General features: G+C 68.0%; 33 protein-coding genes. 15 read left to right on the top strand and 18 right to left on the bottom strand.

Annotated elements, in window-relative coordinates:
• Window positions 1-179: 179 nt before the first annotated feature.
• The 5 genes from KAY22_RS02390 to KAY22_RS02370 all read left to right on the top strand — a co-directional run bounded on the left by KAY22_RS02390 (window position 180) and on the right by KAY22_RS02370 (window position 22,095).
• On the top strand, window positions 180-16,709 hold the full coding sequence (locus tag KAY22_RS02390; RefSeq protein ID WP_296619548.1) for an ankyrin repeat domain-containing protein: 16,530 nt from the start codon (window positions 180-182) through the stop codon (window positions 16,707-16,709).
• A gap of 254 nt (window positions 16,710-16,963) precedes the next feature.
• On the top strand, window positions 16,964-17,578 hold the full coding sequence (locus KAY22_RS02385; RefSeq protein WP_296619546.1) for a hypothetical protein: 615 nt from the start codon (window positions 16,964-16,966) through the stop codon (window positions 17,576-17,578).
• Between the two features lie 10 nt (window positions 17,579-17,588).
• Window positions 17,589-20,219, top strand: coding sequence for a type IV secretory system conjugative DNA transfer family protein (locus KAY22_RS02380; RefSeq protein ID WP_296619552.1), 2,631 nt, complete (start codon window positions 17,589-17,591; stop codon window positions 20,217-20,219).
• Between the two features lie 23 nt (window positions 20,220-20,242).
• Entirely contained in the window at window positions 20,243-20,974 is a 732-nt protein-coding gene (locus KAY22_RS02375) for a hypothetical protein (RefSeq protein WP_296619544.1), read from the top strand.
• A 365-nt stretch (window positions 20,975-21,339) separates the two neighbouring features.
• On the top strand, window positions 21,340-22,095 hold the full coding sequence (locus tag KAY22_RS02370; protein ID WP_296619542.1) for a hypothetical protein: 756 nt from the start codon (window positions 21,340-21,342) through the stop codon (window positions 22,093-22,095).
• Between the two features lie 28 nt (window positions 22,096-22,123).
• Here KAY22_RS02370 and KAY22_RS02365 read toward each other — a convergent pair whose 3' ends face one another.
• A complete protein-coding gene (locus KAY22_RS02365) occupies window positions 22,124-22,624 on the bottom strand; it encodes a hypothetical protein (protein WP_296619540.1) in 501 nt (166 codons plus the stop codon).
• 125 nt (window positions 22,625-22,749) lie between these two features.
• On the opposite strand from KAY22_RS02365, the gene KAY22_RS02360 reads away from it, so the two are divergent.
• Window positions 22,750-23,703, top strand: a complete 954-nt coding sequence (locus KAY22_RS02360) for a DMT family transporter (protein WP_296619538.1) — start codon at window positions 22,750-22,752, stop codon at window positions 23,701-23,703.
• Here the strand turns inward: KAY22_RS02360 and KAY22_RS02355 are convergent.
• From KAY22_RS02355 to KAY22_RS02290, 14 genes are all read right to left on the bottom strand, one after another.
• Window positions 23,687-24,319, bottom strand: coding sequence for a prepilin peptidase (locus tag KAY22_RS02355; RefSeq protein ID WP_296619550.1), 633 nt, complete (start codon window positions 24,317-24,319; stop codon window positions 23,687-23,689). The genes KAY22_RS02360 and KAY22_RS02355 overlap by 17 nt on opposite strands.
• An 11-nt stretch (window positions 24,320-24,330) precedes the next feature.
• Window positions 24,331-25,332, bottom strand: a complete 1,002-nt coding sequence (locus tag KAY22_RS02350; RefSeq protein WP_296619534.1) for a zincin-like metallopeptidase domain-containing protein — start codon at window positions 25,330-25,332, stop codon at window positions 24,331-24,333.
• 74 nt (window positions 25,333-25,406) lie between these two features.
• Window positions 25,407-25,784, bottom strand: a complete 378-nt coding sequence (locus KAY22_RS02345) for a hypothetical protein (RefSeq protein ID WP_296619532.1) — start codon at window positions 25,782-25,784, stop codon at window positions 25,407-25,409.
• Between the two features lie 13 nt (window positions 25,785-25,797).
• Complete coding sequence (locus tag KAY22_RS02340; RefSeq protein WP_296619529.1) at window positions 25,798-27,087, bottom strand: helicase HerA-like domain-containing protein; 1,290 nt, start codon at window positions 27,085-27,087, stop codon at window positions 25,798-25,800.
• 64 nt (window positions 27,088-27,151) lie between these two features.
• Complete coding sequence (locus KAY22_RS02335) at window positions 27,152-27,475, bottom strand: hypothetical protein (protein WP_296619527.1); 324 nt, start codon at window positions 27,473-27,475, stop codon at window positions 27,152-27,154.
• A gap of 57 nt (window positions 27,476-27,532) precedes the next feature.
• Complete coding sequence (locus tag KAY22_RS02330) at window positions 27,533-28,720, bottom strand: ATPase, T2SS/T4P/T4SS family (RefSeq protein ID WP_296619525.1); 1,188 nt, start codon at window positions 28,718-28,720, stop codon at window positions 27,533-27,535.
• On the bottom strand, window positions 28,720-30,273 hold the full coding sequence (locus KAY22_RS02325; protein WP_296619523.1) for a TrbI/VirB10 family protein: 1,554 nt from the start codon (window positions 30,271-30,273) through the stop codon (window positions 28,720-28,722). Before KAY22_RS02325 ends, KAY22_RS02330 begins: the two co-directional genes overlap by 1 nt.
• A complete protein-coding gene (locus KAY22_RS02320) occupies window positions 30,270-31,454 on the bottom strand; it encodes a TrbG/VirB9 family P-type conjugative transfer protein (protein WP_296619520.1) in 1,185 nt (394 codons plus the stop codon). Before KAY22_RS02320 ends, KAY22_RS02325 begins: the two co-directional genes overlap by 4 nt.
• A complete protein-coding gene (locus KAY22_RS02315; protein ID WP_296619516.1) occupies window positions 31,451-32,194 on the bottom strand; it encodes a VirB8/TrbF family protein in 744 nt (247 codons plus the stop codon). The genes KAY22_RS02320 and KAY22_RS02315 overlap by 4 nt, the downstream gene beginning before the upstream one ends.
• Window positions 32,195-32,198: 4 nt before the next feature.
• Window positions 32,199-32,450 carry a hypothetical protein gene (locus tag KAY22_RS02310; RefSeq protein WP_296619514.1) on the bottom strand — a complete coding sequence of 84 codons (252 nt, stop codon included), beginning with the start codon at window positions 32,448-32,450 and terminating at the stop codon, window positions 32,199-32,201.
• On the bottom strand, window positions 32,450-33,454 hold the full coding sequence (locus KAY22_RS02305) for a hypothetical protein (RefSeq protein ID WP_296619513.1): 1,005 nt from the start codon (window positions 33,452-33,454) through the stop codon (window positions 32,450-32,452). Before KAY22_RS02305 ends, KAY22_RS02310 begins: the two co-directional genes overlap by 1 nt.
• On the bottom strand, window positions 33,451-35,952 hold the full coding sequence (locus KAY22_RS02300; RefSeq protein WP_296619511.1) for a hypothetical protein: 2,502 nt from the start codon (window positions 35,950-35,952) through the stop codon (window positions 33,451-33,453). The genes KAY22_RS02305 and KAY22_RS02300 overlap by 4 nt, the downstream gene beginning before the upstream one ends.
• Before the next feature lie 19 nt (window positions 35,953-35,971).
• Window positions 35,972-36,355, bottom strand: a complete 384-nt coding sequence (locus tag KAY22_RS02295; protein WP_296619509.1) for a hypothetical protein — start codon at window positions 36,353-36,355, stop codon at window positions 35,972-35,974.
• A gap of 14 nt (window positions 36,356-36,369) precedes the next feature.
• Window positions 36,370-36,705 carry a hypothetical protein gene (locus KAY22_RS02290; RefSeq protein WP_296619507.1) on the bottom strand — a complete coding sequence of 112 codons (336 nt, stop codon included), beginning with the start codon at window positions 36,703-36,705 and terminating at the stop codon, window positions 36,370-36,372.
• 65 nt (window positions 36,706-36,770) lie between these two features.
• Between KAY22_RS02290 and KAY22_RS02285 the strand changes: the two genes are divergently transcribed.
• On the top strand, window positions 36,771-37,154 hold the full coding sequence (locus KAY22_RS02285; protein ID WP_296619505.1) for a hypothetical protein: 384 nt from the start codon (window positions 36,771-36,773) through the stop codon (window positions 37,152-37,154).
• A gap of 134 nt (window positions 37,155-37,288) precedes the next feature.
• On the opposite strand, the gene KAY22_RS02280 is transcribed toward KAY22_RS02285, so the two are convergent.
• A complete protein-coding gene (locus KAY22_RS02280) occupies window positions 37,289-39,973 on the bottom strand; it encodes a MobA/MobL family protein (RefSeq protein WP_296619502.1) in 2,685 nt (894 codons plus the stop codon).
• Between the two features lie 313 nt (window positions 39,974-40,286).
• Here KAY22_RS02280 and KAY22_RS02275 point away from each other — a divergent pair, with 313 nt between their 5' ends.
• The 6 genes from KAY22_RS02275 (at window position 40,287) to KAY22_RS02250 (ending at window position 44,970) form a co-directional block, all read left to right on the top strand.
• On the top strand, window positions 40,287-40,703 hold the full coding sequence (locus KAY22_RS02275) for a hypothetical protein (protein WP_296619500.1): 417 nt from the start codon (window positions 40,287-40,289) through the stop codon (window positions 40,701-40,703).
• On the top strand, window positions 40,700-41,215 hold the full coding sequence (locus KAY22_RS02270; RefSeq protein ID WP_296619498.1) for a hypothetical protein: 516 nt from the start codon (window positions 40,700-40,702) through the stop codon (window positions 41,213-41,215). The genes KAY22_RS02275 and KAY22_RS02270 overlap by 4 nt, the downstream gene beginning before the upstream one ends.
• A 23-nt stretch (window positions 41,216-41,238) precedes the next feature.
• Window positions 41,239-42,606, top strand: coding sequence for a hypothetical protein (locus tag KAY22_RS02265; protein ID WP_296619495.1), 1,368 nt, complete (start codon window positions 41,239-41,241; stop codon window positions 42,604-42,606).
• Window positions 42,603-43,070, top strand: a complete 468-nt coding sequence (locus KAY22_RS02260) for a hypothetical protein (RefSeq protein WP_296619493.1) — start codon at window positions 42,603-42,605, stop codon at window positions 43,068-43,070. Before KAY22_RS02265 ends, KAY22_RS02260 begins: the two co-directional genes overlap by 4 nt.
• Before the next feature lie 77 nt (window positions 43,071-43,147).
• Complete coding sequence (locus KAY22_RS02255; RefSeq protein ID WP_296619491.1) at window positions 43,148-44,464, top strand: type IV secretion system protein; 1,317 nt, start codon at window positions 43,148-43,150, stop codon at window positions 44,462-44,464.
• Window positions 44,461-44,970: a TcpQ domain-containing protein gene (locus tag KAY22_RS02250; RefSeq protein ID WP_296619489.1), complete on the top strand. Its 510-nt coding sequence runs from the start codon at window positions 44,461-44,463 to the stop codon at window positions 44,968-44,970. The genes KAY22_RS02255 and KAY22_RS02250 overlap by 4 nt, the downstream gene beginning before the upstream one ends.
• 146 nt (window positions 44,971-45,116) lie before the next feature.
• Here the strand turns inward: KAY22_RS02250 and KAY22_RS02245 are convergent, their stop codons facing one another.
• Both KAY22_RS02245 and KAY22_RS02240 read right to left on the bottom strand, forming a co-directional pair.
• Window positions 45,117-45,524 (bottom strand): hypothetical protein, encoded by a 408-nt coding sequence (locus tag KAY22_RS02245; protein WP_296619487.1) that lies wholly within the window; start codon window positions 45,522-45,524, stop codon window positions 45,117-45,119.
• Window positions 45,525-45,780: 256 nt separating this feature from the next.
• Window positions 45,781-46,599: an RNA polymerase sigma factor gene (locus KAY22_RS02240; protein WP_296619484.1), complete on the bottom strand. Its 819-nt coding sequence runs from the start codon at window positions 46,597-46,599 to the stop codon at window positions 45,781-45,783.
• Between the two features lie 943 nt (window positions 46,600-47,542).
• Between KAY22_RS02240 and KAY22_RS02235 the strand changes: the two genes are divergently transcribed.
• Both KAY22_RS02235 and KAY22_RS02230 read left to right on the top strand, forming a co-directional pair.
• Window positions 47,543-48,400, top strand: coding sequence for a hypothetical protein (locus KAY22_RS02235; RefSeq protein WP_296619482.1), 858 nt, complete (start codon window positions 47,543-47,545; stop codon window positions 48,398-48,400).
• A gap of 14 nt (window positions 48,401-48,414) precedes the next feature.
• A complete protein-coding gene (locus tag KAY22_RS02230; protein ID WP_296619481.1) occupies window positions 48,415-49,986 on the top strand; it encodes a hypothetical protein in 1,572 nt (523 codons plus the stop codon).
• Window positions 49,987-51,754: the final 1,768 nt, after the last annotated feature.

Here is a 51,754-nt window from a genome sequence, read left to right as displayed (position 1 = left end):
CCGATGGTCGGCTGGCCGAGATCGTCGCCAATGCCGACGAGCAGCTCGAATCTGCTTCGACGGTAATCGCGGCGCTCGAGGCGGGATTCGCCGATGCCCAGGCGCGCGGCGAGGACATGACGGTCTATGAAGATGCCCGCGAGCTGCTGGATAACGCAGCACGGGCACATGGCGAAGCCATGTCATCGCGTGAGTCATTCGACCGGCAGAGCGGTTTCGTCCGCCTCGACGCAATCGAGCAGGTGCTGGACCGGCTTTCGGCCACCTGGGAACGGCTGGCGCCGCTCCGCGCGGCGATGGAGTCCAGCATCGCTCACAACGATCGCGTCGAAGGCCTCGCGCCGGAGTTGCGGGCCGAGGCCGACGCGCTGCGCCGCGCCGAGATCGCCCGCGACGCGGAGATGCTCCGGGAACGGCGCGCGCAGTCGCGTCGGCTCGAGGAAGTCTTCGCGGACGTCGATCAGGCCTATGCCGACCCGATGGGCGAGTTGGAGGCGCGTGCGCGCCATCTCGAGGCGGAGATAGGGCCCTACGATCCCTCTGTCGAGGCCTGGCGGACCCTGCAGGCAGAAGTGGAGAGCCTCGAACAGCAGCGAACCATCGCGCTCCGAAGCTCTCTCGAAGAGGCAGGGCTGGCGAATTCCGTGACCACTGTCGAGCTTAACGGCCATCAGATGTTCATCGACGGCAAGCTCGCGCTCGACGCCGAACTCGTCGAACGCGCTGCGCCTTTCGGCTATCAGCTCGACGCCGCCGGCCGCTGGCGGCCGGAAGCGGTGCAGCGGTCGGTCGAGCTCGTCGCCGAACTGATGGCGAAGTTTGAGGACCCGGCCGGGCCGGCGCTCGCCATGAACGGTGCCGCGCTGCTGCCGCTGCAGGCGGCGCAATACACGCTCGCGGCCACAATGGCCGCCGACCCTGGCGACACCGCAACAATCGCGGCAGCGCTAGCCAACGTCGACGAGATCTATGCGAACACGCGTCTCGTGGTGCCTCCCGGTGCAGACGGGCCGCCCGCTCCGGCGCCCGAGGCGGTGGGCTGGGACCTGTCGGCGCTGGTGACTGCGCTGCCGGTCTCTGCGACGCACAAGCAACGGCTGGCGGCCGAACTGCGGCCTGCCCTCTCGCTGGTGGCAAACCGTCATGCTCTCTGGGCCGCCTACAACGCGGCCCAGGCCACGATCCGGAGTGGCGGCGTGCCGCCCCTGGCGCGCCTCGCCGGCGAGTTCGGGGTCACTCGTGCAGGGGATCCTCGCGGCCCGGTGGCGGGGGCCGAGGATCATCTGCTTTACGATATCCGTCGGATGATCCGGGAGGGCAACGAGCTGCTGGCGCGGCACGGCGCAGCAACCGCGAGCGGGCGCCCCGTACAGGTGATGATGAGCGCCGCCTGGGACGAGCAGCTCGGCGGGTCCGGGGACCTCGATGCCGTTCTGGCACCGTCGCTGAGAGACAGCGGCGACCGACGCTTCGCGCTCGGCGCCTCCCTCGGTGCTGGGGAGGGTCTGGTTGCAACGCCGGCGACCCGGCAGGGGCCGACGGTCCGCGTGATCGTCACGCTGCCGCCGCCGCTCGATCGTCGCGACGCGGCCGCGCGTGCATCGGCCATTGCCGAGCGCATGGCCGACGTCGTCGGCATCGCGTCGGCCTCCATAGAGCTCGGCCAGGGCGAGCGGACCGCTCGGCTCGTGTTCGAGGCGGCGACGGTCGAGCTGGCAATCGCCGCGACCGGCCGGCTCGCCGGTCACCCCTTGGTAAGCCTCGTGCTTTCGGAAGATGCCGAGCGGCCCGGCGGCAGTTACATGGGCGATCCAGCGGCAACGCTGCGCGACCGTCTCGCCCGGGACGAGGCCGACGCGAGGGATGGCCAGGGAGAATACGTGGTCTGGGCCTACCGCGCACCTGATGGCGCGGATCTGGCGGCGATAGCGCAGGCGGCCGGGACCGCCCCCCGCCGGATCCTCGATCAGGACGATGCGCTGGTCGCCGAAGCGCTCGAATGGACCGCCGGATCGCTGGCCGAGGGGGGCAGAATTGCCGGGCGCATCCGCGCTCTCACCGGGGTCTCCGCCGGCGTCGAGTACCGCGAGGGTGGCAGCCGGCTGCGCGACGACGTCGACGCCGCGGTTGCCGCGCTCGGGCGCGGCGACACCGCAGGTCTGTCCTTGCTGGATGGCCTGGCCCGCGCCAGGGCCGACCGGCTCGGCTTTCCGGATCTGCTGACCAATCAGGCACGACCGGATCCGGTTCCGATTGCAGCCCGGGCCTCCGGTCGCGATAGCGACTCCCCGTCCCGCAACGCCTTCGGCGTGTGGCGGGCGGTCGCCGGCAGCTGGCTGCGCCGTCTCGAGGCGGCTGTTGCGACGGCCGGCAGTGGCGCGGTCGGGCGGCTGGGCCGCTTCGGCCGGGAGCCGGCGGCAGCCTTCGCGCTCGGCGGGCGGGAATACGGTGAAGATGCCGCCGGCCTGGCGGTCACCGGCGATCGCCTGCACCTGCGCGGACCGGGGCGTCACGACGTGTATCAGGTCGTCGGTATCGACGCGCGCCGTCGCCTCGTCACGCGGCCCGTCCCGGGCGAGCGGGCCGGACAGTCGACCTCCTTCCCGGTCGAGACGGCGATCTACGGCTATCGCGGCGCCGGTCCGGACGGGCGCGGTGCCGGTTTCCTCCGCATGACAGGCGATGGAGTCAGTCGCATGGAACGACGCGCAGCCTGGGCCGCCGCCAATGCCATCCAGGCCCGGAAGCGGCGCGACGCAGCGAAGCATGGCGGGCCCGCGCTCGACGCGCTCGCGTCCGTCGACGCCGCTCATGCCCGGCTGTCGCGCGCCGAGCTGGGCAACTTGAAGTCGGCGATCCGCGCGCTCGGCGATCTCGAGCTCGGCTATGCCGACCGCCGCGAGCGCATGGCTCAGGGGATCAGCCAGGCGATCGGTCCGCAGCTGCTGCGGCGCCTCGACTCGTGCGTCGCCGGGCCGGCGAGCACCGAAGAGCTTGCGCGCGCCTTCGGTCTTGGCGTCGAAGTGGTTTCAGCCTATCGCGTGGCGACGATCGCGGGGGCGCAGGCGGCCTCGCGCAGCCTGTCGCTCATCGATCAGGCGCGTCAGTTCGGGCTGCAGGTCAAGGCCAAGGAGCTGACCGGCTCCCACCGCGCGGGGCGCGCGACCCTGGCCCAGTACCGCCAGGATCTGCTGGCGCTGGCGCGCCGGATCAATCCGACCGTCGCGGTCGAGTTTGTCAATGGCATCTTCCATGCGCCGACCGAGGAGAATGTCGCGACCGCGCTGGCGTCGGGGGCCACCTCGGTCGCTGACGCCGTCCACCACCTCACCGAGAAGGGGGTCGCCGGCGAGTACCTCGCAGCCCGGAACCTCGCTCGCCTGTCGATCGACGTCACGAGCTTCGACCCGACCGATACCGCCGCCCATGAGATGTGGCACTCGCTCGAGACCCTCCTGACCGAGGCCGAGCAGCGGGCGCTTGCCACCAGGTTCCCGGCAACCGGAACGGTGACGCATATCGAGCGCACCGCCTACGCATTCGGCGCCTGGGCGGCGGCACGTGTCCGCGGCGAGCCCATTCCACTCGATGTGGCCGACAAGCATGGGCTCGCCCCGGCCGGCGCCGGGCCCGCGGCGACTGCGCTCGCGGAGCGCGGCTTCGAGACGATCGAGGGCGTTACCGCCGGGGTGCGCGCGTCGCTGCGCTCGGCCGGCGTGACCAGCGTGGCGCAGGTCGATGCGATTTTCGCCTCGGCTCTCGCCGGCGACATTGGCAAGCGTGCGGTCGCGCGCGATCGCGCCGCCGCGGCGTGGCCATCGATCAGGGCGACGCTGCCGGCTGACGTGTCGGCCTATCTCGACGGCGCTTATGGCGGCGAGGCTGCGGCGGGAGCCGCCTTTGCGCGCGCGATGGCCATGCACGTCGTGGGGGAGGCCCCGGCGGATCCCGTGATCCAGGTCCTCGTCGATCACCATGCGCGACGGCTTGCCTTCGCCCTCGATCGCGGGCCGGACGAGAGTGCCAGTGTCCCGGCAGCATTCGACCCGTCGGCGATGCGCCCGCTGCATGCGCTGTCGGACACCATGCGCGCCGCCCTGGAAGCGGAGGCCGCGCCGTTCCTCGCCGAGGGATGGCAGCTCTCGGTACTCCCGGTCGGCAAGCACCAGATGCCGGCGCTGGTCCGGAACGACCACAGCGCCGGGATTCTTGTGCAGATGGACGATCCGGGCAGGGAGCCTCGTTTCATTGCCCGCGCACTGGTGGAGGGCATAGCCGGCGAGCCGGGTCCGACCGCTGTCGGATCGGGGGTCGAGTTCATGACCGTCGCCGGTGCCGCGGCCGGTCTCGAAGCCATGGAAGCCGTGCTCGCTGACGGCTGGCGCCAGGAGCTGACCGGACCGAACCGGATCCGGCCATTCCTGGAGGCGGCACGAAGCGCCCAGGCTGGCGCGATGCGGGCCGATCAGGCTCGATACCTCGAGCTCAAGCTCGCCGATCCGGCTACCGGGGCGGCTGGATTGGCCTCGGCCGGATTCGACGTCGGCGCCACCTACTGGATCCATGTACCCGACGATCAGGTGCCGACGCTCGATATGGTATCGAGCAATCGTCGGATGGCGATCGTCTACCCCGACAGGCAGAGCGCTGCGGGCACCGGCTTTTTTCGCCAGAAAGTCGCGCCGGTCTACCTGCGGATCGGCGCGGTCGCGGATCTGACCGATCCGGCGGCGGACCCGGAGACGCAGGCCGTCCTCAAGCGCTTCTTCGAAGCCAACCAAGAGACGCTGCGCGATATCCATTTCAACCAGCTGGCGACGCGGGAGGACGGCAAGCGCCGGGGCGGCCTGGCCAGTCTGTCCGACGACGACTGCTGGAAGCTTGCGCAGGAATATGACTATCCCCGTTTCGAGGCGCTGATCGCGGATGGAGCATGGGACCTCGCGGTCGGCGACATGCACGGCGACGGCGTGCTGGCGCTCGCGGCGGAGTACCGTGATGCCGGGGTCTCGGCCATGCGCTACCGGATGCAGGACGGTACCGCGAAGCTGGCCGTCCTTGACGGCCGCGACGTGTCGCTTGCCTGGGATCGTGTGCCGGCAGCGATCGAAATGGCAACGGCCGAGCGCGCGGCCGAGCGCAAAAATCTCGAGGCCTACAACGCGCATTACGACGAGCAGGTGTTGGCGGAGCGCGTCCGCGAGCGCGAGGCGGACATCGCCGCGTTCGACCTCGCCGAGGTGCGGGCGCTTGGCTTTGATACCTCGACGGCTCATTGGCACCCGGTCGCGAACGCTGTGTTTGCCGATCTCGACGGCGTGGCCGACGCCAACAGCCGCGGGCGGCTGCATCTGGTCTATGCGAACCGCGAGCAGGCGCTGGCCCAAGGCCATGCGCTCTACCGCAACGGCGAGCAGGAGGCAGTGCCGGTCTACGCCCGCCTCGGCCGATTGGCGGAAATCGGCAGTGATGTACCGGCCGCTGCAGGTCAGGTCATCACCGCCATCCACGAAGGCAACAGCCAGGTTCTCGCCGAGGCGGGCATCGCCGATGCCGATGGCCTGACCCGGCTGGTCCAGCAGGGCCGGTGGAACGAACTCGGCGGCGCGGGTCCGGTGCTGTTCTACATGGTTCTCGGCGAGCTGCGGCGCCAGGGCTTCGATTCCGTCTCGCTCCTCGGCCCCGGGGCCGTGAGGACCCTGGTGGTCTTCGAGGAGGAGAACCTGACGCTGGCGCTCGACCGGCTGGAACAGGGACCGGTCGCGCGCCTCAGCACGCGCCTTGACGGCACCCCGGCCATCGGCATGGGGCCGCGCACGCGCAACCTGATGCTCGGTGCGGCGCAGGCCCGCCAGCTCTTGATCGAGCAGCGCGCCCGGGTCGCCGAGCGCGCGGGCCAGGACGAGCGCGCCGCTGATCTGAGGGAAAGCGCGACGGCCCTTCAGCCACTCACGCTCGAGGAGATAACGGCCAATGTCCGGCTCCTTGTCGACGAGGACACGATCGTGCTCCTGCGCCAGGGGGCGGATTTCGTCGCGGTCGACGCCGATGCGCGCCGCGTTGTCGCCGCCGGTTCGGGCCTGCGGCTGTTCGAGTATGCGGCAGGCGACATCCGAACGGAGCGGGCGACACTCCTGTCGACCGGCGACCCGGTCGCGGATTCGCTTGCGATGACCCGGATGGCGCAGGCGGTCAACGCGGCCGGCGCGAAACTCGCCTTCGTGTCCATCGACGAGCACGGCCAGGCGGACATCCGTCACTGGACCGGCGAAGGCTCTCCCGAGGTGCAGCAGATCGCGCCGCATGAGTGGGCGGATCTCGCGGCGACACTGTCTGCGCGGGTGGCCGAGCGCGCGGAGGCGGCGGAACGCCGGGCCTCGGCCTGGCGGGAGGTGGCCGAGCTCGCCGATCACTTCACGGACCTCTCGATCGCAGCGCGGGCCGACGAGGTCCCCGTCCTGGAGTCGGCCGGCAGCTACTACGTGTTCGGGGCCAAGGCCGATGCGCTCGCCACCCGGTCCGCCGCCGCCGCCGCGGCGCTCGCGACTATCGAGCTCGATGGCGGCCGCAGGGTCAGCCAGATCCGGGTCGATGCCGCGGGGCTCGACGGGATCGCGCGCGATGCCGCGCGCAGCGGTCTCGCCGTCTCGATCGCCAGCGGTCTCGATCGTGCCAACTGGACGCCGATCGGCATCGTGGCACGGCAGGCAGGTCCGACGCTCAACCCGGTCCCGGAGAAGGCGATGCAGCAGTACGGTCCACAATCGCCCGGCAGCCGGGGCGAAGCCGGCCAGAATCCGGCGGGGCAAAATCAACAGGGCAAGGCTCAGACGGCGGACAGCGTGCTGCGCAATATTGCCCCCGGAACGCTGCGGGTGCCGGGAGCGCCCAGCCAGCCGGTACAGGGGACGGGAACGGCAGCGCGGGGCGCGGACCCGCTTGCAGCGGCGCCGGCCGATCCGGGAAACCCGGCAGGGTCCCGCCGGGACGATTTTGTGCGATCGATGCTGCTCCGGCGCTTCGGGAACGACGCCACTCGCATCACCCAGGCCACGACCGAACGGGCCGAGCTGGTCGGGCGGCACAAGATTGCCGTGACCCTGGCCCTCGCAGAGGGCCGTGACATCGCTCCCGAGGTGCTTGCCGACTACCTACCTGCCGAGGTCGGTATCGACCGCCCGACGGCAGAGCAGCTTGCGGCCTTCGGATTTGCCGTCACCGAGCCGCTTTATCTGGGTGGTGATCGCGCGATCCGTGCGATCGCCGATGGCCCGGCGCCGACCCTGCTTGCGCCGAAGCCAGAGGAAGCACTGGCGGCGGGGCCGGCGCTCAGCGCCTTCGTCCTGCGCTCGAGGCGGGTCGCGGATCTGCGCCCAGGACGGCTCGATCACGATGTGCGGATGGTCCTCACCGAGTGGTACGGCGCGGCCCGCGACAAGTATCGCCTCCCCGCGCTGCCGGAGTTCTTTGCCCTGATCGAGCGCGGCGCGCTCGTCGAGCACCAGGCCGCAGCCATGGCCGGGCGCGGCGAGGCACCCAATGAGGTGGCCGCGCGTGCACTGCAGCGCGATGTGCTGTCGGCGCTAAAGCGCGCCGGCTATGACACGGCCAGGATGATCGATGCGGGCGTCGAGGTCGTCGGGGTGCTCGCAAGCGGAATCGCACTGCCGCAGCCAGGTACCCAGGAAGACCAGCTTGCCGCGGGCGCCGAGCAGTCGACCCGGCCCGCGACGCAGTGGGAGGCGCCAGCTACGGGCGCGGTTGCGAGCGCGGCCGTGGCTTACGGACAGCAGGCGGCGAGGGGACCGGCCGCGCCGGTGACATTCGGGTCCGCGCCACCGGGCGCTCCCCCAGCGGCGCAGGCGCCGGGTCTTTCGGCGCTCCCGCCACTCGCGGCGGCTCAGGCCGGTGGCGGCGCGAGGTCAGCGTTCGATCTGCCCAGTGCGACCGCGTTCGGCCAGCCCGCAGCCGCTCCCGCCATCACCCTCGCCGGACTGGATTCGGCGCGTCAGCCGCAGGCGCCCGAGCTCGCGGCATCCGGCCCAAATCAGCCCCCTGGGAGGCAACCGATGCAGCAGGACTCGACCCCGGAAGCCCGCGCACTCGAACAGCGCCTGGGCGAGATCGTCGCCCAGTTGAACGAGCTCGACCCGAAGACCCCGCCGGCCGACATCGCCGCGCTCCTCGCGGCGGATGCCGAGCCGCTCGGCCTGGCGCGATCCGAACAGCTGGCCTCGCTGATCTATCGCGACGTCGGCGGCGAGCAGGCAGGGGTCTGGCCGCTCCAGAACGGCTATGTCCTGTTCCGCGACCCACAGTCCGGTAGGATGTCGGCGGCGACGATGGAAGCGTTCGGCCAGATGATCTCGCCCCAGGGTCTGCTCGGTCGCGATCCGGAGGCCGCGCGGCGCTTCCCTCCGCAGCTGCTCGACGCCTTCCTCGACTATCTCGATTCCGGTCGCGCGACCGATCCCGATTTCGCCGCCGACATGAACGATCTGCGCGAGGAGGTCCAGGCGATCATCTCGGAAGCGGCGCCGGGCACCTCTGTCGAACTCGCCAGGCGTCTCTATGGCGAGCAGGCAACCGTCACCGAATCCGGGGCGCTCGGCCCGGACATGCAGCCGGTATCGGGCCTCTATTTCGACAGTCTGCGGCTGATCGCGGTGTCGATGGATGCGACGCGTGGCGACCCGGCCGCGACCGCCTACTACGAGGCCTATCGGATCCTCGAACCGCTGTTCTCGAACAGCGAGCGTCAGGCCCTCGCATCGGCGATGCCGCTGATCGAGCAGGCCCTCGCTGGTCTCGATCGCGAGGAGGCGCAGAAGGAATACGACGAATTGCGCGCCGCGCTCGAGCGAACGCCATCGGACCATCCCTCGCATGCGCGCATCAAGGGTCAGGTCGAGGACCAAGCGGCGCTGCTGGCCCAGGCGGTCAAGGCCGAGGCGGCGGCGGGCCTGCCGGCGACGGTAAACCAGGCCGCTCGAACCCGCGAAGTGTTCGGCCGCTTCGCCGCCGCGGCCAGGCGCGGCGAGGCTGAGGCGATCATGGCCCGCGCCGTCCGCCTGGCGGCCTCGGGCTCTCCCGCAGGAAGTACCGTCCTGCCGCCTGCCGGTACCGGACGCTTCGGGACCCATCCCCGGGCCGGGGTTATCGCGCCGGCGCCGGCGTCTGCCTCGGCCGCAGGCCGCTGGCAGGCAGCGGCGGCCAGGGTCCGGGAGGTGGGCACGAGCGTGCTCGCCTGGACCGGCCTGTTCAGGAAGATCGACGACGCCCATGAGCGCCGCGACCTGAAGACCTTCCAGCAGGTCGTGGCCGACTCGATGCGCGGCGCGATCGCCCAGCGTGCCGAGGTCTTCGATACCGGCTCGGAACTGTCGTTGCGGGAGGCGTCGCGGATCGCGCGCACCGCCAATCTGCCGCGGCTGGCCCAGCAATACGATCAGCTGTCGCTGCGTCTGCGCAGCCGGCCGATCTCAGCCAAGAAGTTAGTCGAGGATCTGCGCCAGCGCATTACCGACGACCGTATCCGCGACGCGGTCCTGGCCTGCGGTTTTCATCGGGTCGCGGACAGCGCCGATCTCGGCCTGCTCGCCGACACCCGCGAGAAGGCGCGGAAGGTCCTGGCGCTCGCGACGTCGCCGACGCCTCAGCGTGCTGCGGGCCGCGGCCGCGCCGGCGAACGACCGGAGGCGTCCGCGGCCAGGGTCGGCTCGCGTCCGCTCGGCGGCGAACCTCCTGTCGCAGCGGCCTCGCCGGCTGCCGCCCAGTCGGGCGCGCGCCCTGCAGGTCCCAGCAGGCGGGCAAGCGAACTGACGATCGGATTCTGGACCCAGGCCGAATTCATCGCCGGGGCCCAGCAGCGGCGGATACCTGTCGGAGTAGTGGAAAAGCTCGGCGTCGGCAATGTCGTCCAGCGCAATCTCGACGGCACGCCCGTCGTGGACAAGGTGATCTACGGCCCGCGCGACACGCCGCATGCCAGTGTGTCCCTGACGGATCCCGCCCTTTCGGCCGGGCTGCCCGCGACATTGACGGACGTGCAGAAGCGCGATGCGATCCTGCAGCGAGCGGTGCAGGAGCTGCACAAGCGGGTCCTGGTCGCCGAGCTGCAGGCGGGCCGCCGGATCAGCGAGGCCAATCTGCAGACCTATCCTGATCTAGCGCCGCTGGTACCGGCCTGGCTCTACAATGACCGCGCCGACGTCGTGGCGCCGCGATCGCGAGGGTCTGACGTCGGCATCGCGCAGGCCGTGGCGCGCATCGGCGAGCGCCAGCTCGGGCACAGCCCGTTGCAGTTCGCTCTCGGCCGGGATGAGGCCGGCGAGCCTGTCATTGCACCGCCTTCGATGCGCGAGGCGCTCGCTGCGGCGCGCAGGTTGCTCCCGGCTGGGGCTGGGCAGGCGGAGCTTCAGGTTACCAGCGCCGGCCTGCTCGCAAGATCCGCTTCCGGTGCGGCGGCCGCAGTGCCGGCGCATGACGGTGGCTGGCACGTGCATCGGCCGACCACCGACGGGCAGGCGCGGCTGATCGGCAACTTCGCGCATCCGGTCGACGCTGCCGGCGCTGCCCTGGCGCTGGTCGCCGGCGGAGCAAGCGATGCCGAGATCGCTGCCGCAGCGCCCGGCGCCAGTCCCGCGCCGACGCTTTTTTTGCGCCCAAGGCTTGGCCGATGGGGGTACTACACCGCGCCGCGCCCCGATGCGCTCGGAGGAGGTCTCAGCGTCTACTTCTCCGCCGATGGCAGGCGCTTCGATCCGATCGGCCCTGCGGCGGATCCCGACCAGGCACGCGAGATTGCCGACGCCCACAACCGGACGGTCGGACCGGAAGCCGCCTTCACGCGCTGGGAAAACCGGCTCTACGGGGCCGGGTCGGCGGCGCTTGGCGTCCCGCTCGGTCTGCTCGCCGCGCAGATGGTGGACAATTCGACGGGCGGCCCGGCGATCGCGAGGGCACTTGAACTGGTCGACCAGCATCTGAGCCAGGCTTTGGCAACCGCGCCCGGGGCTGACCCCGCGCAACTTTACGCGCGCGCGATCGACACCCTGGCAAGCTCGATCGGTGCCGCCAACCAAGCGGTCAGTATCGAGATGAGGGAAGCCGGCGAGGTTGCGGCCGGTTACCTTGCCCGGCTCCGGGATACCGGGGTCGATCCGACGGCGGCCATCGGCCACACGGCAGGGCATATGGGGGTGGATGTCATGCTGGCCGACAGTCTGCATCGCGGCAACGAGGCGATCGCCGCCGGAATGAAGGCCCTACCCGACGCGATCGGCGATGCGGCGGCGGCGCTGGCCTCCCACCTCCAGCTCCCTGCCTGGCTGGCCACCGAAAACCTGTCGACCGCCCGCGAGCTCGCGTCCCAGGCGGTGGCGCGGGCCCAGGCCGAGCTGGCTCAGTTCGGCGCCCCCACTGCGCGCGAGATCTACGAGGCCGCCGAGAAGCAGTTGTCCGAGCTGGTGCTGAGCGGCGATCTCTGGCGCAACCAGGACTTCGGCGACGCCGACCGTGTCCTGGTCCAGTCGTGGGATCTGGCACTGGGACATCTCCGCTTCCTGAAGGAAGCCGGCATCGATCCGGACCGTGCTGCCACCTATCTGCGCCATAGCGACGCCGGGACGGCTTTCCAGCCGGTTGCCGATGCCGCGGGGACGGTCGTCGAAGCCGGCCACCGGGCGTGGAACGCCGCGGTGGCACAGCTCGAATCGACCGCCCATGCCGGTTCGATCCTGGTCGGAGACGTCCACGTTTCCGCCGAGAGCGCGCTTGGCCGGCTGGCCGCCTCGGGACAGGAGGCGGCCGCTCAATGGCTCGGGGTCTTCGAGCAGCAGGGAGTGGATCTACTGCGCCAGGGGGGCGAGCAGCTTGCCGTGTGGCAGCACGAGCTGGGCGTCGCCGGCGAGGCGGCGAGATCGTGCATCGCGAACGCGGTGCCGGCGGCGCTCGAGCGTCCGCTCGGGCAGCGATTGTTCGACTTCGTGACCGATGCCGGCGCCGTCGATCGCGTCTCGACCGCGGTGGGGCGTGCGGTCGATGCCTGCAAGGCGGGGGCGGAGAAGGGCGGCGCGTTCGCGCGCCTCGGCCAGCACGCGGAGAGCCTGATGCAGGCGGCCGGCGATCTTGCCACGCGCGTGGGCGTGCATCTGCAGGCGTTCAGGCAGGCAGTCGAGCAAGCCACCGGGGTCGATGCGGCAATCCTCGCGGACCATGCGAAGGACATGGCGCGTGCAGCAGGGCATGCAATGGGCGTTCAGTTCGCTCTCGGCCTGCCCGATGGCGGTGAAGCATCGCACATGGAGACGCACCATGCGGGCCACGTGCTTCCGGCGATGCGGTTCTATCTCGGCACTGGGGCGACGGCGCCCGGTCCCGCGGCCAGCCTCGAGGAGATCGCGCGCGAAACACTCGATTTCGCAGTTGCGAAGGGTCTCTCGCCCGAGGCGATCGCGGCAGCGGTGCCGCAGGTTGCGGCCCGCCATGGTCTAGCCCTCGCGGTCGGCGCCGGCATCTCCGAGGATGCACGGCCAAAGCGTGCGGCCACGGCGAAAACGGTGCGGGAGGCCGCGACGACACTCGCCCGCGATGCGGCCTTGGCCGAGGCGCTGGCCGAGGTCGGGGCAATGCAAAATCCGGTGCTCACCCGGGCCGTAGCTGCCCGCAAGACTATACCGTACACCGAGATCGTCGAGCGCCGGCCCCGCGCGATCCGCCTGATCCTCGAAGCGGGCGGGGCGCCGGTATGGTTTCCGGCCGATGCGATCAAGATTGACGCCGCGGCATCGACCGTCTCCGGCAGGGCGTCGCTGATCGATCGCAAGGTCGCTGAGGCGGCTAGGCGCGACGCCGGAAACCGGCTGATCTCGTTGCCGGAGGCCGCCTGGTCGGGCAAGCGCTCGGCCGGCTACGACGTGCTGTTCGAAACCGATGGGGCCGAGCCGGTGGAGGTGAGGATCTTCCTGCCGAGAAGTGTCCTGGTCGAGGAAAGCGCGGCCCCCGCCTGGATCGTCGGCCGCGCCGTGGCGGAAGCGATGGCGCGGCTCGACATCGTGCTCGACCGCCCGGAATCCTGGACCACGCTGGATCTCCGGGTATCCGACACCGGCAGACCGCCGGTGGCGATGACGGCGGCCGACATCGCGGCAGTGGCGGCGCCGTCGACACCCGCCCGCCAGCTCAAGCTGGCCGACCAGCTTTTTGGCGATGAGGCCGCCGAGCCGGGAGCGGCACTTGCGGAGATCGGATTGCGGGTCGCCGGCATCCTCGCCGATCACGACAGCGCGACGGCGGGCCTGCACGAGGCGATTGCCGCCAAAGATGCCGAGATGGTGTCGGCTTGGCTATCTGCGGGCGCCGACCCGAACCGGACCCTCGACCCGGCTTCCGGTCCGGCACTACACTTGGCCGCCGGGGGCGACCTGGCGTTCGCGCAAGAGATCGTGCCGATCCTGCTTGCGGCCGGCGCAAATCCTGGTCAACGCCGCGAGTCCGATGGAGCCTCCCCGCTTGACGTCGTTTACGACCGGGAGGCGCAGGCGGCCCGGGCGGGGCGTGATGCCACGATGATCCGTGCGGAGTTGGAACGGATCGCATCGACCAAGCGGGCGCCACAGCTCTATTTTCCGGAATACAACGCGCAACTGGTTAATGCCGCCAGAACACGCTCCAACGAGGGATTTGAAATCGCTCTCGCGCGTGGAGCCGATCCGAACGCTATTGTCTCAGGTCGCAATACCGTGATGCATCTGGTTGCATCCGACCTCAGGCTCGCTGCCAAACTGCTTCCCGACCTCGTTCGTGAAGGCGGAGACCTCGACGCGGTCGGCGATGACGGCCGGACCGTACGGCGGGTGCTCGCTGACGCAACAGCGCTAGCCACAGCCGCGGCTCCGCCCGATGCGGTCTCCGCGCTGAAGCGCTGGCTCGACCGCGGTCACGATGCGACCCTCCCGGCTGAAGGGAGCAGGGAGAGGCAAGGCAGTCTCGTCGAACTGGTCGGTTCGATGAACCCGGACCTCCGGCAAGTTCGGGAACTCCTGGCCGGAGGCCAGAATATAGACGAACGTCGCCGCGAGGATGGTATGACCGCGCTCCATGTTGCCGCTGAGCGCGGCGACCTGGATGTCGCGGCGGCCCTGATCGACGCGGGGGCCAGGCCTTCCGTCAGAGACAATCGCGGGTTGACCCCCTCCGAGGCAATGGCGGCGGCCGCGGCGAACATCGACCTGCCGTCGCGGCTGCTGCAGGACCGGCTCGAATTGGCCGAGCGGTCGCCGGACCTGGGCGAGACCGTCGGTGTCACGGCCGATATCAGGTCTCCGCTCATTGAGATCGACGGTACCGAGCTGGATTGGGCGGCCGCGGTCAATTCCTTCGTCGCGGACGGGACTGGGCCGCTCGAATTCAGGACCGCGGCCATCGAGCTGCAGGCGGGGCTTCCGGCTAGGGAAGTGACCGTGTCCGACGACTCTGACCAGGTCAGCCTGGTGTTCGAGGTGCCGAGATCCGAAGTCGCCCAGACCGTCGAGCGCCTGTCGGATCATCCTGACGTCGACGCTGTTCGCGTCGCCGACGGCGGCACCGGCCTGGGGGCCGATCCCGTCGATGACCTTGCGACGGCGATCAACCGGCGCGACCCGGATCGGGTCGCGCGTATCCTCGCCGAGCTGAAGGAGCTCGGCACGGCGCAGCAAGTCGTCAATACCGCCCATCCTTTGGCCGATGGTATGGCGGCAGTCCACAATGCCGCGGGCAAGCCCGAAATCCTGCGCTTGATCCTCGAGGCGGGCGGCGATCCGCACCTGCGGACCGTGCCACCCGGCGAGGGTCTGCAGCCGCTGCATTTCGCGGCAAGAACCCGGTCCCCCGAGAGTGCGCGACTGCTGATCGATGCCGGTGCTGATCCCGGGGCACCGGATGACCTCGGATACACGCCGATCGGCATGGCAAAGGCAAATCTCGCGGCTTCGGCCAAGTATCACGCCCACGCGGCGGCCCGGGAGGAGCATCGGTCACAGGGCAGCTCGCCTGCGGCCGAGCCCAGCGCCGAGGTCGCGCGGCTGAAGGACCAGCACGAGACCAGCAAGCGGCTCGTCGAGACGATGGAGTCTGGCATCGAGCGCGATGGGGCCGCAACGGCGGCGGAGGTTTCGCCGGCGCCGTCCGCCGGCCGCGCCGAGCCAGGGGATGGAGCACCCGAGGCAATCTCGGCCGATCAGGCTGCCCCCGTCGAGGTGAAAGCGGAGCCGACCGTTTCGGCCGTGGATAGGCTGTTCGGCGGCCTGTGGCAGCGGGCGATCGGTTCGTCGGGCTTCCGGTTCAAGCTCGACGAGGCCGCCGGCGCGGTCGACGTGGTCGCGACCGGCGCCGTCGCCGACCGGGTTCAGGCTGCCCTATCGGCTCAACTCGGGCCGCCGCACCGTGCGTTCGCCCCGGCCGAGGGCGAGGGCATTCAGTTCGAATGGAAGCGCGTCTCGGCCGAGCGAATGGGCGACCTTCCCGGGCACCTCGAAGATCTGGCTGCCGACAGGCAGGCCGCCAGGAGCGCCGGACCCGTCGTCAACCTGCATGAATTGCGATCGGCCCAGGCGCGGAACGACGCGGCGCAGGCCGAGCGGCCTCAACGCACTTACCTCCATGTCCCCGGGGGGCAGGAACTCTCCGCCTGGCAGCTGGGGGCCGATCGCGATCCCGCGGCCGGCATGTTCTACGTCACCGCTTCGACTTCGGCCGAACAGCGCCAGGCCGTGCTGTCGACCTTCGAAACCTATGACCGGGCGAAGGCCCGATTCACCTACATCGAGGTTCCCCCGGCCGCCGAGGACAGGAGACGGGCGACCGCCATGGGTGCGACCTGGGATTCGATCGCCGGCCAGTTCCGGCTGGGGGACGGTCAGCCCCAGGACCGCCAAGCGGCCCTCTTGCGCGTTTACCCTGCGGCAAACGCCTCGCAACGGGACGCCAGCGACCAGCGCAGGCACCAGTTCCGCCTCGACGAGCAACAAGCCTTCGTCGCGGCCTCTCCGGCTACGGCCAAGCTCGCGGAGTTCGGCCCTGCCGCTCCGCCTTCCGCACCGAAAGAGGCGGGAGCTGTCGACACCGGCCTTGTCCGGGCGGCCGATCGCCGCAATGCGGCCGACCTCGAGGACGAGCGTGCATCCGCCGGCGACAAGGCAAAGGGGGGCGAGAAGACGCCGCACGGCATTGCCGAGGCCGTCATCGAGGCGGTGACGGAAACCGGCGGCCAGGTCCGCGGCACGGCCACCGGGGCGCTAGCTCGGCTTCGCGCGGCCCGCACTCGGTCGCAGTTGCCGGCAGCGGCCGCCGAGCGGTCCATGACCGGGCACGGAGACTTGCCTGCCCGGCAGCCTGCGGCCACCGCCATCCCGACAGCCGTGCGGGCGGCCACCCCTGCCGTCGTACCGCTCAAGGTGTCTGACAATGCCGATCGGGGTGCAGTGGCCGATAAGCTCCGGAATCTCGATCTGGCGACCCTCAGGGAGATGGGCAAGGCCACCGCAGCGCGGGTCGGTGAGGTATCGAAAAGCCGCGGTCCGACCGCGGCGATCTTGTCAGGCGAGTTGACACGAGGCCTGAACATGATCAACGACCAGATGACCGCGAGGGGGCAGGACAGGATTGAAGTGTTCCGGGGCGATGCGGCCGCAGCCGCGCCGCGGCGCCCGCAGCGTGAGCGCGACTGATGGAGGCATCTGCGATCATCGGTGCCTTGTCGGGCGAGAGGCCGTTGCGCCTGGATCGGGAAGGCGCGCGTCTCGCCCTGGCGCATCTTGCCGTCAACCATCCGGAGCTTCTCGCCATGGGATTGGCACGCGCCAGGGCGCGTGCCACGGCGGCGGGCCGAAGCACCGCCGCAATCGATCGGGCCAGCGAGCGCCACCCCTTATCCGATCCTGGTGCCGCCCGTGCGGGCAACAGGGACAGAGCAGACAAATGGATGGCCGTCCGGGTGCGCAGCACCTCTTCGTTGGCCGAAGGTGCTGCGCTCGAGCTGCGCGCTGCCGCATGGGCACACCAGGATCGGATAACGGCTGACGAGGCAGATATTGCGGAAGGCAGGCGGCCGCCGGCCCGGCCAGATACAGCGCTCGCGTTCGATCGCGCCAGTGAGCAACTCGATCGCAGCCTCGATCCGGATTTGCGTCGCTCCGGCCACGATCCCGAATCAGTGCAGGGTCCCGAGGGAGCCGGCCTCCTGTCGCGCGGGCCAATGCCAGCGCAACAAAGAACCGAGCCGCCGGCGCTGGTCGAGATCCGGCTCCCCGATCCTGGGCTCGTCGGCGCCGACCATGCGCGCAAGGTCACGCAATCGCTCGAGAGCGCCTTCCGGAGCCTTGATCCGGCCGAGCTGGTCGCTCGTCACGCCGCCGGCAGGGAGGAAGCTGTCCGCCGGCGCGGACCCACCGGATCCTTGCTGGCCGGGGAATATGCCCGAGGTGTGGCGGTCATCGAGCGGATTGCCGCCGAGCGCGGGATCCCGCTCTCGGCGGATCCGCGGCAGAAGACCGCCCGGCACGTCGCGGGGCGCCGCCCGGACACTAACGAACGGTGAGGTGAACGACATGATCAGCCGAATGGCCTCTGCCATCTCCGCATCGCTCGGTAAGCTTCGCCGAGGCGCGTCCGACGTCGCGTTTCTGGCCGTCGACGGCCTCCTCGGCAGCATGGTCGCCGAATACGATCCGGAGCCCGAGCGGCGCAAGGCGCAGCTTTGGAAGTGGATCACCATCGCGTGCATGACTCTCGCCGCTTTGGTCGGCATCACGCTGCTTTGGCCGGCGCGAATGTTTGTCGACAACGTCATCCTCGGCAACTGGCCCATGGCGGCCTGGTGGAGCCAGACGGCGAGCTACTATGGCGGGTTCTTCCCCTATCTCGGCCTTCGGGAATGGTGGTCCGGAACCGTCCCGGTCACCGCGAGCGGGTGGCCGGCGCGTTGGGCCCCGTTCATCTACATGCTGTTCATCAAGTTCGACGGCGCCCGGTATGGGCTGTCGCCCTACCTGATCGTCTTTGTGGTGCCGATGGCGCTCGCAGCCTTCGTCGGTCGCGCGTGTCCCTACGAACTGCGTCCGAAATCTCAGGGCGACGCGAAATGGGCCACGGAAGACGAGCTTCGGAACTCGGAGCTGTTCGCACCCACCGGCATGATCCTCGGTCGCGTGCCCGTCGTGGGGCAGGTCGATTCGACGAGGCGGTCCCGTGGTCACAGCCAGCGCCACTTCCTGCGCAACTGGGAAACGCTGTCCGGAATCCTGATCAGCCCGCCGGGGACCGGCAAAACCGTCCAGCTTGTCACCCAGATCCTGGCGGATTGGCCCGACCACCTGACGCGCTTCCTATTGGGTATCATCCCGATCGCTAAGATCCGTGCGGCCGTTCCCGGCCCGTCCATGCTGATCAACGACCCCAAGGGCGAGATCTACAACACCACGAGCCGGCATCGTGCAACGCTCGGGCCGGTCGTGAAATTGGCATGGGCGGAGACCGATCCCGAACTCGATTGCTGGAACCCGCTGGATCCGAGCAACTATCCCTACGGGTTGGAGGGCATTGCGTTGCGCCGGGCCATTCTCGCGTTGCTGGAGCCGCTCTATGGCCCCTACCGGGGCGCAGCGTTGGGCCAGCTGCTGCTGCTCACGCAGCTGAGGCATGACTGGGCCGACATGCTTGCGGCCGGCCCCGCCATGCTCCTGTCCGACGACCATGGCAAGGAGCTCTGGGACGGACTGCCCCATGCCGGCGCGCCGGCTCGGGATCTGGTCGACCTGGCGGTCGCTGGGCTGCGACCCCATATCGATCGCCTCTACAAGGTCTATGCGGAACGAGAGAAGTACCTGGAAAGCCTGGCGGCGATCCTGATTCCCGAGACTGTCGAACAGCACTGGCGGATCACCGGGCGCGAAGCGCTCGCTGGCATGATGGGATTCGAGATCGCCCGCGCCGAGAATGATCCGGTCAACTATGGCGAACCGAGCATCCCCAAAATACTCGACTGGCTCAATGCATGTACCGGCGGCCGTGGCTTTCGTGATCCTCGCGAAGAGGCGGTGGTCGAAGGTTCCGACGGCGATGCCCATGGAGCTGGAAAATACCTTGGGCAGGACAACGTGGGATCGGCCAACGAGCCGACGGGCGGTGACGCGGATACTGATATGACTGCCCAACTGCTCGAAGCGGCGATTGAAGAGGCTACCCGCAACGGCTACCCGCCTCGCGTGATCAACGACCTGAATGCCCTCCGCATGAAGCCGGATCGGGAACGAGGGTCGGTCATCAGCACGGCCGGCGGGGCGATCAACATCTTCAAGAATGCCGCGGTCCGGGCGAGAACGTCGCGGTCGACGTTCAGGATCACCGATCTCAGGGGTGTTCCCAACGGCAAGAAATCCGGCATGAAGGTCGATCCCATCAGCGTCTACCTTGTCGTCCCGTTGAAGGATGCCAACAGCCTCGGCAGGGTGACGTCGCTGCTGCTCGAGGCGGCCGCTGGGATTCTGCTCTCCGAAGACGACGAGGAGGTCAAGCGGCGCAAGGCGGCGGGCACCATGCGCCCCGTGCTGTTGCTGATAGACGAATTCTGGACGCTGCAGCGCTCTGATTCCCTCCGGCAGCTTCCGGCCCTGGGGCGCGGCCTGTGGGCAATGCTTCTCCTTGTCGGCCAGACTGATGGTCAGATCGCATCGAAATACGGCAGCGACGGTCCAAACGCGGTGAAAGAGCTGAAGGCGAGCTGCCACTACAAGCTCTACCCTGCCCAGAACGACATGGATTCGGCGAAAGGGGTGAGCGAGCTGATCGGCAATCAGACGGTGATCACCCGCAACCGCAGCGAACAGAAAGGCTTTGGGAAGGGGGTCAATCCCTTCTCCCACAACGTCAATACGTCATTCGCCGGCGTACCCCTGATCCGCGCCGAACAGCTCACCCGCTTGCAGAAGCTCGATCCCCGCAAGAACCAGTGGGGTTGGCAGCTGGTGCGATTCGGTGAACATAATATCCTGTGCAGGCCGGCCGCGTGGTTCGACATGCCGGAACTTCGCAAGCGGGCCGGCAAACTTGCCCAGCCGAGGCCGATCGTCCGGCTCGAGGAACAGCAACCGGCGACCGCCAGCGCGAAGCCGCAAGCCGATTTCGCGGAAGTCGCGGCAAAGGCAAATGCCCGCCTCGCCGCCTCGGCCGATCGGGCCTGACAGTGCGAAACGAGAGCGGGCCGATGCAAGCGGCGGCCATCGCGCGGCTGCGAGGCGATGCACTCGCTTCGCTGGCCCAGGTCCTGCCCGATGAGCTCGCCTCGGCCGCCCTCAGCGCCCTCCTCAGCGACGGCAGCATCGCCGCGCGGCTGGTCGCCTTGGCCGGCGACGGCCAGGCTATCGGGCTCCTGCTCTTTTCCGAGCCGGCACATCGTGTCGCGTGGTCCCACGCGACGGTTCGCCAGCAGGACCAGGCCGCAGAAACCGTTTCGTCGCTGCTGCCGGCCGCAACTGCCCTTCGCGCTCTCTACACCAGGCGCTCGGCCGAAGTCGCCCATGTCGCCAGGGTGATCGTCGGTGCCGGCGTCGACCACCATCAGCACGACCGGCCTGCGGTCGAGTTGCTGGCCATCCTGATCGAGGCAGGACTATGCCTCAGCGATGCAGACCGACAGGACTGGGCGGCCCAGGTTCGATCGCATCACCTCGATGTGGCTGAGCGGGCGCGGCGGGCGGACCGGCTGCTGCGGCTCGGCCGCCAGCTGGCGGGCGGCGACGAGGCGGCCGAGCAGGCGGCAGAGCGCGTCGACGACGAACTTCGGCGCATCATCGTGGACCTCCGCCGCATATCGGCGCCTGCCCGCATCTGGCAGCCCCTCCAGGATCTCCTCTTCGTCGGCGAGGGCGAGCGGTGGTCGGCACTGCTTCGCCTGGCGCGGCTTTACGCCGCCTTCAGGCAAGACCAGATCCCCTGAGGTTTCGTTTGGCAAAGTCGCGCCAGCGAAAAGTCCGGCATGAAAACTCCCTGTTGCTTTCCGGACCGGAATGACGCTGACCGTCCAGCGAGTGGCACACCACCGAGCTCAGCCCAGTGCCGAATTAGAGCGGCGCAAGCAACTTGGCCTATGTTCGTGCTGTCGCCGGCCCGATCCGGACAATGCATCCTGTCACGCAGGTCTCTTTCCAAGGGTGAACGAGGACTTGTTGTCCGATGATCTGGTCTTGAGCACCACTTTTCGCCGCTTGCTTGGGAAAGTCTGACTCGCCCGATTGGTGGACGCTGGTTTTACTGGTCGCAGCGCCGCGCAGGCGCCTGAGGAACAGGAAAGGGACCCGTCCAATGTCTGACACAGCAACCGCAAGGTTCACCCCCGCCGCTTACGCGGACACAGACCATGCCCTCGATGCGGCTCTCGACCGGATCTATCTCGAGGTGCTTGAATCGTTCGAGGTGATGATCATTCGCGAGCACGATTTCGGCGTCAGGCGCAATACGCTCGCCAAGATCCGTGCCGACGATTGGACGTTTCGTACTCTGCCGATGTACGACCCGGCCTTCAATCGCCTCGGCCCGGATAACGCGTTCTGGCTCCAGCTGAAGGGCCGGCGCGGGCAGGGATTGCTCGCCACCCTGTCGATGCGGGTCTGGGCGTGGGACGACGTCGAGGATCTGTTCGCCACCAACAGAATCCTCGAGGACGGCTCGGCCGCTGCGCCGTGTGGAAGCGTCGTCACCTGGAAGGGCGCGGCCAGGCCATCGGCGCTTCGGGGAAACCTGGGCTGGCTCGGGGGAGCATGGGTCGATCCGAGCCTTCGGCGCCGGCGGCTGCCCGCTCTGATGCTGGCCTATGCCCAGGCGGTGTTGTTGCGAAACTACAAGGTCAGCTACAGCTTCGGGCTCCTGGAGCACGAAAAGCGCCGGTTGCTGGAAACCAGCTACCGCTTCGCCGGTGTCGAGGAAGGGGCCGAGCTGATGTGGCAGGGTCAGGCCATCCCGCTATTGCTATGCTGGAACGCTGCCGCCGACATGATGCGGATCGTCGAGGACACTGTCGCCGGTGCCGGCGAGACTCGTTCGAGCGACGGCGTCGGCTGACACCTGTCCGCCGCGCTGGGCCCGCGCCTCAGTTGGCGTGCTGGCCCAGCCGGCGGTAGCCGGCGCTGATCGTGCAAACGGCGTCGGGAACGCCTGCATGATACATCGGCAGCGCGATACGCTCGTAGACGAACCGCTTGCCCTCGATCAAGCCCGAGAACCGGTGCATCACCGGGACCCCGGCCTCGATTGCCTCGGCCAGCGCGGCCGCGGCGGCCTCGACATAGGCACTGTCGGGGATGTCCTGAACCCGCATCCCCAGCGGATTGAAGCCCTGGAACACCGCGACGGGGAAACGCCAGCCGCTGGCGGCAAGGCACCAGGCCTTCAGGTTGTCGACCGCATCGGGGTCGGCGATGAGAAGCGTGCCCGTGTTGCCGAGCAGCACGTCGTTTCGCAGCAGCTTCTCCTCGACCTGTGAAAACTCGGTCCATTCACGGCCGCCGATGGCGGACCAGATCTTCAGGACCTCGACGAGATGCGGGTCGCTGATGTCGTCCAGTCTGGCCCGCGCGAAGCAAGAGACCATCGCATTTCCCCATTTCCGAGCAGGCCGGCCTTGAGACCCTTGACCAGAAGCAGACCGCCCTATCGACAACCATCGATCCTCGGCCCATCCTTCTATCCTAGTCAAGCACCGGAGTCGCTGTCCGCATGACCGCCGAGCCCGCCCAGCTGCCCCATCCCGGTCAGAAAGCGTTCCGCGACCCCATTCCGTATGCTGGGGCACTGGTGGCGATGGTGCTCTTCGCGGGCAACTATATCGCCGGCCGGCATGCCGCGGGGCTGGGTTTCAGCCCGGCCGACCTGGTGGCGCTGCGCTATGGCATCGCGGCCGTCGCCACCCTGCCTTTGCTCCTGCGCCACGGATCGGTCGCCCAGCTGGGAGGCATCGGCTGGCGCCGGGGGCTGGCTCTGGTGGTATTCGCCGGCGCACCCTACACGGCTATCGGCTTCGCCGGCCTGGCGCTCGCCCCGGCCGGCCACGGCGCGGTGCTCAATCCTGGTGCGATGATGGTGGCCGGTGTGGTCCTGTCGGCCGTTTTCCTCGGCGAGCCTCTTCGGGCTCCGGTCCTCGCCGGCATGGCGGCCGTGCTGGCCGGCTTGGTGCTGGTTGCCGGCGGCGGTATCGCCCACGGGGATCCCGCAGTAAGGATCGGCGACCTGCTGCTCGCGGGTTCGGGGCTGCAGTACGCGATATTCATGATCCTGGTCAGGCGCTGGAAGATCGGGGCGTTGCAGGGCACGGCCGCGATCAACCTCCTGTCGGCCCTGATCTGGCTTCCACCTTATCTGGCGACAACCGGGATGAGCCTGTTCGATCGGCTTCCGCTGGTCGATATTCTGCTGCAGGCGGGACTCCAGGGGATCGTCATCGGCGTACTTGCCGGCATCCTCTATGTCCATGCCGTCGGGTCTCTGGGCCCGGCCCGGGCGGCGTTCTTTCCAGCCTCTCTACCTGTGCTGGGCACCGTGCTGGCGGCTCTCCTGCTGGGTGAGCCGATGACCTTGCTTCAGGCAGGCGGCGCACTGGCCGTCTGCGCCGGTATGATCGTCGCCCTCAAGCCGGCGCGGCGGCGTGAACCTGCAATCAGCCGAAGAGCCTGAGGGGTACCGAGCTGGGCAGGTCCGGCGGGATCGAGAGGTGGACCGCCCAGATCGTCGGCGCGAGATAGGCGCCGAACGGGATCCGCCGGCAGCGATGCGGGTCCCGGCGCGATCCGACAAGCCACGCGATAGCGCAGGCAACCGCAAGCGCCGCGGCCGCACCTGCGGGACCGGTCCAGGCGGCCGCGGCGGCCAGCAGCTTGAAATCGCCGCCGGGCAGGGCAGAGGAAGGCGCTAGGACGTCGACCAACCGCCAGGTGACAGCGAATACGAGGCATCCGGCCGCAGCCGACGGAAACGTCTCTGGGTTTTTCAGGGACGCTGCCAGGAGACCAAGAGCGGCAAGCGGAAGGGTCAGTTGATCCGGAAGCCTGAAGGCCCGGCAATCCACGCGCGCGAGCGTGGCCAGGGCCGCGGCGAGAATAAGCGCCATCACCCGGTCGGCCTCATCCTCGAAGCGGAGGTGGACCAGGATTCCGGCGAGACAGCCGGCCAGGCCCAGAGCCGCCACGTCGCTCACCCAGTGCTTCCCAATATTGCCGGCCGCATAACCTGCCCGCGACACGGCGAGGGTCGCCAAGCCCCCGAGACCGGCATGCCAAGCCAGCATCGCCATCGCCACGGACGTCATCTCTGGACCGTCGAGGGCGCACCGTTCTGCAGGATGAAATCCGCCGCGCGCTGGGCCTGGCCCGCGGCCCAGAAGAAAACGCGGCGCTGTTCCTTGAGGGCCAGGCATTCCATCCAGCCTCGAACATAGGTCCCATGGTCGGGGCGCAGCACGGTCCCCAGCCCGAACCGCGCGCAAAGAAACGCGGCACCGAGCTCCGCGACCATCTCTTCCTTCGCCCGTTCGGTCTTCTTCCGATAGCCGGCGAGGCTCGGCCGATCGAGCCGCCTCTTCGAACCGGTCGCATGGATGTGCTCGTGGGCCATCACGCCGGCGTAGTACTCGTGGCCGGATAGCCCGTCATAGTCGCCATAGGCAGCCTGGGCGGGGCTCGTGATGCGATCGTAGGCCGGATCCCAGAATGCCTGGTGACCGCCATGGGCAAGTGCCGGGCCCCGGCGGCCGGTCTTCGACGTCCGCCAGTTCGTGAGCAGCTGAAGCAAATCGCGCGCCGCATCGCTCGGGCTTGCCGGCGCGGGCGGCCGGATGTCGGCTCCTTCGATTTGCGCGATGTTGAACCATGGCTGCCGCTCGAACCCCAGCAACGGCCTGACCTCGCCTCCCTCGGGGTCGCCTCCGAGCTGGCCGCCGTGTCGAGGGGCGTTCGAACTGCCGGGCTTCCAGCGCGCCGGCGGCGCGGCTTCGTCGAACACCGGAACCAGGATCACGGTGCCGGTCTCGCCCGCGCGAACCTTGCCGCGCTTGCGCTCCCACTGTTCGGCCGGCGCCCACAGGCTCGCCTTGAACCCGCGCTTCTTGGAGGCGACCGAGAGGGTCAGCAAGTTGCTGGTCCGGAAGCGCCGGCCGCTGAAGGCATTCTCCGGTAGCCCGCCTTCGAGCGCGTGCCAAGGCATGCGCCAGACCCCATTTGGTCCCTGGCCGGCACCGGCCAGGATCTCCTGGGCGATCTGGTCGTAGCCGTCGTCGACGGCAACCAGGTCATGCACCAGCGCGCTCACCGCCAGGCGGCCCGCGCGATGACGCCAAACTCCGGGGCTCGCAGATCGCCGGCGAGGTCGTGGCCCCGCATCGCTCAGCCGCCGCCCTTGCAGGCGGCCACCCTGATCGCGGCGCCGAAATACATCGTTTGCTCGCTCCCGTCGCTCATCAGCATCTTGGCTGCCATGCTTCCGGTCGGTACGAGCATCTGCTCTTCGCCCACGGAAACGACCGCGGGGCCGAACCAGACCTGCCGGTAGCACAGGACGGAGGCTGCCGCCGCTGATGGGACCGCCTCGCCTGCCTTCGGCTTTTCGGACTGATCCTGGGAAACCGCCTTCGGTTGGCCGCCGGCGACCGTGGTGGCCGGGTCGACCGCGGCGGGCTTGCTCTCGGCGGTCGCCGGGGGGGACCAGGCCAGCGTGGTGGCCAGCGCCAGCAGCCGCAGCACCAGATGGCTCTTCGTCATCATTCCCGGCCCTCCTTCAGCCGATCACGTCGACTTCAAAAAAACCCGCCAGCTCGACCTCGTCGCCTGACCGTCGGCGCGACTGCACCAAGGCGGTTCGGTGCGGGCGGATGAAGCGGAGTTTGCCCTTGGGCAGCGCCAGTCGCCGCTCGAGCGCCGCGTGATACATTTCGTCGACCCCGAGGATCATCTTCGATGCAGCCGACGAGATGATGGCCTGCGGGAACGTGGAGATCTCCTGCGCGGCGAGGATCACCATCACGCCGAACTTGCGGGCTTCCCTGAACAGGATGTTCAGGATGTGCTCGTCGTCGCTGTCGATGAAGGCGGACGCCTCGTCGAGCACTATCGCTGTATCGGGCCCGTTCGCCTCGCCCCGGGCCTTGGCCTCCGCGAAGAGCTTGCCAAGCAGGCACTCGACGAAAAACTGCTGCTCGTTGCGAGCGATGGCGCTGATGTTGTAGCGCCATACCGGCCGGTCGACGTCGAATGCCGGCGCCTCGCCTTTGAACAGCCCCGATCCCTCGAGCGACTCCAGCCGATCATACAAACCCTTGACGACATCGAAGCTGTCCCAGGCGATGAGTTCCTCGATCTCGGCCCCGGTCTCCATCCTGTTGACCGCTTCGCTGATCCTCTCGACGAACTTCTCCTTGGCGGCTGCCAGCGCTTGTTCTACGTCGTCACCGCGGATGTTCCTCATCTTGAGGGTGGAGTGCTTCTTTGCCAGCTTGCACACCTCCTCCAGCGCCCGGGCGGCCGAACCGGGCACGCCGATCTTGAGCTGCACGAGTTTCTGATGGACGTCGCGCTTCAGATCGGAGAGCACGGGCTGCCGCTTCGGGTTCTTGGCCCATCCCCTGGGGTCGAAATCGAGCGACCAGCTCCGCGCGTTGCCCGGCTCGAAGCCGTATCTCGCGTACATGTCCATCAACAGCCGGAGCAACGCGGACCGCTGCTTTTCGCCGAGCGTCGCTTGCCGCAGCATCAGCGAGACAAAATTCACTGCCGCGCGTCGCGGGCCGCCATGGTCAGGATCCGATGCCACCTCCAGTGGGTTGAGGCCGGCCTGCGTCGCTTCAGAGAACACCCGGCTGTCCGTCAAGCCGGCGGACACCTGCAGGTCGCCATGCGGGTCAATCAGATGAACCCGCACGCCGGCATGGCCAAGCGCGTCGACTATCCTGCGCAGCTGGTGCGATTTGCCCGAGCCCGACGAGCCCGCGAGGATCAGATGGCCGTTCATCGATGTCGTGCTGTCGAGCGCAAACTCGATCTTCTGTCCGGCGCGCGCGCCCGTCCGCATCGTCGCTGCGCCGAACGGAATCCGGAACCGCGGTGAAGTGCGGATCGATCGCTCCGCCTGATGCCTAGCCTCTGCCATGTCTAGCGCCTCCAGCGCCGATGAACTCACCGCCGCGATACGGCGCGGCGGCCCCGGTGAAGCCGCGGTCGTCGCTTTCCTCGGCAGCCGACCACGCGAGCCGCTCCAGCGCCCTGACCATGCCGAGCGCGATCAGCAGGCCCTCGATGGCCGCACCGGCTACAAGGCCGCAAAAGGCAAGGAAGATTAGGCTGAACCGGTCGAGCGGCACGATGGCGACCGGCGACCCCGGCAAGGTCGACGCCGCCGGCAGCAACGCTGCGATCGACACGACGACGACCGGCCAGAGCAGGACCCTCGTGACGGTCATGCCCGCCGACCAGCTGCGTTCCCCCGATAGGCCCTGCATCGCCTAAACCCCCGCGCCTCAGTGGCTTCCGATGTGCTGCAGCGCCGCCGCCGCGGCACCGCGCAAGATTTCGCGCGAGACGTCGTCGTCGGCCGCCTCGATCCTGAGATCGCAAATGCGCCGCACCAGGGAGGCGCCCTCGCTGCCGTTCAGGCCGAGCATGGTCGACCACCAGTGCTGCGCCGGAAGGGGCGCCGGCGTTGCCTCGAAGCCAGGCTCCTGTCGTCCATGGCCGAGGATTGCCCGCCAGTTCATTTCCCGCGGGATTTCGACGACGGTCGTTCGCTTGTTGTCGTGACCACGCGAAACATGGACGACCAGGTCGATCGTGCGTACGAGATAGGGGATGATCGCCTCGGCATCGCGGCCGGTGGCGAGCTCGTAGTTTCGCCGCCAAGCTTCGAGGCCTTCCATGCCGCTGTTTGCGTGGGCGGTGAGCGTCAGGCCCTTGTGCCCGGTGTTGAGCACGCGGTACATGGCGGCGGCGTTGTGAATCGACAGCTCGCCGCAGAACAACTGGTCCGGCCTCAACCGCAGGACGGAATCGAGGACGATCTCGTAGGTCAGCTCGCTGTCGGAGGCCCAGCGCGACAGCAGGATATGGACATAGTTCCGGAGATCCGGCGGGATATCGATCTCCTCGACGTCCTCGAGGATGATCGGCCTCAGATGGCGCGGAAAGAACTCCTTGATGATCAGGTTCATCAGCGTCGTCTTGCCGGCGCCTGTGCCGCCGAGGATCATGATGGTGGCCCCATGACGCATTGCGCTGCCGATCCGGGCGATATCCGCTTCGCTGAGCCCGAAGGAGGCGAGATCGCGCTTCTTTCGGCGCTTGACCCGGATCGCGATCGCGACCCCGGTCGTCACGTTCGCCCCGGTCATGACTTGAAGACGATGGCCGCCGGGCAGGGAGCAGCCGAGGACCGGCCGCCTCGCGGTGAACCGGCGTTCCGTGAGCTGCCCCATGCCGACCGCGAAAGCCTCTATCCAGTCGCGGGTGATCTCCGGCGCCTTCACCGGTCTCCAGCCGGCGCTGCCGTTGTCGGCCTCGGTCTCGACGAGCAGCACGCCAGGCTCGTTGATGACGATCTCGATTACCCGATCTGCCCGATCGTTGAGGTGCGGCAGAAGCGGCCTGGCAAGCGCCTCGAATAGCGCATGGCGTTCCGCCAGGACCCGCTCGTTGCTGGCGATCGGGTTCATTACGGTACCGACCGCGGCACGGCAGCCGGCGTCTGTGGGCCAGCTGGGTTGATCGCGCGGCCCGGGCCCACAGGGGCCGGTTGTGCGGGCCCGGTGCGTGGTTCTCTGCCGGCAACCGGTACCGGCGTAAGTTCGAGTGGACTATCCTCGTCGAGCTCGTCAATCCGGCGCAGCCACAGATCCTCCATCGGCGTCACGATGATCTTGGTTCCCTGAGGAATCTGGATGATTGGGCGGATCTTCAGCTTCTCCCTCGCGATCTCGTTGATCGTCTGGCCGAGGTTCTGACTGACGGAATTGGCTGCGGCAACCTTGGCGGCCGATGTGGTGTCCTGCTGGACCACGCCCATCCCGGGATAGCCGTAGAGCGTGGATTGCTGCTGGGAGAGTGTGGCGAAGCCCTGCACAAGGCCAGTCACCACGGAGGTGGTGAGCGCCAGGCCGAGCCGCTCCCAGGTCCGGTCATCGACATCGCCCGGCGTTCCGGCCCGGCCCATCATGTCGGCATTCGGATCCTTGATGACGATCTGCACGCCGTCCGGGCGAATGACACGTTCCCACTGAATCGGAAGCCTGGTCTCGCCCTGCGCCTGCAGGGGCTGATAGCGGCCCACAAGGCGCGACCCGCCGGGAATCACCACCAGCCGTCCGCTGCGGCCATAGACGTTCCTGCCGACGACGGCAGTCGCCCGGCCGCCGATCTGGCTGTCGATCGCTCCTTCCAGTGTCGCCTCGATGAACGCGTCCCCGGTGATGACGCGTTCGCGGTCGACCGGCAGCGAAGAAAGCCGTTTCGGGGTTCCGGCACCGTAGTCCACGCTGCTTGCGCTGGACCGCGCCCCGGCATCACGACGCATGATCGCGTCCTGATTAGTGATCCACCGGGCATTATCCGCATTTCGACCGCTGAGCGCCGCGCCGGCACGGCGATCGCGTTCGACCTTCATCGCCTGGATCGGGTCGGCAGGCGCCTGGTCGAGCGCTGGCGGCTGGCCCGTCGCGGCCGGAGCCGGGGCCATGATCGTCGGCGGCACCGGCGCCGGGGGAGGGTCGGCGACGGTGGCGGCCAGCGCGACCTGGACCGCCAGCGACGGATCGCCCTGGACCGGGAGCACGATCCCGCCGTTGGCCCGGCCCGCGACGTCGGCGCGGAGCTCGATCGTCGCGCTGCATCTAGCACCGGCATTGAGCCGGTCGCGGCAGTCGTGCTGTCCCAGCGTGAAAAACCCTACTTCTCCGACCAGCCTTGGCGGCCCGCCGAGCATGACGACCTCATCGCCGACATTCTCGAAATCGATGACAGCCCGCCGCGCGGCGTTGAGCGAGGTCGCGAAGTCGACCGCCGCCGGCCGGGCTTCGATCCGCCCGGGCCGCTTCGGCGGCTGGTCGACCAGGGTGTCCTTCTCCAGCCGCGGCGCGAGCGGCGCGGGCGGTTGCTCCGGCGGCTTCCTTGTGAAGACGACGATGCCCAGCACCGCGGTCGCGACCAGCAGCAGGCCCAGCGCGACCCATTTGAGCGCGGTCTTCGCCCCGCCACCCGCGTCGTCGCTCAAGGCGCGAACCTCGGCGTTCCCCTGCCGAGATCCGTGTCGACGACTGCGGCGCGCGAGGCCACGCCCGGGCGCGCATCACGGATGCATACGACCTTCGCTCCCGATTTCAGCGTAATGTCCCCGACGGCTTCCACCACGAGGACTTGGCCGCGATCGCCGGTCGTTCGCGTGTTGACGGGCATGTCGACATCGTCGACCACCAGGAAGGCGGCGGGAATGGAAATCCGATCGCCGCGCTCGCCGAAGTCGAGCATCGTCCAGACGCCGTCCGAGAAGACGCGGTCGGGCGCGATCTCTCTGGATGCATCGTCGCGCACCCAGATCGAGAATCCATCCCAGCGATACCGCGAGGGATCGGTCGGCACGCGGCGGGCAAAGTCGGCCGCGGCCTCCGCGCCGGACCGCCGAGAGCCTCCCGCGCCGCCCCTGCAGACCCCGGGAGCCTCGACCTCGACGCGGAGGTCCGGAAGCTGGGCATCCTGAAAGTCGACCGAGAGGAGGTAGAAATCGTACACGGTTCCGCTGGCCGTCACGATCGTCATGTTCGAATCGACGCCGACATATTCCGGCGCCACGGTCACCCGGTTCGACCAGGGCTGAGCCACGCGAAAGGCGTTGCTATCGCCGACGACGACATCGTCGATGCGTTCGCAGCCCGGGAGCATGACGGTGGTCGTCATGTACCTGCGGGCGCGAATCTTGATCGGTGCATCGCGCTCGTAGCCGACCCGCTTCACCCCGGGTCCGACCTGTCCGGGTGCCGCGACCGGCGTCGCCCAGGCACGCTGGATCATGTCGAGCGAAGCGGTCGGGTCGTCCCGAAGCTGCGCCGGCTGGGTGGCTCCCGCCCTCGGATCAGCGCCACCCGGCAATGCGATCGGCGCCGCCTGGGCACCGGTGCGATCGAGCCTGCGCGGACTGCCCTGGAGATCGTTCAGCACCGAGCCAGGCGGCGGCGCTGCGGCCGTGCCTGGCGCCGCCGCTGGCGGCGTCGCGCGCGCCGGCTGCCCACCACCCGCCGGCGCGACGCCGGTGATCGGCGCGGCGCCGGGCGAACGCGGCCCGCCGAAGTCGGGTGGTAGAGGCTGCGCGCGCCCGGTGCCGGCGTCCAGCCCGACCAAGGCAAAGGCGGCGGCAAGGACCGCGGCAGCGAGCCGTCTCGCCGAGTTTCCGCACCTCATAGCTGGTTCCGCACGTAGTGAGTGACAGTGAAGCCCCACGGGTTGGTGAGGTCGAGGTCCTGCAGGTCGACCTGGTTGAGCGAGGCCTGAACGAACGTGATCCTCAGGCTCGCCCGCCAGCTTTCGCGTTTGAGTTCTCGGCCTTGCTGGTCGTACTGGACGGTGACGAAATCGACGAGCCAGAAGTCGGGGCCCTGTTCCGTCACCGATGCAGGGTCCGCGATCGTGCGGCGTTGGATTTTCCGCTGCCGCGCCTCCTGCATCGCCTCCTCGGCCTGCTCCCGATAGGAACGGATAACCTCAGGTGTGGAGCGCCGCGCGATCCAGTCGACGATGCGCGCCTGTTGGGCCCCGTCGGGCTGCAGCTCGTTCCTTTTTTCCACCCACTCGCGCACCCAGTAGCGGGTCATGACCTTCAGCGCGGTCGACCTCTCGGTGAGCGCTTCCACGGCGATGACCTGCTCCGACTTCGGGTGCACGCTGAGCATCAACGGAATCACCTGCCGGAGCGGCACGAGTTCGTGGATGATCGAGGCCTGGAGCAGGTTGAGGCAGAACGAGAGGCCGGCAATCACCGCGAATACCTTCGCCGCCCAGATGCCGGCCCTGTCCGACGGCCCGACTTTCAGGCGCCTAGGGAACGTCCGTTCGACGGGCAAAACCTCGTCCTCGATCGCGACGGCCTGGGCCTGCTGACGGCTGCCCCCGATCCGATGCGCCAGGTTCTCGAAGATCGTCATGCTCTCACCCGACCGTCTCGATCATGCGCGCGCGCCAATCGGCCGGCTCGGGCTCCTGTTCGATCTCGAAGCAGGCGAGCTTCGAGCCTGGCGCAATCTGGGAGACCCTGCGACAGGGGCTGGCGCGGTAGTCGTCGCGGTCCCGCCCGACGCCCAGCGGGGTCTCGTACTTGCTGCCGCACGCGGCGAGCGTCAGCGAGGACACCGCCACGACGACAGAGGCGAGCGTGCGCGCCATCTTCACGGTGTTCCCCATCACGGCGTCCCCTGGTTGAGCCACGGCAACCCCTGGATCGTCGTGGTGGTCTGCGGGACAGCGTTGGCGCCGGCCTGCGCGCCGGTCACCGGCCGGTTGGCCAGCACTTCGGCCGCGCGCACGCGAAGCCCCGCCGCGACCAGCACCCGGATGCCCGCCAGCTCTTCATAAAGAGCCGTCATGCTGCCGTTCAGGACCGCCATCTGCTGGCGCAACTCGGTCGCCGACAGCGCTGCCTTCTGCATCGATTCGACCCGCTGGGAGGCGCCGGATGCTGCGGCCAGGCCATGAGCCGCGAGGCCGATAGCGTCGAGCGCCGCTTCCTCGAGCTCGCGGGAGCGCCGGACCTGGATCTGCGTCAGGGCAACGGGCGTGCTCTGCACCGATGGCCGCTGCAACTGCGTCCGCATGAACCCGATCGCGCTCGGGGCCGTTGTGAACACGTTCGTCGGCGCCCGCGCGCCGTAGTAGGCGAAGGACGGTGTCGATACCTTCGCCCAGGTGGCAGACTGCCCGACCGAACGCTGCATCATGTCGTAGCCGGCGGAGAGGCCGGCTGCCACTAACGGATCTTTGGGGTCGATACCGATCTGCTCGAGCCCCTCTCCAATCGCATACTTCGCCACCTGGGTGCCGAGCTGGGTTCCAACTTGCCAGAGAGCACCGGGCATCGAGCCGAATGTCATGCCGCCACTGGGAAACTGCGACGGTACCCCGCCGAACACGCCGTTCAGCCCGGTTTGCAGGAACATTTTGTCCATGCCCGCCTGTGCTGCCATGTTGAGCAGCGGCCCCGGGAGGCCAGTTGCTTGAGCCAGCTTGCCGACGCCATACTGGATCACCTGCTGAACGGCCGTCTGCGCCAGGGCTTGCGCAACCTGCTGCACGTTCTGCTGGAAGTTCGACGGGTCGAAGACCGTCAGAGCGTGGGCTTCGAACGAGCTGACAAAGGGCGTGACAAAGGCGATAGCGGTTACCGCGGCGAGACGATGTTCCCGGGTCATCTGCTTCCCCCATCCCGAAACCTGGCTGCCCAATCGATGTAGTCGCGCAAGCCGCTGCCATCGGCCTGGATCAGCCGCGCGGCTTGTTGGCGGTGATCGACACCGCTGCGGAACACGGCCGCATAGTCGCCGAGCGCGCGGGTCGAGAAATCAAGCAGCATCGATTCGACCGGCTCGTCTTCGCCGCCGCTGCGGATCACCAGCGCCGGCCAGTCGAGCCACCTGGCCTGAGGCGACTCCCCGCGCACGGCCATCCACTGGCGGGAATTCAGGTTGTAGGCCTCATAGGCCCGGCGCTCCGCCGTACGATCGGGAAAGATCACCTTGGTCGGCATCGCCTGCCGCATCGTCATGGCGAACGCCTGGTCGATCTGGTCGACCGCCGTGGGATCCTGAAACATCGCGATCACGGAAATGCCGCTCTTGCGGCCCCAATCCAGCAGCATCCCCTGGAAATGCTTGCGGAAGACCGGATGCATCAGCATCTGCCGCGCTTCGTCAATGATCACGATGATCTTGCAGCCTTCGGCCGCCTGCATGGCCGCGATGCAATGGAAAAGATCCATGCAGATCGGCGCGGCCAGTACCTCGTCTTCGAGGACCGTCGTCATGTCGAAGACGGTGACCCGCGTCTTCCCCAGCGGCACATTGTCGACCCCGGCGTTGAACACCGAGCCATGTTGCTTCGGGTCGATCCACTTCTGAAACCCCGCCTCGGTCGAGCGGCTTTGGCGGAGCATCGGCCACAAGGCGGTGAAGGTCCGATGCTCCTTCGGTAAATCCACGAGGGTCCGGAGCGCATGGCCGATCGCGGTCTCGGCCTCGTTGTCGGTTTCGTCCGTATTGCACATCAGCCGGATCATCCGCCGGATGTGCTCCAGATTGGCCTGGGTGAGGTCTCGCTGAAGCGGCTGGAGCGACGCACTGGTCGTCCCGGGGTAGTCTTTCTGCAGGCTTGCATAGGTCGCCTCGGGCCCAAGGGAACGGGCCCAGGTGTAGCAACCGAAGCGGCGATCCATCACCACGACCTTGACGTTTTCGTGCCGCGCGATCGCTCCGGTCGCCAGCAGGCACATTCCGGTGGTCTTGCCCGAGCCCGGCTTGCCGATAGCCATGAGATGGCTCAGCGCCTCGGCGTCTTCGGAGATGTGCAGCTGCGCCTGGTAGGGCGTTCCCGCTTCGGTGGGGAGGAGCAACAAGGGGCCGTTCCCGAATGCGCTGCGCCCCATTCCCCTCGGCCAGGCTTCGAACGCGACGAACTCGGCAATATTGTGGGTCACCAGCAGCGACTGCCGATAGCGGTCGTCGTAGGTCGGGAACTGGGCGAAGTAGTAAGGAACGGCGAGGTCCCTCTCGATCACCGGGTTCACCGAGAACTCCATGAAGACCTTGCGAACCGCGTTCGCGGTGGCCATGGCCTCGCCGGGCGAATTGCCCAGTGCCAGTACCGCCAGCTCATAGGGCACCAGCGACGAGCGCAGGGCCGAGCCAGGCGATACGGCCTCCTTCACGGCCTCGTATTGCTGCTCGATAGAACGGCTGAAACGGGCGCTTGCCGCGAGCTGCTCCTTTTTAGAGAGGACCACGTCGGCTTCGGTGGCATCGAGAACCCTGAACCGGTGGCAGACGGCCAGCTCCACCTGTAGGCTCAGCAGCCTGCCGACGAGTTCCTCGGCCGACTCCGCCCCCCATCGCGCGACGGTGACGAAATACCCGAATTTTTCCGAGCCGGGGCCCGAGGAGAACTGCAGCAATCCGTCCCGGTCGTCGATTTCGACGGGACCGCCTACCAACGCGGCTGCCGCGGTCGGATCCCCTTCAGGCAATCGTGCGACAGGTCCTGCTGTTGCCGGATTCACGATGCGGGCCCACCAGCTTAATAGATCCGAGATCCGCTCCCTGGTCTGGATGATCTCGCGCGGACGGAATGGTTCGAGCTGGCCGAGAGTCAGGTCGATCGCCTCTTCGAGCCGCCGGCGTGCACCTTCTGACCCGCCGCGGACGCTGAGGACGATCGTATGGTCGGTCTCGTATGCCTCGGCGAATCTCTCCTCGAACCGGGCGATCAGCATCGAGCTGACCCGTCCGTCGTCGGCGACGTCGAGGTCGCGCTGACGCTTCTGCCGGCGGCTGAAGACGCGGACCTCGACCGATTTGCCCGCCAGACCGTCAACCCAGTTGCGTCGCCTGGCATAAAGACCGCGGATTTCCTCTGACGATCTGCCGCTCACCGGCGTGCCCTCGACTTTGATCGTGGCTGCCAGCGAGCCGTCAGTGCAGCGCAGCAGCCGCCCGCCCTGAAGGATCTCGGCGAACGGCAGGTGGTCTGCCAGGCTTACCGGCGTAGGGTCGTCCAAGAGCAGCCGGGACAGCCCGGGGACCCCCAACACCAATGCGGTGCTCGCGGCCAGGGCGCCCATCGCCAGGCTGAATGCGATGCGGCCAACCGAAGCTTCCTGCGCCAGAGCGCTGGCGATCTCGGAGGCGAAATCGGTCATCGTGCGGCTCCCATGGCAGTCAGATCATCCGGATCCGGCCTGGCCCGGCTCGGACCAGCTTCGATTTCGGCGCGCGACGGGAGGTGAATGGGCGGGCTGTCAGCCAGCGAGCCAATTTCACGTCCCAATAGAAGGGGTCCTGCCGGTACCGATAGCCGGCGTAAATCACGACCACGGCAGCGACGCCGAAGAAACCCAGCGGGGAGAAGCCCAACTTCGGGGCGCTGCCGTCGATCAGTCGCCATAGCGCGCCGACCAGCAGCGGCAGGGTGCCGACGAGGAGGCCGATCACCCAGCCAACCGCCCACAGCAGCAGCGGGCAGTAGAGAAGGTGATCCGGGTAGCAGACCGCGGGCATGATCGGAGCCCGCGACTTCTGCACGAAATCCTCAGGGGCGGACATCGTCGCGCGCCGCCTCAGGAGGTGAAGAACCCTTGGATCCAGGGGATCGCCTGGGGCAGCGCTGCGATGAAGACCAGGCCCCCGAGGATGGTCCACATCCAGCCGCTGTTCCATTTCTTCGTGGCGATCGCGACCAGCACCAGCACCGTTGCGCCGATCACGGCGCCGATGCTGACCAGGTTGGCGAGGCTGGTGACAGTGTTGTTGCCCAGCTTCTCGACGCCGGCGAACGGCGATGTGCCGCTGGCGGCGAAAGCCTGCTCCCCGGCCGCGAAGACCATGGTGATGGCGGCCCCGAGAGCACGCTGCGTACTGCCCTCGACCAACTTCTTCAGCTTCGACCTCAACATTTGGATCCCTTCCTGCGTCATTGATCCGAACCCCGCCGCGCGGGATCGATCGACAAGGAGCGACCATGGAAAAATCGACGAACCGCCGAATTCCCCACGTCCCCCACCTGCATCCCGACCTTGCGCCGCATCGAGCGGACATCGAGATCGGGCTCGACGAACTCCTGATGAATCCCGTCGCCTACGACCAGCTGATGCTGCAGGTCCGCCGGCTCAACGCCCTGGCGGGTTTCGCGGGGCGAAGACTGACCAAGGTCTCCCTTACCGCCCAGGGGGACTCGAAGCTGAAGCAGCTGCAGGAAATGCATAAAGGCGACCGACCTTCTCACCGGGTTCACGAAGTCCTCGGAGCGGCTCTTCTGGCCGTGCGCGGAAACAACCTCTGTGGAACCTATGCCGCTCGGCGACCGCTCGAAATCGACCAGCCCACAGAGGACGCCGCCGAGTAGGGGCAGGCCGCTCCGAGGCTAAGACGCCCGGGCAATGGTGATTGTTGGACCGGCTTCAAAAAAAACTCTCACCGCGCGGGGAACCCCGGGGCCGGCCCCATTTCTCCGGCCCAGACCACAGGAAGAGCCCTTTTTCACCGATCCCTGTCCCGTGAACCCCTCGGGCCCGGGCGCCGGTCGAAGTCGGCGGCCCATGCCCCCCGCCTGGCGGCCAGCGCCGCGATCGCCTCCGAGAAACCGTGGACCCCGACCAATCCGGATCTCGGGCCGGTCAGTTCCTGCCCGGGCGAGGCGAGCAACGACAGCACCCTGTCTTCCTCCAGCCGCGCGGATTCGATCCGGCGCCTCAGGGCTGCCAACTCCACGCCGCCAAGCGCCCCTGCACGTGCTTTCGCGAAGGCCGCGGCCTCCAGCTCGAGCACCTGAGCTCGACGCGCTTCCGCTTCGGCGCCCTCGCGTAATACCGTTTCCTGCTGCAGCCTCGCGGCGATCGCCCATCGTTCGAGCGAGCCGTCCCACCAGGGTAGCAGGGACAGCGGCGGCACAGACGCCGTACCGCCCATAAGGGCACGTTCCCGATCGGTTCCGCCGAGAAACGCCCCGACATACGAACCGACCAGGTCCCCAGGCGTGTCCGGCCGCAGGCTATACGCGATCGCATGAGTCAGCCGCTCCGCCGCCTCGGCAGCATTCGATCGCGATGGCACAGGGCTGCCGCCCAGTCCGTCATCACCCCGGTCGGCGGCGGAGATTCCCAGCCGGCGGGCGGCCAACGCAACCTCCTCCGTCATTCGCTGAAGCGACACCCGAGTGTCGACATCGAGCCAATCCAAGGCAAACCGATAGGCCTCCTGGCCTGCGGCCAACCGCGCCACATCCTCCCGGCGCCGGACGATGCGATCCCGGTCCCTCGCTAGCCCGATCTCGATGTCCGCAACACGCCCGACACCCTCCCGGATCTCGGCCTCGGCCGCGCGCGCTTCGTCGAGGATGGCGGTGAGCCTTGCCACGCGGCGCCTCTCGTGCGGTCGCTCGCGCCCGGCGGCAATCTCCAACTCGCCGCGGGCCCAGGCCTGCCGGTTACGCGCCCTCGATGTCGCGATCTCCGTTTTGGTCTCCCAGGTTGCTGCCCCTTCCCTCAGCCCCTGCCGCCGTGACACATAGTCCGCAACGGCCTCGGCCAGGCTTCCGCCAGCCATCGCGACAGCCCGGCCGTGGTCCGCCGCTCGCTCGGCCACCGCATTGCGGTCTATCAGGGGCGACCGTAAGGGCAGCAACTCGCGTTCCGGCCTTGTCAGATATCCCATGCCGCGACGTGCGGTCGCCAACCCGTCGGCGACGACCCGCTCGACCTGCTCGACTTCGCACCTCAACGTCCGCTCTTCGTTCCAGCGACGATATTCGATCTCGCGGGTCATGTTGCGGATACCGGCCATTGTCGGCACCCCGGCACGTTCGAGGGCGGTGCGCCATGATCCCAGATGTTCGGAGGGGCGTTTCTCGACCCCCATTGCCCTGTACGACCTGGGATCATAGAACCTGGCGGGTAGGCCATGCTCTGGGGCGGTCACACGCACCAACGACCGATTGGCGGCTTCGGCCCACGACGAGCGCAACAGCTTCACCCAGTCCGCACCCTGCAGGGAGCGGTCCTTCTCGCGCTCGAACACCCACCCAAGATCCCGGCGGCGGACGGCTTTTGCCTCGGCGGCCGCACCTGCCCACAACTCGCGAAGCGCGCGGCGAGTGGTGACGGCACCGCCAGCCTTCGCGATCAACAGCGCGTCCCGGACCTCGCCACGGAACACCACCCCAAGCGATCCGCTCCGCCGCGAGCAGAGAGCCGCGCCCAAGGGGGACAGCTGGTCGTCCATCTCCCTCATCGTGCTCCGCTTCCGAACACCCGCCGCAACGAGTTCCGCCACCTCGGCCCAGTCGGCCGCGCGGTCCCCAGCCGGCGACGTGCGGGCGCCCGGTGCCGGCCGGGCGAGAACCCGACGATCGGAGTACACGAGATGAGCATGCAGGTTTCGGCGATCGCCGTTCTTGTCGGGGCGGTGAACAGCGACATGGAACGGCACGCCGCGGCGGGCGAACAGCGCCACGAACTCCTCGAGTGCCCGGCGCACCTCATTCGGGTGACCCAGCAACTCGTGCGGTATCTCGAAGGTGACCCGGGCCTGGACGCGGCCCCCCTGCTTCTCCGCCTCCTCGCGCGCCTCCCAGAAGGCGAACTGCTCGTCCTCGGTCCTTCCGAGCGAGCCAAAGGCCAGCGGCCCATCCTCGTCGGTCATTACCTCTTCACGTCGCGCCGGATCGTCCGCGCGGTTCACATACTGCTGGTATCGGACCGCGGATCCGGCAGTTCCTCGGCCCCGCCCGCCGGCGCTCCATTGCCGTACAGCCGCCTGGCCACGCCACCCGAGGCGGCGCGCCTCCTCCCGACCGCAGCGGTCTTTCGGGACCCACCAGCACCCGGCCCGCCGATCGAATCCCCCTCCCAGCTGCTCGACGCTTTCCTTTTGGCCTCTCGGCGGCATCACATAAAGACGCTCGGGATGCTGGCGGGCCGCGTCAGCGAGCTTGACCTGCCTTCCAGCCTTCCCCTTTCCCGCATGCGAGATATGCATATAGAACGGCACGCCGCCTGCGTCCGACCGCCCGCGGCTCGAACTGACCTGGGGGATTTTGTAGGCCCCCCGCGACATGCTCGCGTAGCGTCCGGTGAGAAGGTACTTCTCGGACTGTCCTTCCTCGTCGACGAGCCTCCCGGCTCGCTTGAACCAGTCCTCTTCCACTGTCCTGCCGCTCTGCACCATCCGACCGCCTCGCGCCGTTTCTCCTCTCCGGACGCACCAGACAGCGGGAAAATCGCAACGCGGCTGAAAAAATCCGCATGCGGATGAGTAATTGCGCGTCACCGGAAAATTTGGATTTATTTCTGCGATTCTTGCTCCGATTTTTGCCGAACGATCCCCCTATCTTGGCCGGATTCGGGCGAACAGATCGGCGAGTAACGCCTAGCGCGCAGCCTGGTGGCGAGCTGGTTCCCAGAAAAATTTTCAGAGTCTTTCGACAATCGCCAAGGCCCCTGCGTCCTCGCTTCAGCTGGTGAAGCCGGGAGCGACGAAGATGATGAGCGAGGATGCAGGCCTCGAAACCGCGACGACAAAGCGAAGGGCATATCGCCGACGGCACCGGCCAGAAGGCCTGGGGGCGCGACTTCCGGCCAGCGCGCGCGACATGCTCGAGCTTCTCCGCGGCCGCATCGAGGAGGAAGAGCATGGCGGGGCGGCGCCCGTCGCACGTGAAGTCACCGCCACGTTGGTAGAGCTCGGAAACCACATTGGGGTGCATCACGAAACCCTCCGCTATGCGCAGGGGCTTCTTGCTCGCGCTGGGTATCTAGAGGTTAGGGAAGTCGTCGCTCCTACCAGCGGCACCAAGGGAAAGCCCCGCGTGTTCGGCTACAGGGTGACCAGCCACGGATGGTCATACCAGCGGGGTGTCCAGACGCGGGTCAGCGCAGATCAGGCGGTGGCATCGTGACGGGCCGCACCGGCGAAAACCTCCGTCCCGGGGGGCGGACGAACACCGGCGGAGGCGCGACACCCAAGCCAAACCCCGCGCAAGGCGGGGCAGGGGCTGGCGGGGCCGGGGCGGGGTCACAAAACGCGGCCCCGGCCCCGGGTGATCCCGCTCCCGGGGCGGATGCGCGCCCGCGTTGGACGGATGGCCTCGATCCGCGCTTCGATCCCGCGCCATCAGACAACATCGAGCGCCAGCTCTACAACACCCGGACCACGCTCCTCGATCTCGACGCCCGTATCAACGGCCTGTTGGGCGAACGGCGGGACGTCACTTCCAAGGCAAGGGAGGTCGAGCGGAAGGTCACCGACCGTCGCCGCAAGAAGACGCTCGAATCGGTCGAGGTCGTACTGGCCCAGCTGGACCTGGCGCCGAGCCAGTTCCTCGCGATCGCCGCCAAGGATCCGAGAGCCCTCGAACGGATGAAACGGGCGATGTTCGATCCAACCGAGGAATCGGAGGCTGCGGAATGACCGGCCAGCCTCTGATTCCTTGGATGATCCTGACAGGTTTGTGCTTATGGGGCGGCCTGTTCCTGCCGGTGAGCGAGTCCGCCGGCCAATCCGGACCCTATACGGGATCACCGGGGGATCCCGCCGCGGCCTATAGCGGTGGCGACACCCCGGGCCCGGGCAACCCAGGCCCCTACGCGGTGGACCCTGGCGACAGGCGCTATGCCGGATGCCTCGACGTCATCGAATTCGACCGCAACGTGGCGATGCCGCAGTTTCGGCTACGGACTGCGGGGCAGTACATGCAATCGCGAACAGTCTGGATCGGCGGCTGCCAGCCCGACCTTGCCACGCAGTGGCCGATCGTCCTCGAGAAGTCATGTCCCTGGGCCGTCCAGCCGTTCGAAGGCATTGCGGTCGAGGCAATGCGGCAGACATACCAGCGCGGGAATGGCGGGGCCAAGGTACCGGTCTCCGGCTGCATGCCACGGCCGGGTTCGCGGACGGCGCAGCTCGTGTACGTGTTCGATGGATGCCCGTTCCTCCACGCCTTCGACCTGGGGATCAGCTACGGCGAGATCAGGTCGCTCTATTTTGTCGATGGAAGCTGGTTCGAGGCCGAACGCTGCGCCCTCCGCGATCGCGAGCATGTCGGCGAGATCCCGGCCGACATGATGGTCCAGCTGCCGCCCACCTGGCGGCAGCCGGTCTATTTCGCGAGCATGTTCCCCCACAAGGTCTTCGAGTGCGAACCCCTTCGGTTGCCTCGAGGGCATGTGGTGCGGCGGTACGAGACGGCCGTCGACGTGCAGGGGAGCAACGGGCAAACCAGGCGGATCGTCATCGTCCCCTGTCAACCGTCGGAAAAGCTCGACGGCAACGTGTCGAAGCTGCGCGAGGGCTGCGACGACGTCTGGTTTCACGACCTGACGACCGGGGTCTCATTTGCGGGGACACGCTTCGTCGTCGGGGGTGGGGGAAATGGGGGCGACCAGGACCGTACCGATGCCGAGACCACAGAGTGCTATCGCGATGTCGAGGTCACCTTTCCCCATGCCGAGCAGGTCGCGTCATTCGAGGATGAGAGCGCGATCGCCGCGACCTGGCCCTGGTATCGCATGGTGATGGACCGTCCGGGGAATCCCCTCGAGATTGCCCCGCCGAGAAGAGCATCGCTGCCGTTGCCGTGGATCGAGACTGAGCGGCGCGAGGTCGAGACGGGACAGGTTGAGATCGCCGACTGCGCCCGGTTCTACCGCAGGTCGGCCGAGGTCACTTTTCTTAAACCAGTCGCCTTCCACCCGAACCGCGAGGGGGCCGATCAGTTCGACTGGGCGACGACGGTGATCGGCGCTTACGCGCCTCTGTCCTACCGGGTCTCCTCGAACTGCCCGGGGGGGCCGGCGGAATGAGCGGCGACAGACAGTCCCCCCGGAAAGACGCAGGTCGTGCGACGGGACAGGGCAAGCGGCTGCCCGTGCCGGTGAAGGTCGTCTACCACGTCGTGCTGTGGTGCTGCCTCATCGCAGCCGCCTCCTTTGCCCTCGATCTCGTTTCCTCCTCGGGCCCGCGCCCGCAGGTCGAAGCGATCGCGGGCCGAGGCGCAGAGGTAGCGGCCAGCCTGGCAAACGGCCACCAGCTGTTCGAGCGAATCCTGGTCGCGATCCAGGTATCGCTGGTGTGCAGTCTGGTCGCCCTCTTCTTTGCAGCCGCTGTGTACTACCGGCTGATCAAGCTTCCGCGTGCGCACCGTGCCATCGCCGGCATCGTCGAGCGGATGAAGCGCTGGACGTCGCCGCCGCCCACGGCCAGGGCCGATACGACCGACCGAGCCCCCGAAGGCTCCGAACACCAAGGCGAAGGAGACCGGACATGAGACCTCGATTCCCGTGGCCGGGCACGGTCCTCTGGCTTCGCGTCGCCGGCGCGATCGCCTCGGGCGCCGCGGCCTCGATGTATCCGACGGCCGCCTCGGCATCCTCGGCCCAGTGCACCGCTGCCGCCATCTCGGCGGGCGGGGTCTACGATTGCTGGCTCTGCAGCGCTTTCGAATATCTCGCCTATCTGAGCGCGGCCTACGGGCAAAAGGTGTATTCGGCGATGGCCGTCGACGCCGCGAATGCGCTTGGCATCCTTGCGCTGGTGTCGGGCCACATCTGGGTCATCAAGATCATCTTGCTGCCCGGCGAATCCCGGGCCGCGCTTGAGGAGCTGCTGAAGCGAGCCGGCTGGCTAGTCGCGGCCGCGCTGCTCCTGTCGGCCGACGGCGTGGTCATTTCTTTCGAATATATCTTCGGCGCGATGCAGCAGGCCGCCGGCGACATCGGTACCGCGATCATGGCCTACGCCAGCTCGATCGGCGGAGCACCGTCGCTGGCGAGCGTCGTTGGCAGCGGCGCGCCGGCCGGATTGGCCCTGACGGCGGACCAGGCGGCGATGGGCGGCACGATCGCCGCCGCCTACACGGGGATCTGGGCCCAGGTCGAGCACACCCTTACCCCTCTCGTCTGCTTCTCGATGAGTCAGGTCTCCGAGGCGGGAGTTTCGCTGGCGATCATCCCTCGGGCGATCATGTACGGGCTGCTCCTTCTACCCTACATATTCGTCATGGGCGTGTTTGCGGCCCTGCTGCTGCAGTCCCAGTTCTACTTCACGGCGATCTCGGCCGTCACGCCGGTCCTGGTCCTCTTCCTGGTATTCGACAAGACGAGGGGAATGTTCGGCCAGGCATTGAAGGTCCTGCTGACGGGCTCCTTCACGATCGTCTTCTGCGCGGTCGCCATGGGGTTTACCGGCATGGTGATCGCTGTGGCGATCCAGGAACTGGTGGGGATCGCCGCGTCAGCCGGAAGTACCTCCGCCATAGAGATCGGCTCCGCATCTTCGTTCTGGGACGCCACCGGCGCACCTCCGCCGGCGGTGGTGATGTCCAACCCGCAGGAGCCCTATATGAGCATGGCCTATCTCAAGACCCTCATGATCGGGTTCATCTCGATCCTGTTGCACCTGGCGGCGCCGCGAATTGCGGCCAACATTGGTGGCGCGACGGACTCCGCGATGAGCGCGGCCGCAGTCGTGGGCGTCGGCCAGCTGGGCGCGTCGAGGGGGATCATGGCGTCGAAGGGCCTGATACTCGGCCGCGATCCCAACCAGATCGGTGGACTGGCCGGCGCCGTCATCGGCGGCGCGGCGTCCGGCGCTCGCCGCGGCGGCGAGCTCCTGGGATCGCTGAACCCATTCACGCGCAGGCTGAAGGAAGCGGAAGAATGACCATCCCGAAGCGACGCCAGCGCGCCTGGCGGGATCTGGGCGTGCTGGTCCTGGCGGCCCTCGCCCTGTTCGCCCAGATGGGTTGCACCCGGAGCCTCAACGACATGACCGCCCAGCTCGGCATGAGTCCGGCACCGGCGACAAGCGCGCCACCGGTGCCGGACGTGCTGCCCAGCCCACAGGAAGAGAAACCGGAAACCGACGAGCTTTGGCACGCGAAGGCGGGAGACTGGCTGGTGACCGTCGTCGCGCGGTGGGCCCGCGACGCCGGCTGGCCGCGGCCGATCAACGACTCCGACTGGGATTGGCCGATCGAGACGGGCGCGACGTTTCAAGGGTCATTGCAGCAGGCGCTCACCCATCTCGCGCGTGGGATCCTGGCCAAGCCCGCGCCGGAGATCAATATCTATACGTGGAACCGCTCGATTGTGATCACGTCGTCGGACGGCCGCAAACGGACCAGCGGCGGCCAGCAGTCGCCGAATTCGGCTCGGGCTTCGCCTTAGCCAGGCTACCGTATGCCAAGGAATCAGGGCTTTCGACGCACTGGCGCCGAGGACAATGCGCTCTCACGTGAATGAGGCCGGTTCGCCATTGGCGACCGGCGTCATTGCTTTCACCTGCGGCAGAGCCCTTCAGCGGATCGCTGCGGTCAGCTTCCCGGCTTCTCGATCACGACGATCGGCCAGGCCCGCGTCTCGGCCGCCTCGGCCGGCATCCGCGATCCGAAGGAGACCTCCACTCGGCCTCGCATCTCGGCGGTGGCCTGTTGCTGGTCGACCTGCACGGTGTCCACCTCGACATTGAGGTCGACGATCTCGACGGATTCCGCGGCGGCTAGGTAGATGGCGGCATCGCCGGCCGACAGTTCGGCGATAGAGCTTTGCGGAGCCAGTCGGCCAGCCGATTCCACCATCGCGGCTCGCACGGCCTCCAGCGGGAAATCCGAGGTCGACATCACGGCCGGGCGATCGCCGACGCCCTCCGGGGGCCGGCCGGGCCGGCTCGTATCGGAATGGCTGCGGAGGGCGGTCACCTGCGCCCTGTCGTCCCTCGCCATGATCGTCTGCATCTCCGTCCGAACCCTCCATGCGCCGTTCACTTCGAAGGACCTTCGCATAGGCCTTCATTATGCTGGACGGACCACGCCTCGTGAACGTCGCGATGGGGAAAAAAAACAGGTTTCACTACAATTTAGACGGTAGAAATTTGCACTTCTACCCCCAAATCCGCGCATTCCCGAATTTTTTAGATGGAGCGAAAAGCGGCCGTTACGCAATTGGGCCGCGCCGGGGTAGCGAACCGTAAATTAGATATCAGTCGGACTCTACGAGATCGCGCAGGGACAGTATGCCCATCTTGGCCAGAACCTGGCGCGCGTGTCGCCTCGTGACATGGACAGTCGAGCGGATGCTCGACTCCGTGCGGTCAAGCAGCGCGGCCGCCTCCATCGAGGAGAGCTCGTGAAAATGAATCAGGACGAGGACCTGGCGGCGCTGTGGCGGCAGGCTCGCGAGTACGGCATCGGCTGAGTCCGCGATCGCCACGTCTCTCTCGTGGTCGCGCCAGAGGGCGAGGGCGCTTTCCCGGATGGCCGGGCTTTCAGAGTAAACCTCGTCGTTATCGTCGACATGGTCGATGACGAGGAGCTCCGGCTTCGATCGCCGAAGCCGGTCGATGCTGAGGTTCTTTGCGATCTTGAAGATCCAGCTTACGACCGGCTTGGCCCGCTGGTCGAGCTTGTCCAGGTAGCTTCCAGGTCTGGTCCAGACGCGCTCCCAGGTCTCCTGGACGATGTCCTGGACATACATCTGCTGGCGACGATGAAGTATCTTGCCGACGAATTGCTCAAGGTGCCCAGAATACACCCGGGTCAGGCCGACGAGCGCCTTTTGCGCCGCCGCGAGGGAGTTCGGCTGATCCTTTGCCGCGATCAGCCGGACCGCTTCGAGGTCGGCCTTCGCCTGCTCGGCCGTTTGGGTGATCCGCCACTTCAGATCGACGGATGCGCTGCTGGGCGAGCCCCCGCGGTTCTCCGGCAGGCGCGCTGCAGGAGCTGGGGTGCCGCTCTTGGGGCGTCCGTACTCTGCTGTCGTCCGTACCTGGTATGGTTGCTGCGCAGCCCGTTCGGCCATATCCCCACTCGCGTCAATACCACCCTGCGCTGCGCCACTTTGTAGTGTCGCCTGTGCGAACGTACAACTGCATTTACAAATAGGTCAACCGCCGTCGGCAGTTCTACCGCTGAAAATATGCGACATAATCAGCAATTAGCGCAAAATTGCAGATAACTTAGGTAAAGATCAGACCACAGTCCAATCCAGCACCATCGCTTCATGGACAACTAAATGATGTCGCACGCGAGGACGAATGTCGTGCGGTACTGCGGCCGCAAGTGCTCCGGAGCGTCCTGGGCCTTTGCAAAAAATTTTCTGGAATCCGATCAACTTTTGACTCCGTTCGCGCGTCTTAGCCGGCGTCGGGAGATCGGAGGGGTTGATGTTTACGCGCCGAATGACCTGTTACGCGGCCGCCGCGCTGAGCGCTACCGCGATCCTTGCCTTCACTGGCCGGGCAGATGCCGCCGGCGTAGTTCGTCCCTATGCCGAAGATGCTCCTCCGGGCATGGCCCTGCCTGGCGCGGGAGTGGGGAAAGCGCCCGCGGTGCTGCCAGCGCCGTTGGCACCGGTGCGGTCGGAACCTGCCTCGGGGCCGCAGCCGGCCACGCCGCGGCCGGCTGCTGTGTCTCCGGCAGCCGAACCGGCGACGCCTGTGGCCCCGGCATCGAGCGGGTCGGCGATTTCCGTGGCGCCGCCTGCGCCTGTTATTCCGGTGAACGCCGAGGTTACGGTAAAGCCGCTCGCGCCGCCCGCCGCACCGGCAATGCCTCCGATGGTTACCGCACAGCCACCGGCTCCTGTCTCGCCCCTCCCCCCGACAGCCAACGAGACCGGAGCCAACGGCCCGCGCCAGCAGCCCCCAGCTGCTGGCGCGGGCGAACCATCCCGGCGAGCGGAGCGCCCGGCAAAACCCACTGCCAGTGCGGGGCGCCTGGCCAAGCCTTCAGCTTCCAAGAGGGTGGCCGACGCGAAGCCGGTCGCCCAGGCCGAGCAGCGCCGCGCCGCGGCCCCCGCCGGCCGGATCATCGGTCCAGCGCCGGCAAGGTCGGTTCCGTCCTACTGCCGCCGATATGCCTGTTCCCTGCGTGCGGACGGTTCGCTTGCCTTCGCCGAGGAGTCGCGCGATCCGATGCTTCCCGGTGCCGTCAGGGCGGCGGGCGTCCCGTCCGTCCAGGCCTCGGCGCCCGCCAGCCCGGAGGTTCAGCCGCCGGTGGCTCACGACAAGTCGGCTTCGATCGTCGACGGGCACCGTTCGGCAGATGGTGCGGTGTCCGCGACGGATCTGGCCGATCTCGTCGAGACCGGCATCGCAGCTCACCGTGCCGATCGCAACGCCCAGGACACCGCGACCCGCGGCCCGCGCAATGTCCTGCCGGGCGATGCCGCCACGACGCGCGTGGCTGCCACGGCAGCTGCATCACCGCCGCAGCAAGCGGCGCCATCGGGCTCGGCCCGCTCACCAGCCGACCAGGCACCGGCCGACCAGGTCACCGCGTTCATCCCCTTCGCCGTGAACTCGGCAGCACCTGCGCCGACCAAGATTGCCGAGATCCTGGCGATCATCGGTGATCATCCGGGCTCGAGCCTGCTCATCAGCGGTTACGGCGCGGTCGGGCGGCTCGCGCAAAACCGCGCGGTCGCCGTGCGGGACAGCCTGATCGAGAAGGGGGTGTCCCGAAACCGGCTCGTCCTGACCGGAACCGGGACCGACGCCGAAGGTGTGGTCGTGCAGCTCGACCTGAGGCGACCGCCTTCCCCGGGATTACCTTCCCCCACGTCCAAGGCGAAGCCCGGCGGCAACAGACGCACCGCCTGACGTCGCTCCCCGCTGTGAGCGGCCGAGAAAACCGTCTGTTGCGCTTCGCCCCGATCACCGTCGGCGTGGCAGCCGCCTCTTGCTGGCTGTTCATCGCATGCTGGATGTTCGGCGAAGTCCAGCGCCGGCTGTTCGGGTTCGATCCGTTTTCGGCGCGCGACTGGACGTTCCTCGGACGCATCCTCTCCGCGGGCTCGATCGGATGGAGCTTCCGCGCGCTTGTCGCCTGGCCGCTGAGCTGGGCGGCTGGCGGCATCGCCAGCGCTGCGGGCGCCTGGATCTGGTACCGAATGGGTAGCGCCGTGCTGCTGGAGCAGCGCGAGAAATGGACCGACAGTGCTGATGGTCCTCAGATCGCGGAGACGGCGAAGACCGGAGCGCCTGCCGCAACGGTTCCTGCGGCGCCAGCTGCTGCAGCGCCGCCGGTGCCGGCGGCCGCGCTTTCGGTACCGGCCCTACGGCTTCAAGTCGAAGCGCCCCTGCCGCCGGCGCCGGTTCCCGGCGCCCGGCCCGAGCCGTTCCTCGACACCGCTGCGATGAGGCCGGGTGCGAACGGCGGTGAAGGGGACCGTGCCGACGCTCCCCAGCTGGTCGACCCGACCGCCGCGGCGCATCCTCCGGCGGCTCCGGAAGTCGACCAGTCAGGCGCTCCGGTCCGCGGAGGCCCTGATGTCGTCGAGGATGCAGGCGACCATGACGACTTGCGCCAGGCCGTACTGGAACTGAGGGGGGAGATCGAGGATCGCCGGGCCCAGCTGGCCGACGCGGAAGGTGAGAACGATCGGGAGACGGCTGATTTCCTCGCGGAGAAGTTGGCCGACCTTGAACGAGAACTCGAGGATTTCGAGGCGCAGCTCGCCGGCGGTCGCCGCGAATCCGATGGGGTTGACTCGGTAGCCATCGCCGCCGCTGGGTCCCTCAAGGAGGAGGCTCTTATGGAGGAGGACGTTCTGGCGAGCGGGATCGAGGCCCTTGCCATGGCGGCGTATGGCGACGCCGAAGGGGCAGAGCCAGAGGCCGACGACGGGCTCGACATTGCGGAGCCCGGATCGGCCTGGCATGCGGCCGCCAATGCCGCCGTGCTTTCCTACTGCACCCCGGGCCAGGTCGAACTCCTGCGCCGATGGCCTATCCCGGGACCCGATGCGGGGTTCTCACAGTTTGTCGATCTTCTGGCCGTAACCGAGGCCGGAATTCTCGCGATCGTCGGCTGGGACCGTCCCTCGACGTCGCATGCCGCCGGCGCCGACGAAGAAGCCTGGCTCGACGGGGACGGAAAGCCATGGTTGTCCGGCGCCGCCCGCTCGGTGCTCGCCTGGTCGCGCCTTCGCGACGGCGTTCCCGGTCTGCTCCTGGGTCTGTCCGACGACCTGGACGCGATGATCCGCTCCGGCCGGGCCGACGGGTTCATTCGCGTGCTGTTGCTGGCCACGCGCGGGCTGCCGGCAACATTCGATCGCATCGAGCTCGACAGGAGATCGATTGCGACGGTGCAGCTGCACGAACGCCTATCGGTCGGCCCGGGGCGACCGCTCGGCGGGCTCGTCGAAGAAGTGTATTTCCGCCTGCTGAACCATCGCGGTTGAGGAGCGCAGCAGTGCACGTCGGCGCCGCAAGGGGATGTTGAAGGACCGCAGGGCAGGCGCTCCATCGCGCGCGCCGATGCGCGGGCCCGAAGGGATTCCAACAAACTTCGTACACACCGCCTCTGATTTCGGCGGTTCAGGCTTGCCGAGGGCAGGATGCCTTCGGCAGGGCGACCGTCTGGGCGCAGGGCCGCCCGGATGGCTTTCACAGGACACGAAACCTAAGGAAGGGAGGATCGCCTGAACGCAGCAAAACGCCGCCGAGATCGGCGGTAGGGGGCTCTCGGTCCAGGTGTCGGCGCCTGCAAGCGCTTCCATCACCGAGCGTGCCGGAGATCGGATCCTCCAAGGTGATCCGACCCTAAGGCCAGCTTCCCAGAAAATCAAGACTGCGAGCGTGTTCACGCCACGGGATGCTGTTGATCGCAATCAGCATCCCGTGGCGTGCTGCGAGCGGGATGCTGCGTGCCGGCGGTCCCCGGGAACGGGGATATGAGCGGCTACGACTGGACACATGCGCGCGGATTCGATGACAAGTTCGACGAGGAGCTTGCACGGTTCGCAGACGAACTCGCGTCCGCTGCCCAGCCGGCGGCCGGCAGTCGGAAGGTCACGGCCATCCATAATCCCCCGGCTCAGCAATCGGAGCGAGGGCAGGGGAAGGGGCGGCATAGAGCTCCGCCCGACCGGGCCCGCCGGGCCCGTCCGGGGCGCCCGGCCGGCTTGGGGCCAAGGCTGACGCCGGCGGCCTGGGATCTGCTCAGGGTGCTCGCCCAGCTCGCCAACGACGGCGAGGTCGCGCCCACGAAAGCCGAGCTCAGCACCAGGATCGGTCGTCACATGGACACCGTCAGACGAGCGCTGCGCCACCTCGAAGCAGAGGACTTCATCGACACTCAGCACCGGGCGGGCCCACGCCCCGACTGCGATCGGCCCTCGATCTACCGGATCCTGCCGCTCGGCTGGGCGTGGCTCGGCCGAGGCGATCGCATGAGCCCAACTGCCACAGGAGCCGCAGTCGAGACCGCGGCGGGGAGGGCTGGCGCGGTGAAGCGGGCGATGCCCCCCCGTAGCGAAAATATGCGGCACCCTTCGGAGTCAGAATCAGATTCTGTAGAGGTGAAAATGAGCGCGCCCGGCCGGGACGCCGACGGCGTCCCTGGCGCGCCCGCTTCGCTCAGCCTTGCGGAGCCCCCGACCCGCGCCGCGGACAGCCCTGAACTGCCAGAGACATCGTCACCGATTCATGTTGCTCGGCAGGCGCCGAGGGGCGGAGCCTCCAGCGGCTCGAAGGCACCCACCGATAGGCCCCGCCAGGGCCGCCGCATGAGCGGGGAGGGTGCTGCTATGCAGGGCCTGGCAGCCCGCGCCGTCGCCGCGTTATCGGCACGTGGCGCCTTCCTGGGCCGATTTGCGGGCCCTCTGGTCAGTCCGTGGAGCGCGCTTGCCTATCTTCGCCGGACCGAGCTGAGCAAGTTCAACGGCGCCGCCTGGTCGAGGGCCGTCGAAACCCATGGGGAGACATGCTGTCTGCTCGCGGCCGCGCTCGTCATGCTGCGCGCGAGGTCGGCCGACGGACGGGAGATCGACGCGCGGAGCAGGGCGAGCTACCTCGGCGGAATTCTGCGTGTCGAGAACCCCAATCCGGCTGCCAGCTTGCGCTTCATCCTGGGGGAGCCGGCGGACCGCAGGCTAGGGCGAGTCCAGGCTCGCCCCCCGCGGCAAGACCAGGCAGGAAGGGCTAATGGCGTTCTGCAATAGGTGAAAT

It is taken from the genome of Rhizorhabdus sp. (genome assembly GCF_018006725.1).
Lineage (GTDB): Bacteria > Pseudomonadota > Alphaproteobacteria > Sphingomonadales > Sphingomonadaceae > Rhizorhabdus.
The sequence above is the reverse complement of the archived record's forward strand: the minus strand, read 5'-3'. Positions and strand labels throughout refer to the sequence as shown.

Bases quoted from the DNA above. Each gene is read 5' to 3' on its own strand.
- KAY22_RS02390 (WP_296619548.1), top strand. From the start codon at position 180: ATGTCATCGCGTGAGTCATTCGACCGGCAGAGCGGTTTCGTCCGCCTC.
- KAY22_RS02385 (WP_296619546.1), top strand. From the start codon at position 16,964: ATGGCCGTCCGGGTGCGCAGCACCTCTTCGTTGGCCGAAGGTGCTGCG.
- KAY22_RS02380 (WP_296619552.1), top strand. From the start codon at position 17,589: ATGATCAGCCGAATGGCCTCTGCCATCTCCGCATCGCTCGGTAAGCTT.
- KAY22_RS02375 (WP_296619544.1), top strand. From the start codon at position 20,243: ATGCAAGCGGCGGCCATCGCGCGGCTGCGAGGCGATGCACTCGCTTCG.
- KAY22_RS02370 (WP_296619542.1), top strand. From the start codon at position 21,340: ATGTCTGACACAGCAACCGCAAGGTTCACCCCCGCCGCTTACGCGGAC.
- KAY22_RS02365 (WP_296619540.1), bottom strand. From the start codon at position 22,624: ATGGTCTCTTGCTTCGCGCGGGCCAGACTGGACGACATCAGCGACCCG.
- KAY22_RS02360 (WP_296619538.1), top strand. From the start codon at position 22,750: ATGACCGCCGAGCCCGCCCAGCTGCCCCATCCCGGTCAGAAAGCGTTC.
- KAY22_RS02355 (WP_296619550.1), bottom strand. From the start codon at position 24,319: ATGGCGATGCTGGCTTGGCATGCCGGTCTCGGGGGCTTGGCGACCCTC.
- KAY22_RS02345 (WP_296619532.1), bottom strand. From the start codon at position 25,784: ATGATGACGAAGAGCCATCTGGTGCTGCGGCTGCTGGCGCTGGCCACC.
- KAY22_RS02340 (WP_296619529.1), bottom strand. From the start codon at position 27,087: ATGCGGACGGGCGCGCGCGCCGGACAGAAGATCGAGTTTGCGCTCGAC.
- KAY22_RS02335 (WP_296619527.1), bottom strand. From the start codon at position 27,475: ATGACCGTCACGAGGGTCCTGCTCTGGCCGGTCGTCGTCGTGTCGATC.
- KAY22_RS02330 (WP_296619525.1), bottom strand. From the start codon at position 28,720: ATGAACCCGATCGCCAGCAACGAGCGGGTCCTGGCGGAACGCCATGCG.
- KAY22_RS02320 (WP_296619520.1), bottom strand. From the start codon at position 31,454: ATGAGGTGCGGAAACTCGGCGAGACGGCTCGCTGCCGCGGTCCTTGCC.
- KAY22_RS02315 (WP_296619516.1), bottom strand. From the start codon at position 32,194: ATGACGATCTTCGAGAACCTGGCGCATCGGATCGGGGGCAGCCGTCAG.
- KAY22_RS02310 (WP_296619514.1), bottom strand. From the start codon at position 32,450: ATGGGGAACACCGTGAAGATGGCGCGCACGCTCGCCTCTGTCGTCGTG.
- KAY22_RS02305 (WP_296619513.1), bottom strand. From the start codon at position 33,454: ATGACCCGGGAACATCGTCTCGCCGCGGTAACCGCTATCGCCTTTGTC.
- KAY22_RS02300 (WP_296619511.1), bottom strand. From the start codon at position 35,952: ATGACCGATTTCGCCTCCGAGATCGCCAGCGCTCTGGCGCAGGAAGCT.
- KAY22_RS02295 (WP_296619509.1), bottom strand. From the start codon at position 36,355: ATGTCCGCCCCTGAGGATTTCGTGCAGAAGTCGCGGGCTCCGATCATG.
- KAY22_RS02290 (WP_296619507.1), bottom strand. From the start codon at position 36,705: ATGTTGAGGTCGAAGCTGAAGAAGTTGGTCGAGGGCAGTACGCAGCGT.
- KAY22_RS02285 (WP_296619505.1), top strand. From the start codon at position 36,771: ATGGAAAAATCGACGAACCGCCGAATTCCCCACGTCCCCCACCTGCAT.
- KAY22_RS02280 (WP_296619502.1), bottom strand. From the start codon at position 39,973: ATGGTGCAGAGCGGCAGGACAGTGGAAGAGGACTGGTTCAAGCGAGCC.
- KAY22_RS02275 (WP_296619500.1), top strand. From the start codon at position 40,287: ATGATGAGCGAGGATGCAGGCCTCGAAACCGCGACGACAAAGCGAAGG.
- KAY22_RS02265 (WP_296619495.1), top strand. From the start codon at position 41,239: ATGATCCTGACAGGTTTGTGCTTATGGGGCGGCCTGTTCCTGCCGGTG.
- KAY22_RS02260 (WP_296619493.1), top strand. From the start codon at position 42,603: ATGAGCGGCGACAGACAGTCCCCCCGGAAAGACGCAGGTCGTGCGACG.
- KAY22_RS02255 (WP_296619491.1), top strand. From the start codon at position 43,148: ATGTATCCGACGGCCGCCTCGGCATCCTCGGCCCAGTGCACCGCTGCC.
- KAY22_RS02250 (WP_296619489.1), top strand. From the start codon at position 44,461: ATGACCATCCCGAAGCGACGCCAGCGCGCCTGGCGGGATCTGGGCGTG.
- KAY22_RS02245 (WP_296619487.1), bottom strand. From the start codon at position 45,524: ATGGCGAGGGACGACAGGGCGCAGGTGACCGCCCTCCGCAGCCATTCC.
- KAY22_RS02240 (WP_296619484.1), bottom strand. From the start codon at position 46,599: ATGGCCGAACGGGCTGCGCAGCAACCATACCAGGTACGGACGACAGCA.